The 57671-nt window shown below is 47.4% G+C and carries 44 protein-coding genes (2 of these 44 only partly in view); 37 read left to right on the forward strand and 7 right to left on the reverse strand.

The window, feature by feature from the left end; translation table 11 throughout:
• From prdD to FYJ66_RS07860, 3 genes are all read left to right on the forward strand, one after another.
• Nucleotides 1-180, forward strand: the 3' end of a protein-coding gene (gene prdD, locus FYJ66_RS07850) for a proline reductase cluster protein PrdD (RefSeq protein ID WP_154572959.1). It extends 582 nt beyond the left edge of the window; 180 of the gene's 762 nt are visible here — the last part of the coding sequence; the start codon falls outside the window, past its left edge; the stop codon is at nucleotides 178-180.
• 11 nt (nucleotides 181-191) lie between these two features.
• The gene (locus FYJ66_RS07855; protein WP_154572960.1) at nucleotides 192-677 is read left to right on the forward strand and encodes a glycine/sarcosine/betaine reductase component B subunit; all 486 of its coding nucleotides are present in this window, start codon (nucleotides 192-194) and stop codon (nucleotides 675-677) included.
• Nucleotides 678-965: 288 nt separating this feature from the next.
• Nucleotides 966-1586 (forward strand): flavodoxin domain-containing protein, encoded by a 621-nt coding sequence (locus FYJ66_RS07860; protein ID WP_154572961.1) that lies wholly within the window; start codon nucleotides 966-968, stop codon nucleotides 1584-1586.
• Between the two features lie 205 nt (nucleotides 1587-1791).
• Here FYJ66_RS07860 and FYJ66_RS07865 read toward each other — a convergent pair whose 3' ends face one another.
• Nucleotides 1792-2703, reverse strand: a complete 912-nt coding sequence (locus FYJ66_RS07865) for a permease (protein WP_154572962.1) — start codon at nucleotides 2701-2703, stop codon at nucleotides 1792-1794.
• Nucleotides 2704-3297: 594 nt separating this feature from the next.
• On the opposite strand from FYJ66_RS07865, the gene FYJ66_RS07870 reads away from it, so the two are divergent.
• The 3 genes from FYJ66_RS07870 to FYJ66_RS07880 all read left to right on the forward strand — a co-directional run bounded on the left by FYJ66_RS07870 (nucleotide 3298) and on the right by FYJ66_RS07880 (nucleotide 8610).
• Nucleotides 3298-6864: a DNA polymerase III subunit alpha gene (locus FYJ66_RS07870; protein ID WP_154572963.1), complete on the forward strand. Its 3567-nt coding sequence runs from the start codon at nucleotides 3298-3300 to the stop codon at nucleotides 6862-6864.
• Nucleotides 6865-6943: 79 nt separating this feature from the next.
• Entirely contained in the window at nucleotides 6944-7906 is a 963-nt protein-coding gene (gene pfkA, locus FYJ66_RS07875) for a 6-phosphofructokinase (RefSeq protein ID WP_154572964.1), read from the forward strand.
• Nucleotides 7907-7917: 11 nt separating this feature from the next.
• The gene (locus FYJ66_RS07880) at nucleotides 7918-8610 is read left to right on the forward strand and encodes a flavodoxin domain-containing protein (protein ID WP_154572965.1); all 693 of its coding nucleotides are present in this window, start codon (nucleotides 7918-7920) and stop codon (nucleotides 8608-8610) included.
• Between the two features lie 154 nt (nucleotides 8611-8764).
• On the opposite strand, the gene FYJ66_RS07885 is transcribed toward FYJ66_RS07880, so the two are convergent.
• Entirely contained in the window at nucleotides 8765-10186 is a 1422-nt protein-coding gene (locus FYJ66_RS07885; protein ID WP_154572966.1) for a radical SAM protein, read from the reverse strand.
• Between the two features lie 392 nt (nucleotides 10187-10578).
• Nucleotides 10579-11952 (reverse strand): NCS2 family permease, encoded by a 1374-nt coding sequence (locus FYJ66_RS07890; RefSeq protein WP_154572967.1) that lies wholly within the window; start codon nucleotides 11950-11952, stop codon nucleotides 10579-10581.
• A 284-nt stretch (nucleotides 11953-12236) separates the two neighbouring features.
• On the opposite strand from FYJ66_RS07890, the gene coaBC reads away from it, so the two are divergent.
• From coaBC to FYJ66_RS07955, 13 genes are all read left to right on the forward strand, one after another.
• Entirely contained in the window at nucleotides 12237-13535 is a 1299-nt protein-coding gene (gene coaBC / locus FYJ66_RS07895; RefSeq protein ID WP_154572968.1) for a bifunctional phosphopantothenoylcysteine decarboxylase/phosphopantothenate--cysteine ligase CoaBC, read from the forward strand.
• 193 nt (nucleotides 13536-13728) lie between these two features.
• Entirely contained in the window at nucleotides 13729-14478 is a 750-nt protein-coding gene (rpsB, locus tag FYJ66_RS07900; protein WP_154572969.1) for a 30S ribosomal protein S2, read from the forward strand.
• 60 nt (nucleotides 14479-14538) lie between these two features.
• Nucleotides 14539-15450 (forward strand): translation elongation factor Ts, encoded by a 912-nt coding sequence (gene tsf / locus FYJ66_RS07905; protein ID WP_154572970.1) that lies wholly within the window; start codon nucleotides 14539-14541, stop codon nucleotides 15448-15450.
• Between the two features lie 276 nt (nucleotides 15451-15726).
• Nucleotides 15727-16149: a hypothetical protein gene (locus FYJ66_RS07910; protein ID WP_154572971.1), complete on the forward strand. Its 423-nt coding sequence runs from the start codon at nucleotides 15727-15729 to the stop codon at nucleotides 16147-16149.
• Between the two features lie 176 nt (nucleotides 16150-16325).
• Nucleotides 16326-17234, forward strand: a complete 909-nt coding sequence (locus FYJ66_RS07915) for a transglutaminase-like domain-containing protein (RefSeq protein ID WP_154572972.1) — start codon at nucleotides 16326-16328, stop codon at nucleotides 17232-17234.
• Nucleotides 17235-17250: 16 nt separating this feature from the next.
• A complete protein-coding gene (locus FYJ66_RS07920) occupies nucleotides 17251-18342 on the forward strand; it encodes a type II secretion system F family protein (protein ID WP_154572973.1) in 1092 nt (363 codons plus the stop codon).
• Nucleotides 18343-18378: 36 nt separating this feature from the next.
• Nucleotides 18379-18753 carry a hypothetical protein gene (locus tag FYJ66_RS07925; protein WP_154572974.1) on the forward strand — a complete coding sequence of 125 codons (375 nt, stop codon included), beginning with the start codon at nucleotides 18379-18381 and terminating at the stop codon, nucleotides 18751-18753.
• 9 nt (nucleotides 18754-18762) lie between these two features.
• Nucleotides 18763-19251 (forward strand): DUF4860 domain-containing protein, encoded by a 489-nt coding sequence (locus FYJ66_RS07930; RefSeq protein ID WP_154572975.1) that lies wholly within the window; start codon nucleotides 18763-18765, stop codon nucleotides 19249-19251.
• Nucleotides 19252-19353: 102 nt separating this feature from the next.
• Nucleotides 19354-19758: a hypothetical protein gene (locus FYJ66_RS07935; protein WP_154572976.1), complete on the forward strand. Its 405-nt coding sequence runs from the start codon at nucleotides 19354-19356 to the stop codon at nucleotides 19756-19758.
• 96 nt (nucleotides 19759-19854) lie between these two features.
• Complete coding sequence (locus FYJ66_RS07940) at nucleotides 19855-20271, forward strand: hypothetical protein (RefSeq protein WP_154572977.1); 417 nt, start codon at nucleotides 19855-19857, stop codon at nucleotides 20269-20271.
• Nucleotides 20272-21348: a type IV pilus twitching motility protein PilT gene (locus tag FYJ66_RS07945; protein ID WP_154572978.1), complete on the forward strand. Its 1077-nt coding sequence runs from the start codon at nucleotides 20272-20274 to the stop codon at nucleotides 21346-21348. It abuts the gene before it with no gap.
• Nucleotides 21345-23054: an AfsR/SARP family transcriptional regulator gene (locus FYJ66_RS07950; RefSeq protein WP_154572979.1), complete on the forward strand. Its 1710-nt coding sequence runs from the start codon at nucleotides 21345-21347 to the stop codon at nucleotides 23052-23054. Before FYJ66_RS07945 ends, FYJ66_RS07950 begins: the two co-directional genes overlap by 4 nt.
• A 110-nt stretch (nucleotides 23055-23164) precedes the next feature.
• Entirely contained in the window at nucleotides 23165-23362 is a 198-nt protein-coding gene (locus FYJ66_RS07955; RefSeq protein ID WP_206157039.1) for a hypothetical protein, read from the forward strand.
• Nucleotides 23363-23940: 578 nt separating this feature from the next.
• Here the strand turns inward: FYJ66_RS07955 and FYJ66_RS07960 are convergent.
• Together FYJ66_RS07960 and FYJ66_RS07965 are read right to left on the reverse strand one after the other, a co-directional pair.
• The gene (locus tag FYJ66_RS07960; RefSeq protein WP_154572981.1) at nucleotides 23941-24978 is read right to left on the reverse strand and encodes an RNA polymerase sigma factor; all 1038 of its coding nucleotides are present in this window, start codon (nucleotides 24976-24978) and stop codon (nucleotides 23941-23943) included.
• The gene (locus FYJ66_RS07965) at nucleotides 24968-25675 is read right to left on the reverse strand and encodes a GGDEF domain-containing protein (RefSeq protein WP_154572982.1); all 708 of its coding nucleotides are present in this window, start codon (nucleotides 25673-25675) and stop codon (nucleotides 24968-24970) included. Before FYJ66_RS07965 ends, FYJ66_RS07960 begins: the two co-directional genes overlap by 11 nt.
• A 313-nt stretch (nucleotides 25676-25988) precedes the next feature.
• Between FYJ66_RS07965 and lepB the strand changes: the two genes are divergently transcribed.
• From lepB to FYJ66_RS08030, 13 genes are all read left to right on the forward strand, one after another.
• A complete protein-coding gene (gene lepB, locus FYJ66_RS07970) occupies nucleotides 25989-26540 on the forward strand; it encodes a signal peptidase I (protein WP_154572983.1) in 552 nt (183 codons plus the stop codon).
• 86 nt (nucleotides 26541-26626) lie between these two features.
• Complete coding sequence (locus FYJ66_RS07975) at nucleotides 26627-26854, forward strand: hypothetical protein (protein ID WP_154572984.1); 228 nt, start codon at nucleotides 26627-26629, stop codon at nucleotides 26852-26854.
• Nucleotides 26851-27030 (forward strand): hypothetical protein, encoded by a 180-nt coding sequence (locus FYJ66_RS07980; RefSeq protein WP_154572985.1) that lies wholly within the window; start codon nucleotides 26851-26853, stop codon nucleotides 27028-27030. The genes FYJ66_RS07975 and FYJ66_RS07980 overlap by 4 nt, the downstream gene beginning before the upstream one ends.
• A gap of 33 nt (nucleotides 27031-27063) precedes the next feature.
• Nucleotides 27064-36315, forward strand: a complete 9252-nt coding sequence (locus FYJ66_RS07985) for an MBG domain-containing protein (protein ID WP_154572986.1) — start codon at nucleotides 27064-27066, stop codon at nucleotides 36313-36315.
• 217 nt (nucleotides 36316-36532) lie between these two features.
• Nucleotides 36533-36952 carry a Fic family protein gene (locus FYJ66_RS07990; RefSeq protein WP_154572987.1) on the forward strand — a complete coding sequence of 140 codons (420 nt, stop codon included), beginning with the start codon at nucleotides 36533-36535 and terminating at the stop codon, nucleotides 36950-36952.
• A 291-nt stretch (nucleotides 36953-37243) separates the two neighbouring features.
• Entirely contained in the window at nucleotides 37244-38323 is a 1080-nt protein-coding gene (locus FYJ66_RS07995) for a 50S ribosomal protein L11 methyltransferase (RefSeq protein ID WP_206157033.1), read from the forward strand.
• A gap of 81 nt (nucleotides 38324-38404) precedes the next feature.
• Nucleotides 38405-39808 carry a metal-dependent hydrolase family protein gene (locus FYJ66_RS08000; protein WP_154572989.1) on the forward strand — a complete coding sequence of 468 codons (1404 nt, stop codon included), beginning with the start codon at nucleotides 38405-38407 and terminating at the stop codon, nucleotides 39806-39808.
• A gap of 3 nt (nucleotides 39809-39811) precedes the next feature.
• The gene (gene metA / locus FYJ66_RS08005) at nucleotides 39812-42088 is read left to right on the forward strand and encodes a homoserine O-acetyltransferase MetA (RefSeq protein ID WP_154572990.1); all 2277 of its coding nucleotides are present in this window, start codon (nucleotides 39812-39814) and stop codon (nucleotides 42086-42088) included.
• A gap of 18 nt (nucleotides 42089-42106) precedes the next feature.
• A complete protein-coding gene (locus FYJ66_RS08010) occupies nucleotides 42107-42709 on the forward strand; it encodes a TetR/AcrR family transcriptional regulator (protein WP_154572991.1) in 603 nt (200 codons plus the stop codon).
• A 146-nt stretch (nucleotides 42710-42855) separates the two neighbouring features.
• Nucleotides 42856-43764 carry a trans-4-hydroxy-L-proline dehydratase activase gene (locus FYJ66_RS08015; RefSeq protein ID WP_154572992.1) on the forward strand — a complete coding sequence of 303 codons (909 nt, stop codon included), beginning with the start codon at nucleotides 42856-42858 and terminating at the stop codon, nucleotides 43762-43764.
• A 2-nt stretch (nucleotides 43765-43766) separates the two neighbouring features.
• Nucleotides 43767-46145 (forward strand): trans-4-hydroxy-L-proline dehydratase, encoded by a 2379-nt coding sequence (hypD, locus tag FYJ66_RS08020; protein ID WP_154572993.1) that lies wholly within the window; start codon nucleotides 43767-43769, stop codon nucleotides 46143-46145.
• Nucleotides 46146-46410: 265 nt separating this feature from the next.
• Nucleotides 46411-47220, forward strand: coding sequence for a pyrroline-5-carboxylate reductase (gene proC / locus FYJ66_RS08025; RefSeq protein ID WP_154572994.1), 810 nt, complete (start codon nucleotides 46411-46413; stop codon nucleotides 47218-47220).
• Between the two features lie 279 nt (nucleotides 47221-47499).
• Nucleotides 47500-48624, forward strand: a complete 1125-nt coding sequence (locus tag FYJ66_RS08030) for an IS1249 family transposase (RefSeq protein ID WP_154572995.1) — start codon at nucleotides 47500-47502, stop codon at nucleotides 48622-48624.
• Nucleotides 48625-48743: 119 nt separating this feature from the next.
• Here the strand turns inward: FYJ66_RS08030 and FYJ66_RS08035 are convergent, their stop codons facing one another.
• Entirely contained in the window at nucleotides 48744-49874 is a 1131-nt protein-coding gene (locus FYJ66_RS08035) for a DNA/RNA non-specific endonuclease (protein ID WP_154572996.1), read from the reverse strand.
• A 70-nt stretch (nucleotides 49875-49944) separates the two neighbouring features.
• The gene (locus FYJ66_RS08040; protein WP_154572997.1) at nucleotides 49945-51123 is read right to left on the reverse strand and encodes an iron-containing alcohol dehydrogenase; all 1179 of its coding nucleotides are present in this window, start codon (nucleotides 51121-51123) and stop codon (nucleotides 49945-49947) included.
• A gap of 437 nt (nucleotides 51124-51560) precedes the next feature.
• On the opposite strand from FYJ66_RS08040, the gene nrdD reads away from it, so the two are divergent.
• From nrdD to FYJ66_RS08065, 5 genes are all read left to right on the forward strand, one after another.
• The gene (gene nrdD, locus FYJ66_RS08045) at nucleotides 51561-53765 is read left to right on the forward strand and encodes an anaerobic ribonucleoside-triphosphate reductase (protein ID WP_154572998.1); all 2205 of its coding nucleotides are present in this window, start codon (nucleotides 51561-51563) and stop codon (nucleotides 53763-53765) included.
• A gap of 170 nt (nucleotides 53766-53935) precedes the next feature.
• Entirely contained in the window at nucleotides 53936-54484 is a 549-nt protein-coding gene (nrdG, locus tag FYJ66_RS08050) for an anaerobic ribonucleoside-triphosphate reductase activating protein (RefSeq protein ID WP_154572999.1), read from the forward strand.
• Between the two features lie 278 nt (nucleotides 54485-54762).
• Nucleotides 54763-54927 (forward strand): hypothetical protein, encoded by a 165-nt coding sequence (locus FYJ66_RS08055; RefSeq protein WP_154573000.1) that lies wholly within the window; start codon nucleotides 54763-54765, stop codon nucleotides 54925-54927.
• Nucleotides 54928-55143: 216 nt separating this feature from the next.
• On the forward strand, nucleotides 55144-57264 hold the full coding sequence (locus tag FYJ66_RS08060; protein WP_154573001.1) for a hypothetical protein: 2121 nt from the start codon (nucleotides 55144-55146) through the stop codon (nucleotides 57262-57264).
• Nucleotides 57265-57278: 14 nt separating this feature from the next.
• Nucleotides 57279-57671, forward strand: partial view of a GGDEF domain-containing protein gene (locus FYJ66_RS08065; protein WP_154573002.1) — the 5' portion only. 768 nt of this gene lie beyond the right edge of the window; 393 of the gene's 1161 nt are visible here — the first part of the coding sequence; it begins with the start codon at nucleotides 57279-57281; its stop codon lies beyond the right edge, outside the window.

The following is a 57671-nucleotide window of genomic DNA, read 5'->3' on the forward strand; positions in this document are numbered from 1 at the left end:
CAGAAGAAAGTCCTCATCATCCGTCAGGTTGCAGGACAGGGAGCAATGTACGATACATGGATGTTCCCTAAGGAACCATCTGGCGTAGAAGGTGGCAAATCTATTATTGAAATGGGAAATGTGCCGATCATGCTCACACCTAATGAATACAGAGACGGCGCTATCCGTTCAATGCAGTAAGGAGGCAGATTATGGGAATTGGTCCATCTACAAAAGAAACAAGTCTCCATCACTTCAGAGACCCTCTTGTTGAAATAGTCGGAAACGATACAGGCGTGGATCTGATGGGAGTTCTGGTATTCGGAACTGCCGACGATAACGTGGACAAAATCAGAAACAGCATGATGGCTGCAAAGATTGCTGAATGTATGAGAGCTGACGGTGTCATCGTAAGTTCCGACGGCTGGGGCAACAGTGACGTAGACTATGTAAACTGCATTCAGGAGCTGGGCGAAAGAGGCATCCCGATGAGTGGATTGAACTTCAGTGGTTCCATGGCTCAGTTCGTTACAGAGTCTGAATATATTGGAAAAAATATCATCGATATTTGCAAGAATCCGGAAGGCGTGGAATCAAACATCGTTGGAGAGAATAACATGTCTCCTGAAGATGTTAAGAAGGCCCTTGTACAGCTCAAAATAAAGATGAAAGAAAAAGAAATCAAAGGCCATCTGTAAAAGGTAGGAATTGTGACATTGTGAAATAATTGCTCTCTTATGACGGGCCATTAATACCGGAATTCCGTTTCTAACAGGAGTTAAAAGCTTATACAGGTAATCCTTCAGGCATCCCTGGCTCAGGGGTGCCTTAGCTGTATTTGAAGATATAGCACCATTAGACAGGCTGTGGCATAATAAAGAACAGACAATGATACAACACAAACACAGAAAACAGTAAAACGGCAGAATCGAAGACCGGGAATACTTGAAATAATTCTTTTGCAAAGGACAAGACGAGGGGTTCAGATGAGAAATCCAAACAGACAGGCAGAAAAAAGAAGAGCACTGGACAAGGAACAGGAGAAATCAGACACTCTGATAGTATATGATTCCAAACACGGTTCAACAGAACAATATGCCAAATGGCTGGCTGATATCCTGGATTGTGATGCCATGCCATATGTAAAGAACAAGCTGGGAATAATGTCGGTTTACCAGAACATCATCTACGGAGGGTGGATACAGGCCTCTGATATAACAGGCCTTAACCTGGTATTGAACAACTACAATAATTTCAATCTGGGAGGTAAGAACCTTTACGTTTTCAGCACAGGCCTTGGAGACTACTCTGATGAGTCCTATGTAAAACTCCTGAGAGAATACAATTACATTGATAAACTCCCGGAGGACCATTATTATCCTCTTCCAGGACGATTTAACCGTGATAAATTAAACATGAGTGGCAGGGCCATGTTGAAGGCCTATGGGGATAAGGTCTTTGACGGCCTTTCAGATCATCAGAGAGAGCTTATAAAGACCAGAATGGATGAAGGCTATGACGGAGTGCAAATTGAAGCTCTGAAGCCTCTTGTAGATGAGATATGCCGCCTTAGGGCCATGGTTATGGAAACTGGAATGTCGCGATAGAGGGGAGTGTTGTACTGATAATAGAGTTACCATCAAAAGTACAACATTGGTGACCTGTTGATTTCTTTAAGGGTTCTCTAAAGGAACTTTCATCAGCTCTTCAAGAGCAGTATTCGAATACAGACAAGAAAAAAGCTGCCGCATTCATATGATGCGGCAGCTTTTGTATTCGTATTCAAAATCGAATAACTGCGGAATACTTCGACTAGTGAAGAGTTCCCTTTGGAGTCTTTCTACCATCTCTGAAGAACATGATAGCTGTGAAGATTACTACAACAGTTACAATCCATGTCAGTACTCCGATAGGCAGGCTCTTTACGAGGAAGTATGCAAGGAGTACACCGATAACTCCGAATACACCCTGGCAAACAACGGCAACCATGTCGAATCTGTTCTCCTTAACGAACTTTGGAGAGTTACCAAAGGCCATCAGGTAAGCGCAGGATCCCATCATGATTGGGAATGCAGCCTGTACGTTCATGCCCAGAACGGATACCAGAGCCAGGCAAGGAGCATAGAGTCCGCAGCCAAGATCCATCAGTGCGCCAAGGAAGAAGTTAACAACGATACCGATGATCAGCTTAGCGCCTCTCAGCTCAAGAGCAGATCCTGTTGTACCGAAAGGTCCAACTCCCAGTGATCTCAGGGCCATGATGACACCGAGGATGAACAGGCCGATGCCCATTCCGAGACGAACTGTTCTCAGGTCCCACTTAGTAACGAAGGAATCTCCAACGAAAGCTCCGACAGTAGCAGCTACCAGCATTGAGATAAGAGTAAGTGCGTCTACCTCTACCAGTCCGAAGAACAGGAATGCCTCCATCAGTACAGGGAAGGTATCTCCAACGTTCAGAGTACCAGGAATGTTGATGTCCTCAACAGACTTCTTAAGCTTGAAAGCTGAAGAAGATCCAGCATATGATCCGATTCCCAGTGTGTCGAAGAAGTTAGCAATGAGACCTACTCCAGCGTTCCACTTGAAGTGTTTCATTTCCTTCTCCCACTCTGCCTGGCCTTCCGGAGTTGCTTTATTCTTCTTAATCTGTCTGAATACAATAACAAATTCAAATATGAAGCCGATTACACAAAGGGCCTTCAGAATTACTTCTGCATTCATAGTATAACCTCCAGGTGTTGATATAAAAGAATGATTGCGAGAAGGAGAGAACCCCCGAACCTCTCCTTCAGATAAGGGAATTATATCAATTTGTTCATTTCTTGTCAAACAAATATGGTGAATTTATGAACAAATACGTATATTATACATTCCGAAGAGAAAATGAATGAACACCAGTGATTGCAATGCCTGCAGAAAATACAAAATAAGTATCGGTCACATATAATCCATGGTTTTAACACAAAAGAATGAATATTAAGGTTGTTGGATAACACAATTGCCAAAATAACAGACAGCCTCAGAGCAAAAGGAAAGTGTCACACCTTGATTTTTTTGGTCCTGTTACGTCTGTGATAGGGTAAATTTTTTGTGTGACTCTTGCGACACAGCGAGATTTTCAATCAATGAAATCCCGTGGTAAATAGCACCCTGGATTTCCTCAAAACCGAGATCTTCCCATTCCACAAACTTGAATTTTTCACTAATCCCTCATTTGCTTACTGTCTCCTATGCTAGTAAAATTAGACCGAATAGATTCGTGCTGACGGCCGGGGCCCGGCCTCTGATTCATATTTTTCCAGGAGATAGATATAAATGGCGTTTACACACCTTCACGTACATACTGAATACAGCCTGCTGGACGGCATGACCCGGATAAGTCAGGCTCCTGAATATGCCAAATCCATGGGCATGAATGCGCTGGCAATCACAGACCATGGAGTTATGTTTGGTGTGGTTGATTTTTACAAGGCGTGCAAGGCCGCTGGAATCAGGCCGGTAATAGGATGTGAGGTTTATACTGCCCCCCGGACCATGTATATGAAAGATCCGGAGAAGGACAGGCACAACGGACATCTGATTCTTCTGGCAGAGAACCAGAAGGGGTACAGCAATCTGGTGAAGATTGACTCCGAAGCTTTTATGGACGGGTTTTATTTTAAGCCCCGGGTGGACAAGGAGCTTTTGCGGAAGTACAGCGAAGGCATAATCTGCCTTTCCGGTTGCCTGGCAGGAAATGTTCAGCACAGGCTTGTGATTGGAGATTACGACGGGGCCAAGAAGGAAGCCCTGGAGCTCAGGGAGATTTTCGGGGAAAATAATTTTTTCCTTGAAGTTCAGGATCACGGCCTGCGGGAAGACAAGGTGGTAATTCAGGGGCTGATGAAGCTGTCAGAGGAAACGGGAATTCCTCTTGTTGCCACTAACGATGCCCACTATATGAAGAAAGAAGATGCTAAGGCTCACGACGTGCTGCTGGCAATTCAGACTGCTACTACCCTGGATGACGAGAAACGGCTGCGCTTCGAAACCCCGGAATTCTATCTGAAGTCAGAAGAGGAAATGAGGGAACTTTTTTCATATATTCCTGAAGCTTGTGACAATACCCAGAAAATAGCCGATCGCTGCAATGTGGAATTTACCTTTGGCCAGTATCATCTGCCGGAATACCTTCCGCCGGAAGGGCTGACAACTACAGAATATCTGGATGAGCTGTGCCTTCAGGGTCTGGAAATGAGATACGGCAAGGAAGCCCTGGATCCGGAAAGCCGGTACAGGAAGAGGCTGGACAGGGAGCTGAACGTAATAAAATCCATGGGTTACGTAGAATACTTCCTTATAGTATGGGATTTTATTCACTACGCCAAGAGCCACGGCATTCCGGTGGGGCCGGGGAGAGGTTCGGCGGCAGGAAGTATAGTGGCCTATTCCCTGGACATTACGGAGATCGATCCTCTGAAATACAATCTGATTTTTGAGAGATTCCTGAATCCGGAGAGGGTGAGCATGCCTGATATCGACGTGGATTTCTGCATCGAGCGGAGGCAGGAGGTCATTGATTACGTTGTAAGAAAATACGGTAAAGACAAAGTTTCCCAGATAATAACCTTCGGAACACTGAAGGCCAAGGCCGTGGTCCGGGATGTGGCAAGAGCTTTGAACGCCACCTACGCTGAGGGAGATGCCATTGCCAAGGCCATTCCGGCTGATTTGAACATGACCATAGCCAAGGCCCTGGACTTAAACCCGGAGCTTAAGGAGAAATACGAAAAGGACGACAGGGTCAGGGAGATCCTGGACATGTCAATGGCTCTGGAAGGCCTGCCAAGGCATGCTTCTACCCACGCTGCAGGTGTAGTAATATCCAAGCTCCCTCTGGACGAGTACGTTCCTATTTATGTATCTGACAAAGGACCGGCTACCCAGTTCAACATGACCACCATTGAGGAACTGGGGCTGCTTAAAATGGATTTTCTGGGGCTAAGGAACCTTACAGTTATCCGCAATGCTCTTGACATGATAGAAGCCGGCACTGGAGAGAAGATCGATTTTACAAAAATGGAGTACGATGATCCGGAGGTTTACGCCATGATAGCTGCTGGAAACACCCAGGGGGTTTTTCAGCTGGAAAGCGGGGGAATGACGGAGTTCATGAAAAATCTGAAACCATCCTGCTTCGAAGACATTGTGGCCGGCATCGCCCTCTACAGACCGGGCCCTATGGATTCCATTCCGAGATACATAGACAACAAGAAGCACCCGGAGAAGATTTCTTATGTTGATCCTCATCTGGCCCACATTCTGGACGTTACTTACGGATGCATAATATACCAGGAGCAGGTAATGCAGATCGTCCGGGATCTGGGAGGATATTCTTTTGGCAGATCAGACCTGGTGCGCCGGGCAATGTCAAAGAAAAAAATGAAGGTTATGCTGGAGGAGAAGGAATACTTCATCCACGGCAAGAAGGATGAGAATGGCAATGTGGAGATTGAAGGATGTATTGCCAGGGGAATTCCTGAAGAAGCTGCTGAAAAAATCTTCCAGGACATGATCAGCTTCGCTCAGTACGCTTTTAACAAATCCCACGCCGCAGCCTATGCGGTGGTCAGCTACGAAACGGCCTGGCTGAAATACCACTATCCTGTAGAGTTCATGGCAGCCCTTCTCAGCTCCATGATGGGGGATGTGAACCACACCCAGGCGTATATAAGAAACTGCGCCGAAATGAATATCAAGGTTCTTCCTCCTTCGGTAATGAGCAGTCAGGAAAAATTCAGCGTAGAGGATGGACAGATCCGGTTCGGCCTGAAAGGTGTGAAGCACGTAGGAGTTGGAGTAGTAAATGCCATAATTGAAGGCAGGAAGAATTTCAACGATACTCCGGAGAACATCTACGAATTCCTGGAGGCTCTGGATGCTTCCCAGCTGAACAAGAAGGCTGTGGAGAATCTCATCAAGGCAGGAGCTTTTGACTGCATTGACACTAACAGGGCCATGCTCCTTACGGTTTGCGAGGACGCAGTGCAGACTGCCCAGCGAAGGTCAAAGGCGGCAGGAAGCAGCCAGCTGTCTTTCTTCCAGATGGACGAGACAGTAATGGAGCAGGTTAGAGTCCACAAAAACATGCCGAAAATAGCACCTTTTTCCCTGAGACAGACTCTTTCCCTGGAAAAGGAGGTTCTGGGAGTTTATTTGTCCGGCCACCCTCTTGACGAGTACAGGGAGCTGATAAATAAGTACACCTCTGCCAATTCTCTTCAGGTTCTGGGCAGTGCTGATCCGGAGGACCCGGATAACAATCAGTTCAAAGATGGTGACAATGTGATCATGGCAGGACAGATCACAAAAGTCAGAACCCTTTTTACAAAGAAGGCACAGGAAATGGCCCGGATCCAGTTTGAGGATTACTACGGGGTGATGGGAGCAGTGGTTTTCCCTTCAGCCTTTGAAAAATACAGATATCTCCTGATGGAAGATGCAATAGTTGCCATGTCCGGTCATCTGAGTTTCAGGGAGGATCAGGAACCGGAGCTGCTGATTAACCGGATTTCAGAAATCCAGAAGGTTATGTCATTGAACAATGAATCTGGAAACTACCGTGGCGGAAGGTATGACAGGTCTTATTCCCACAGGCCGGAAAAAGAAGAGCCGCCGGTTAAGATCAGGGTTACGAAAGAGGTGTCAGATGAACTGGGAGGCCAGGGAAATGCTCTGAACTGGATTCTTGGATGTCTGGAAGGCCATGGAGGCAACCGGGAGGTTCTGGTGTATCTTCCTGATGGAAGAATGGTCAGGACGGACAGAAGGCACCGGGTGGAAATGAGCCATGAGCTGAGAAATAAACTGGCGGCCAGGCTGGGAGAGATGAACATCAAATAGATGAAGCTGTATCTTCCCCCGGAATCTTGGCGAAAGACAATGTTTTTTTCCAAATGATAATCACAGAGAGGTAAATAAAATGGCAAGGATAGGAGTTCTTACAAGTGGAGGAGATTCTCCGGGAATGAACGCGGCAGTAAGGGCCATCGTTCGCTTTGGAATTGACAGAGGCATGGAGGTTTACGGAATATCCAGAGGATATGAGGGCCTTATTGACGGGGAGATTGAGAAAATGGAAAGACGCTCTGTGGGAGATATTCTCCAGCGGGGCGGAACTATTTTGAAGACGGCAAGGAGCAAGCGGTTCATGACTGAAGAAGGTCAGGAGAGGGCCGTGAGAAACCTGGAAACATTCAGGATAGATGCTCTGGTTGTAATCGGTGGAAACGGATCTTATGCAGGGGCCCTGGAGCTGAGCAAGAGAGGGGTGCCGGTGATCTGCCTGCCTGGAACTATTGATAACGACCTGGGTTACACAGATTATACAATCGGTTTTGACACGGCAGTAAACACTGTTCTTGATGCCATTACCAGAATAAGGGACACCAGTTCTGCCCACGAAAGGACTACGGTAATTGAGGTAATGGGGCGCCACTGCGGTGACATCGCTATTTACTCAGGCCTGGCCGGCGGTGCGGAGTACGTGCTTATACCTGAGGTGGAGCCGGATCTCAATGATATCAGCCTGAAGATTCTTGAAGGGGTAAACAAGGGAAGACTCCACAGCATCATAATCAACGCTGAGGGCAGCATGTACCCTTCGGATGTGCTGGTAGAGAACCTTTCGGAGAGAACAGGAAGGGAAGTGAAGCTGGTGGTTCTTTCTTATCTGCAGAGAGGGGGATCTCCTACGTTGCAGGACAGGCTTCTGGCTACGGAGTGTGGCGCAAAGGCCGTTGAGCTTATTGATAACGGAATATACAACAAGGCCATCGGAACGGTAGGAGGAGAGATTATGGGCTTCGACCTGGAAGAGGCTTTGAAGCAGGAAAACTGTTTTGACAGAAGGCTGTATGATGCCATCGGGGTGCTCAGCAAATAGGGTTTGTCATTATGAAAAGTATAGTTATTTATAATTCTAAAAGAGGCAGCACGGAGCAGTATGCCCGGTGGATTGCCGAGGATATAAAGGCGGAGCAGTGCATAGCTCTGGAACATGCGGATTTTCACGCCCTGGATCAATTTGACGTGGTGGTTTTCGGAGGCTGGATCAGGGGAAGCGGTATTGTGGGCCTGGATAAACTGAAGAAATCTGTACCTGAAATTTTTTCGCGTTTGGTTATTTTTGGAGTGGGCATTTCCCGGCTTACTCCGGAGAACTACATGCAGATTGTGGATATAAACCTCAATACTAAGGATGACAGATGGAATAACGTGCCTCTCCATGTTCTGCCTGGCAGATACGATCCATCCCAGGTTGCCGGACTGGATAAATTCCTCATGGCTGTATCAAAGCGGGTTATGATTTCCGGCCGGGTCTCTGATAAAGACCAGGGGGCCATGGAAATGAAAGCCGCCATAGAGAAGGGCGTAGACCGCATGGACAGGAAGGCTGTAGAACCTGTGGTAAAATCTGTTTATAAGATCTGCGGAATGTCGCCTGTAACTGATGCTTCTGATGACAGTGATGTAGATGAAAAAGATAGAAACTCCGGTGGAGAAGGGTCCGGCCAGGATGGTGGCGGAGATCCCGCTGATACAGATGCCATAATGAGGGAGATGCTCAGCAGACACGATCAGGAATAGATAGAAAAAACACCCAGGGAGTGGCAAGTGGTACGCAGTGGTACCCGCCCATGACTCCCTGGGTGTTTACATATTTATATCTCGTGGGCCCGGTGAGGGCGCCTTGGAAATTCGCCTGCCTTGGACCAGGCGTTTATTTTTTTGAATAAACTGACTACTCAGCTTCCTTGTCCAGGTATTCTACAGACTTGGTGTTGTGTCCAGACTCTTTCCAGAGCTTGTCTGCTACTGGCTTCCACTCCTTAGCATAGTCAACGCACTTGCCGCAAAGGTGTTCAGGAGACTCAGGAGAAATCATATCTGTAGAATGAGCTCCAGATGAGTTTACCATCTGAGTGATTCTTCCAGGGTTCTCCAGCATTGGACATGGTCTCAGGTAGTTGTCGCTGAATGGCTGACCGTCGTGATAAGCCATGAACAGCGGGCTCTTCAGAGCCTCCAGCAGTGTTTTCTCCCTGATGTTTGAATCGGAGTAGTGGATGAATACACAAGGTTCATAGTCACCGGCGGAGTTGATGTGCAGGTAGTTTCTTCCTCCTGCAATGCATCCGTGGATGTACTCACCGTCGTTCTGGAAGTCGATGGTGAAAATGTTCTTGTGATATCCGGAAGAACGGAGCTCTCTTACTCTGTGATACATGTAAGTTCTCTGCTCAGGGTTCAGGAGCAGACTTGTATCTGCGTCGTTTCCAACTGGCATGTAGTGGAAGTACCAGGCCAGCTTGCATCCGTGGTCTACCAGCATCTGGATGAAGTCATCTGCAGTAACGTACTTGTAGTTTGCGCTGGTGTAGCAAATGGACACACCGTACAGAAGCTTGTATCTGTACATGAGATCCATGGCGTCGATTACCTTCTGGTATACGCCGTTTCCACGTCTTGCATCGGTGGAAGCCTCTGTTCCCTCAATGGACATAGCGAAGGAAATGTTTCCGCACTTCTTTACCTGCTCGCAGAATGCCTCATCAATCAGAGTTCCGTTTGTGAAGATGTGGAACTCGCAGTCGTTGAACTCTGTAGCAAGTTTGATGATGTCGTCCTTGCGAACCAGTGGCTCACCGCCTGTCATGATGTAGAAATAGGTTCCCAGCTCTCTGCCCTGGCTTACGATGTTTCTCATTTCCTCATAAGACAGGTTGTTCTTGTATCCGTACTCAGCAGCCCAGCAGCCGATACACTTAAGGTTGCATGCTGAAGTAGGGTCGAAGAGGATTGCCCACGGAATGTTGCATCCCTCTGATCTCATAAGCTCGTTTCTTCTTCTGTTGCCCAGATATGCAGCGTTGTATCCGAAATTCTTGATGAAACCCTTAACCAGGTTTTCGTCAACGTTGTTAACCATGTCTACAGAATACTCAATCCACTTGGAATCTCCGGATTCGAATTCCTTTCTGATTCTGTCGAAAGCAGCCTTTCCACTGTTCTCTTCAGAATCCTTAGGATTCATGTATTCATCCATGATATTTACAACATCAAGAACGCCCTTCTGGGGATCTTTCTTTACGTGGGCATATGCAAGATCAACTGCCTTGTTGAAAGCAGCTCTCTTGGCTTTTTCCTTTAATGATAATTCCATAATAAATACCTCCACCATGAAGCCTGACCTCAGACTTCAGATTGCTTTACTCTGCCGTTTCAGAAATTCATGATAAGCGGCAATTACTGACTAACTGTCAGTATTAAAACACCATGGTAACGAAAAATCAAGTAAAAAGATGGGAAACAGCCGATTGTTTTGTATTTATCACTGTAAACAGGGGCCATGGCGCCGTACAGGAGGGGTTATGAGCTGTTTCTGACCGGATTCTTAGGAAAAAAGAGAGGTGTCAGATCAGCCGTGCCCTTTCCAGATTGTTTAAGATAGATATTAATCGTAATTAATCGTAATTGATCGATATAGAAAAAAACGGGCAGTTTTGCTGCCCGTAGTGATTCTTTTCTGTCAGTTGGCGAATACCGGAAGATGTTTTATCTGTAGCCGATACCGTAGATAAGTGTGATGAATCTTACAGCGAAAAGTGCTGCGGAAATCCACATTACAGGCGGAACCTGTTTTGCTTTTCCAGTAACCACCTTCAGGATAACCCATGAAAGCATTCCGTACATGATACCGTTTGCAATGGAATAAGTGAATGGCATCATAATGATTGCCAGGAATCCTGCAACTGTGTCGGCAATGTCCTTGTCGAACTCCATGTTCTTGATGGAGGAAATCATCAGAAGTCCTACATATATAAGAGCAGGGGAAGTTGCAAATCCAGGAATAGCCAGGAAAATCGGCGAGAAGAAAATTGCAACCAGGAACAGGATGGCTGTTGTAAGGGAAGTCATACCTGTACGTCCGCCGCTGGCAACTCCTGCTGTGGACTCAACGAAAGATGTTACTGTGGAAGTACCCAGGCATGCACCGGCAATTGTACCGATGGCATCGGACATGAGAGCCTGCTTTGCTCTTGGAAGCTTTCCATCTTCATCCAGCAGGTTGCCCTTTGATGCAACACCGATAAGTGTTCCTACAGTATCGAAGAGGTCAACAAACAGGAAGGAGAATGTGATAACCAGGAATTCAACCAGGTTCTTTCCTACCCACTTGAAGTTAAATGCCATGAATGAAGGAGCCTTCGGGATGAAAGAGGCTGCTGTGAAAGTAGGGAACAGGGAGTATGCGCCAGCCTTAGGGTCTACCTGATACCAGCCGATAGCCTGTGCAACCATTCCCAGGCACCATGTAATAAGAATGCCCCACAGAATGTGGCCCTTGACATTATAGTGGTCAAGAATTGCGATGATAAGGAAGCCTACAATTGCCAGAACGAACTCAGGCTTTGCAACATCTCCCATTGCAACTACTGTAGAAGGATCGGAAACAACGATTCCTGCACCTTTAAGAGCAACAATGACGATGAAGAAACCAATTCCTGCTGTAATTCCGTACTTAAGGTTGGCAGGAACGTCGTTAACCAGCTTCTCTCTGAAGTTTGTGAGAGAAAGAAGAACGAAGACAATACCTTCTACCAGGACGGCTGTCAGAGCAATCTGATAAGGATCCTTTATTCCGGCCTGTGCCATAGGCACGCAGACAGAATAAGCAAAGTATGCGTTCAGACCCATGCCTGAAGCCAGGGCTACAGGGTAGTTGGCGTAAAATGCCATAATCAGTGTGGCAAATGCAGCAGATACTGCTGTGGCAGTGAATACTGCAGCTGAGTCCAGCCCGGAAGCGGACAGAATGTTAGGGTTTACAGCCAGGATGTATACCATTGAAAGGAAGGTGGTAATACCGGCAGTAATCTCAGTCCGCTTGTCAGTCTGGTGTTCCTTCAATTTGAAGAATTTTTCCATAAAGACTCCTTTGTGTTCAAAAGTTCCATAAACTAATACAAGTAAATGTTATAATGATGCGAATAAAAAACTACATCCATGGTTCCGGAATCAAAAAATAAAAAAACGACTTCCGGAAGCCATATAATTATAGTAACAATTTGTGGGAAACCGCAACTGACCAGTGGCAGATGGGCTGGCAAAAGAGCGGGTATACAGAATTTTTTTCGTGATTTTCAAAAAAAGCCGAACTATTTCTCGAAGGTCTCGGCAAAAAGTTCAGCTAACGTGGGGAGGAAGTCCGGATGAGTGAGAAAATCCTTGATAATAAGTGCGTAGTCCTTGGGGTAACAGGGGGAATAGCTGCGTACAAGTCGGCCACCCTGGCCAGCAGGCTCGTAAAAGAAGGGGCGGAAGTTCATGTTATCATGAGCGCTAACGCTGTAAACTTCATTACACCTGTAACTTTTGAAACTCTTACAGGCAACAAGTGTTACATTGACACTTTTGACAGGAACTTCCGCTTTGACGTGACCCATATTTCCCTGGCAAAGAAAGCCAATCTGATCATGGTAGCCCCGGCTACAGCAAACTTCATTGCAAAAGCGGCTAACGGAATTGCCGATGACATGCTGACAACAGTGCTCCTCGCCGCAGGATGCCCTAAGCTGGTGGCTCCTGCCATGAATACGGGAATGTTCCTGAATCCAATTACCCAGGACAATATTGAGAAATTGAAGCATTACGGCTTTACAGTAATAGAACCGGCCAGTGGCCGGCTGGCCTGCGGCGATACAGGAGCAGGGAAGATGCCTGAGCCTGAAGAGCTGATTAAGTATATAATGAAGGAAATTTCATTTTCCAAGGATCTGAAGGGGCTGAAAGTCCTGGTAACAGCGGGCCCCACCAGAGAAGAGATTGATCCGGTAAGGTTCATCACCAACCACTCTTCGGGAAAGATGGGTCAGGCTATTGCCAGGGCTGCAATGCTGAGAGGTGCAGAGGTAACACTGATCAGCGGTCCTGTAAATCTGCCGCCGGTGGAATTTGTTGAAACAGTTAATATTACCAGCGCTGAAGACCTGTACCGCCAGGTGATGGAGAGAGCCGGGGATTTCGACCTGCTTTTCATGAGCGCTGCCGTTGCTGATTTTACACCAGCTGTGAAATCCGATCACAAGGTTAAAAAGAATGAAGTTTTCTCAGCAGAGAAACCGGCTGCGGATAAAACTGAAAGAACCGGAAATGCTGAAAATGATGAAACTGCCAATGGGGGAAGAACCTGGAGCTTGCCGCTTGTTCAGACCAGAGACATACTGGGTGAGCTGTCCAAGGTAAGAAAGGATGGCCAGGTACTGTGCGGTTTTGCCATGGAGACAGATAATCTTCTGGAAAATGCTGGACGGAAGCTGAAGACAAAAAAACTGGACATGATTGCAGCCAACAGCCTCAGAACTGCGGGAGCAGGCTTTGCAGGAGATACCAATGTGGTAACTGTAATTACGGAGAATGAATCCCGTGAACTGGGAATGCTGAGCAAACTGGAAACGGGGATGAAACTGCTGGACCAGGCCGCAGATATATACAGAAAGAAAAACAGCTGAAAACAGCAAAAATACAATAATAATTTCTTGCCAAAGAAATAGAGCTGTCATATAATATACGGGCGCATGTATGCGTTCCGTTTTTTTGTGCGGATTTTTAGTTTTTATTAAGCACACCAGAATGAGGCCGCGGTGCTCCATGAGAGTTTAAGGCGATGTGTTCTGGTGGAAGATTTAACCGGAGGTTTAAATTATGTCAGTAGTATCAATGAAACAGCTCCTTGAAGCAGGTGTACATTTCGGCCATCAGACAAGAAGATGGAACCCTAAGATGGCTCCATACATCTTCACTGAGAGAAACGGAATCTACATCATCGACCTGCAGCAGACAATCAAGATGATCGACGATGCTTACGAGTTCATCCGTAAGACTGCAGCAGATGGAAAGCCAATTCTGTTCGTAGGAACAAAGAAGCAGGCTCAGATTGCTATCAAGGACGAGGCAGAGCGTTGCGACCAGTATTATGTAAACCAGAGATGGCTGGGCGGAATGCTGACAAACTATAAGACAATCAAGCAGAGAATCGACCGTCTCCAGGCCATCAAGGACATGGAAGAGGATGGAACATTCAACAAGCTGGTTAAGAAGGAAGTTCTGAAGCTGAAGGCAGAGCAGGAGAAGCTTGAGAAGTACCTGGGCGGAATCAAGGATATGAAGGGAATGCCAGGAGCAATCTTCGTAGTTGACCCTAAGAAGGAGAAGATTGCTGTAAAGGAAGCAAGAATCCTGGGAATTCCTGTAGTAGGTATCGTAGATACAAACTGCGATCCTGATGACGTTGATTTCATCATTCCTGCAAACGACGATGCTATCCGTGCAGTAAAGCTGATCACTTCCAGAATGGCAGACGCTGTTATCGAGGGAAGACAGGGCGAGAGCTTTGCTGAGGCACCTGCAGAGGATCAGGCAGAGGATGCAGCAGAGGCAGAGGATCAGGAATAATTACAAGTAATTACTGATAATTACTGATTCCTGAAAGATGAACAATTTAAGGAGGAAGATATGGCTGTAACAGCAGCAATGGTAAAAGAGCTTCGTGAGCTTACAGGCTCCGGCATGATGGACTGCAAGAAGGCTCTTGTTGAGTCCGATGGAGATATCGATAAGGCTGTTGACTGGCTTCGTGAGAAGGGAATCATGAAGGCTCAGAAGAAGTCCGGAAGAATCGCAGCAGAGGGACTGGTTAGACTGGCTTTCGCTGATGACCACAAGTCTGCCGGAATCGTTGAGATCAACTCTGAGACAGACTTCGTTGCCAAGAACCAGGAGTTTGTTGACTATGTTCAGGCTGTAGCTGACCTGGCACTGGTTAAGGGAAATGAGTCTATGGAGCAGTTCCTTGCAGAGCCATTTGAGGGATCCACTCTCTCAGAGGTACACACTGCAAAGGTTGCTAAGATCGGAGAGAACCTGAACATCAGAAGATTTGCAAGAGTCGAGGAAGATGGTGTCGTTTATGCAGGATACGTTCACGGCGGCGGACGCATAGGCGTTATCGTAGGAATCAAGACTGAGGCTACTCCTGAGGAAATCGAGATGGTTGGTAAGGACGTAGCAATGCAGGTAGCTTCCATGAATCCTAAGTTCGTAGACGAGGATGGCGTAGATCCAGAGTACCTGGAGAGCGAGAAGAAGATCCTGACAGAGCAGGTTCTGAACGAGGGCAAGAAGCCAGAGATGGTTGACAGAATCGTTGCAGGCAAGATCAAGAAAGAGCTGAAAGAGGTTTGCCTGGTAGATCAGCCATTCGTAAAGAACAGCGATCTCTCTGTAAAGCAGTATGTTGACAGCGTTGCCAAGGAAATGGGCAAGCCAATGCAGGTTGTATCCATGGTTCGTTACGAGGTAGGCGAAGGAATCGAGAAGAAGGAAGACGACTTCGCTGCTGAGGTAGCAGCTGCAGCACAGGCATAAGCTGTTTTACAAGAAGTTTCATATTAGAGATAATATTGAATAATAACGGATGTGTGAAATCATCCGAAGACTAATCAGTAAAGAAGCTGACTCATTTCAACAGAATGGGTCAGCTTTTTTAGTGGAACAGTGCTGGAACCACGTCTTTGAAGCTTTGTAAATTCCATAACAATATGAGGGTTAAACTCTGTCAGTTGGCAGAAAAATCTTATATAATCTATAAAAAGGCCAGTTAGTCGGTAGCTGGCCATTTTCGAAAGGATGTATGGGAAGCCTATGAGCACAAATCGCATCAACAGGATAATAAAGAGATTTTGCCGGTGGACAGAAGCGGTACTTTCTGTGGTGATCACCATAGTCATTATAATTTCCATTTTCGTCATGGTGGTCTCACTGATAAAGAACCCGGAGGCTGTGGAGAGCGCCAGGGGATTCGGCCTCTTCCTTGAAGAAGTCCTCTATTTCATAGTGGGCATAGAGATGGTCAAGATGCTCATGACTCACAAAATGGAAGACGTAATGGACGTTCTTATTCTGGCTATGGCCCGCCACATGCTGGTGACTCATACATCGGTGGAAGGGACCCTCCTTCAGATAATCGGAATATGCCTGCTTTTCCTCGTGCGCTGCGTAATCCGGAAGTTTTCAAACACAGAAAAGAAGGATGAATGGGACGAGGACTGCGATGACTGCAGGTAAGATTTTACAGGCGGATTTGTAAAAAATCCTCAATAGTGATATGTTTGTTCAGAAAAGCGTTCCTGTCACAGGGAGCACAATTTAATTATTTTATTGCCACATATTAAGACTAATTTCAGATTGAATTCCACATGCTGGAATTTGTTTACACATATTAATACGATGAGGTTCAAGGCATGGTCAGGAAACGGGTCACAATCACCCTTCTGGCCCTGGTCCTAATCCTTGCCGCCGGATGTTCTGCAGCCCCGGGAGGAGGTTCCGGGGGCGGACGAAAGACAATTGAAACGTCAGAAATGACAGAGGCACCGGGAAAGATTGTCTATTCCGGTGAGGATGCGGTAATTGATGCATCCAATGCTTCCAAGGGATACGTTATGGTCAAATATACCGGATCTGCAGACAAGATACAGGTTCAGGTGACCAACCCTGATGGAAGCCGCAGCCCTTATCCCTTTGAAAAAGGAGATTTTCACGGCGTTCCTCTTGCGGGGGGAAGCGGCAGTTACACTATAGCAGTATATTCTCACGTATCAGGAGACCTTTATTCAGTGTCCCTGTCGAAAACCATTCAGGTGGATCTGGAAGATCAGTTCGGACCGTTCCTGTATCCCAACCAGTATGTTGAATATACTAACGATTCAGAGTGCACCCGGTACGGCAGAAAGTTATCAGACAAGTCAGGGGACGACATCGACTACATCACCAGAGTTTTCAACTATGTCACCAGGACTGTGACCTACGATGAGAAAATGGCAGAAAACATTCCGGCCAATTACCTTCCGGATCCGGACAGAACCATGGACAAGAAGACAGGCATCTGTCTCGACTACGCATCGCTGATGACTGCAATGCTCAGGTCTCAAGGGATTCCTACGAAACTGGAAGTCGGTTATTCTGAAGACGTTTACCACGCATGGATCAGCGTTTACCTGGAAGATAAGGGATGGGTAGACGATGTAATAGAATTTGACGGCCACAGCTGGACCCTCATGGATCCTACACTGGCCTCTGCCAACGATATTAAATCATCGGCTAAGTACATGAAGAATAAAGACCACTACAAGCTGATGTACAATTACTGATGCTAAAGGAGAAGATATGTCAGAGGACAGACGCGACGGAGAGAATAAGGTCAGGGACAAGAAAAAACAGGCGGTAAGGAAGCTGGCCCCAGATGAGCTGGCAGCCTTTTCCGGTCAGATGTCACTAATAATAAATTCAGGACTGTCAGTACTGGACGGCCTGGAGATTATGAGAGATGATGCTGAAAACCAGGATGAGAAAATAATCCTTGAAGCTATGATAGAGGATTTTGCTGTGACCACCAGTCTGGCCAGTGCTATGAAAGCTGCAGGAGTTTTTCCGTCCTATATGATTGGAATGGTAGAGACAGGAGAGTCCACAGGAAACCTGGACAAGGTTATGGCAGGGCTGGAGCACCAGTATCTGAGAGAGAGCGATATGCAGAAAAGCATTTACCAGGCTGTTGTATATCCCGTAGTTCTGTCAGTTATGGTAACAGCAGTTATTCTGGTTCTTATAATTCAGGTTATGCCTGTGTTCGATAGAGTTTTCAGTGAGTTGGGAACAGCAATGACTGGAGTACCACTGGTTCTTTCCCGCATCGGAAACTCTCTCAGCGGCTCGGGATTCGTATTTATGGTTGTAGTGCTGATCATAGCCCTGGTTCTCTTGATAATGGGAAAAACAGACAGTGGCCAGGGGCAGCTCCGCAAGCTAGGGTATAAACTTCCGGGAATCCGGAAGTCGAGACACGGGGAATCAGCCTCCAGGTTTGCTACTCACATGTCTCTGGTGCTTTCCAGCGGTCTCACTGTAGATCAGGGGCTGAGAATGGCCGATGAAGTTATTGATGACCAGCAGTTCAGGGAACAACTGGCCCAGTGCCGCAGCCTTATGGACAAAGGAGAATCTTTTTCCATGGCGCTTAGAGAGAGCCGCATTTTCTCCGGCATCTATTCACAACTTGTTGAGACCGGAAGCCGTACAGGAAACATGGATGAGGCCATGGACAAAGTGGCAGATCTGTACAGAGAAGAGCTGGAAGGCCAGGTAGATGCCCGTCTTGCCCGCCTTGAACCGGCCCTGGTCGTAATAATGTCAGTTATCGTAGGAGGAATTCTGCTTTCAGTAATGATCCCGTTGATCAGCATAATGTCAGCCCTTTAACGCCGGGGTTTACAATAGCAGGAAAGGCATCAGCATATGAAGAGATTCGTCAGGACACAGCAGAAAAAGGAATTTACAACAGGAGCAGTGATCATCACGGTTCTGTGCTTTTTTGTGGTTCTGGCAGGTTTTCTCTATGCCGTGGGAGAAGTGGAACAGGGGTCAAGGCAGAGGCAGGAGGAGGCCCTGCAGAACGCAGTAAACCGGGACATTACTATTTGCTATGCCCAGGAAGGCCGCTACCCCGAGGATCTGAAATATCTGGAAGACAACTACGGACTCACATGGGATAAAAAGGAGTTTTCCGTAAAATATCAGGTGGTTGGCGCCAATATCCGGCCCTACGTTACGGTGATTCCCCTTGGAAACAGCGGAACCGGTTTTTCCGGCTTCCACTGGGGAACGGAATAGGAGGGGGCAGTGAGAAACAGAGTTTTCAGAATAAACGCAGTTCTGCCCATACTTGTTCTGTGTATTTTTGCAATGCTGGCGGTGGTGGTAACCTCTGAGGCTGCCGGAGCCTATAAGAGAGAGCAGCTGAGGACAGAACAGAACTACTCATCAAGAATTATTCCTTCCTATGTGACAGAGAAGGTCCGCCAGGCGGATCCCGGATCTGTAACCATAGGAACTGTAGGAAAACAACCTGCCCTTTTCATCAGGAGCCAGGTGACTGGAAGTGGAGAGACCGGGAACCAGGAGAGCACCGGCCTTCTTACTTGTATTTATCAGTACGACGGGGAGCTGATGGAACAGACAGTCAGACAGGGAGATTCAATCAGCCCTTCGGGAGGAACTGCTATAGCCAAGGCCAAGGTGTTTACTCCCGTGGAAGAGAGCCCTGGCCTGCTGAAACTGGTGTACATAGGGGAAGGGGACACAGTCATGGCAGCATATGTAAAGTTTTAGACAACTGTACGGAATCAGGATTTAGGAGAGTTATCCGTAATGAGGAGATCTTTTTTGCCGGGAGGGCAGAAACTTAAAAGACGAAGCTGGGGACCTATGTTAATGGAAATATTGATTGCCCTGCTTATATTTTCCCTGGTCAGCGCAGTTTCCCTGGCATTTTTCGTCCGGGCCAGGGAGATGAACAGAGAAGCGGCAGAGAAGGCCTGGGCATCAGACCGGGTCTCTGATGTCAGCGAGATACTGAGAAGCTCCAGCTCAATAGATGATTTTTCCGGAAGGCTGGAGAAGGCTTTCCCGGGAATGAGAGAAACAAGGGCCGGGAAGTACTCCTGGATTCAGTGGTATGACAGCTCTATGACTGCTGTTAATGATGGAAAAGGATCCATCGCCCTGAAGGTTACGGCATTCCGGGATGGAGGGATGATAAGGGGCCGGATTGTAATAAAAAATGTGGAGACCGGTGACACCATTTACTCATCTAGCTGCAGTCACTATGCACCATAGGGGGCTGGAAACTTTCTTGAGGGACAGACACCTCTCTGCCTCGGGGCAGCCGCAATCTGTGATGAGGGAAAAAGATTTTTTTTACGGAGATGAAAAATGCAATACAGCAGAAGGAAAACAGGACAGAACAGGCATGACCGGCCGGGAAGGCAGGTCTATACCATTGGGATACCTGTGCTTCTGGTGACTTTTGTGGCGGTGTGCCTGATTGTGCTCAGCGCTGCAGCATACGTTACGTCGAGACAGGACCTTAAGGAGGCCAGAAACCACGTGGAGGTTCAGGCGGAATACCAGAAGGCCATGAACAGGGCAGAAGAAGTCTGCATGGAGATAGATCAGGGAAAAAATCCTTCTCAGTGGAACGGAGGGGATCGGATCTCTGTTGGGATGAAGGACGGCGGAACTCTTACTGCAGGGGTGGAAGAGAGAAACGGAAGGCACGTAATCAGTTGGACCCAGATTAAGAAAGGGGAAGGCTGGTCAGGAAAAGAACAGACACTGAAAGGAATTTAGATGAGCTTCAGTATAAAGGATATTTTGAAAAAAGCTGTGGAAGATGGGGCCTCTGATGTTTTTGTTGTGGCCGGCATGTCTGTGGGATTCAGGCACAGCGGCCGGGTTCAGGTTATTGACGAAGATAAGCTGAACAAGGATGATTGTCTGCGGCTTCTTACTGAGATCTACCAGCTTGCTGATAACAGGTCTATGGAAGGATATCTGAAGACGGGAGATGATGACTTTTCCTTTGCAATTCCAGGCCTTTCCCGGTTCAGAGTCAGCGCCTACAAACAGAGAGGCTCCCTTGCTGCGGTTATCAGGATTATTTCTTTTGTTCTGCCGGATTACCGGGAGCTTAATATTCCAGAAGAAATCATGGAACTGGGGGATATGAGGGACGGCCTGGTTCTTGTGACGGGACCTGCAGGAAGTGGAAAATCAACTACCCTGGCCTGCATCATCGACAGAATAAACAACAGCAGAAGCGCCAATATCATCACCCTTGAGGATCCAATTGAATATCTTCATCAACACAGAAAATCTATTGTGAGCCAGAGGGAGATGGCGGTGGATTCCCGCAATTATGTGACGGCCCTGAGGGCTACCTTGCGCCAGAGCCCGGATGTAATTCTTCTGGGAGAGATGAGGGATTATGAAACGATTTCTGTTGCCATGACTGCGGCAGAGACCGGACATTTTCTTTTGTCCACCCTTCACACCATGGGAGCGGCTAACACCATAAACAGGATAATCGATGTTTTCCCTGCAAGCCAGCAGCGGCAAATATCCGTTCAGATGTCCATGGTCCTTCAGGCTGTTGTTTCGCAGCAGCTGGTTCCGGCTGTTGACGGCTCAGTTGTGCCGGTTTTCGAGATGATGAAGGTGACGCCGGCTATAAGGAACATGATCAGGGAAAACAAGATTGCTCAGATAGATGCTGCTGTGAGAGGCGGTAGAGAAAGCAGTGGGCTGACTAATGACGGCGGACTTTTCCGCCTTGCCAGCGACGGTGTAATCACAGCAGAAACAGCAGTTCAATATGCAAATGACCCTCAGATTATGAAAAATCGTCTTGGAGGTGCAGGATTATGATTGAATTTCGAGCAAAATTTTTTGGGAAGCTGAAACTATCAGATGGCCTCACCTCCGTTACCCAGGAGGAGATGCACTCAGACAGGCTGGTAAAACTTCTGGCATTTCTCATTATCCGACGGGACCACTCCTGTACTATTGGAGAGATATCCGATGCCATCTGGGGAGCGGATTCAGATATTAATTCTTCAGGTGCAGTTAAGAACCTGGCGTGGAGGCTGAGAAAGGCCCTGAAAACCAGGTGGCCGGATTTGGAATTTCTGGTTACATTCAAGGGAAGCTACAAGTTCAATCCGTGTATTCATGTTGTTACAGATTATGAAGAGATGCTGGAACTAAGGAACGCCGGTGAGAAGGCTGATGATCTTGAGGAGCAAACCCGGTATTACCGCCGGGCCTTCGACCTTTATGACGGGGAGTTTATGGCGAATTTCATGGATGAACCCTGGATATTGAACCAGAGCGCCTACTATTCCAATGTTTTTATTTCTCTTGCCATTCAGCTTGCAGACAACTATGAAAAGCTGGGAAGGTTTGATGAGATGGAATCGGTGGCCGAAGAGGTACTGAAATATGAACCTTTGGATGAAAGGCTTTGGGTGGCCCTTATCAAGGCCAAGGGGAGTGCAGGAAAATACGCAGAGGCGGAAGATGCGTTCCACAAGGCATCTGAGAATCTGTACAATTCCCTGGGAATCGGCCCTTCAGATGACCTCAGAGAAGCATATAACAAGGCACTCAGCCAGGTGGAAAATGATGAAGCTGATATAGGCACTGTCATGGATGAACTGAAGGAGTCATCGGAGCCTCAGGGAGCCTACTACTGCAGCTTCGGAGTCTTCAAGAAAATGTACGAACTGTCTGCCAGGAGACTGGTGCGGTTTGGGTTCACCGTGCACATAGCGTTGATCACAGTGGATCTTAAAGATGCCGACAGGAGCAGCATTGACAGGAACAGATCTATTGAGAAGGCCATGGAGGCCATGAGAGAAAGCATCAGCAAGTCCCTCAGAACTGGTGACGTTTTTGCCCGGTACAGTAAAACTCAGTTCGTTGTCATGCTCCCGGCCTGCGAATACGAGATGGGCAAAAAGGTAATGAAGAGGGTGTTCAGTAATTTCGATGGCACCAGGGGAGCCTACAAATACAGAAGAGCATACTCTCTCCGGGAGCTTCAGGGATCTGTTGCAAATAACAGAAGGGAGACACTATTTGTCAGCCCTGATTCCATCAGGGTCTGCGTGGATAAATACGACAGCGAGACCGGAATAAGCGGACGGATTGTGGGTATGGCCCTCGAGAACCCGGTATCTTTCACAGGACTGGGAGAATTTTTCCTGATTGTGAGCCGTATCTTCGATTCCATGGGCAGACCGCAGCCTAACGACAGCCTGCGAAGCTTTGAGAAAGCCGATGAGGTTAAAGAAAAGAACGAAAAAAGGGTATACAGTTTCAGACCCAGCATTTTCCATACAGCCGAAGAAATCAGCCTTACCAAAGGATATGAGGCAACCCTGGACATCAGATTCACCAGCAGAAGCAGAAACACCTGGCAGGGAATCATTGCCGATGAGAAAGGCGGTACATGTGCCTTTGACAGCGAGTTGGAGCTGATGAAAAAATTCCGGCTGATCTCCGGCAGCGAAGAGGGAGACATCAGCGCCGACTCCGGAACTGAACCAGAAAAAACACATAAGAAACAATAGTGTACCGGATTTGCGAAACAGGAACATAGGATGTGACTGAATTGTGACATCAGGGTTGTATCATCAACCTGTAAATATGCCATGTGGGGATGGCATGTGGGGGTGATAAAATGAATTCATTTGTTGTCAACGTACTTGACACCAGAAACCATACCTGGCAAGGGACAGTGACGTGGGTTGAAAGCCAGAGAACGGAAAGCTTTCGCAGCGCCATTGAACTGATGGAATTGATCAATTCTGTTGTGGGGACAGAGGAGATTGCGTTCAATAAAGAAACTGAGAATGAAACTGAGAATCCGAAACAGTAAGAGGACAGAGGGCAGCATGATTATGCTGCCCTCCTGACCAGGAGATCAATTCAGAATTTCCAGGGCCGTCGCATTTGAAAAAAATGTGACGGTCTTATTTTGGTGTGGATCTTATGTGGGGAGAGAACAGATTCGGCGGGGGGCTATGCTGGCGGTTTACCCCTGCCGCTCCGCCGTTTACCCTGGGATATGAAAAAATCGATATCTCGGGGTAGCGTACAAGATTTTTTTCTGAAAAAATACCGCGAGACTGCCAAATCAAGAAATCTCGCGGTATTTGTACCATCAAACTAAACAAAACAGAGGCATCTGCACACTTCAAAATTCAGGGAACTGAAGAAAATATAGAGCGCAGATGCCTCTTGCCTAAATATCAGATGAGAAATATACGGCGAGAATCAAGGAATTCAAAATCCCGGGGTAAAAAATCAATGTTTTTTTGGCGGGCGTACAGCGAGATCGTAATAAACTCAAATCCCGGGGTAAACATGGAGAAACGTTGCCCCCACAATAAGCGCAGCGCCCTGGAAACGAAGTATTCGGGAAACGCAGCACGCTGTATTGCCGTACGTCCGGTCTTATTTATTCATATCCAAATGCAGTACATTTCCAGCCTTGTCAGGAACTGTGACTTTAAAGGATTTTTCCGGATAATCAAAAGCAACAGTATTATTCTCACTGTCGGAAGACAGCACATCCACCTTTTTACCCTCTTCATCTTCTGCGGCAATGCGGCTGAAGTCTACACCAGACCCCTTGTCGGAAAGGTGAAGAATCAGATGACCGTCTTTAGAGCTGGTGCTTACCAGTACAGGAGGCCAGGTGTCGAAGCTCCTTACTTTCACAGAACTCTTGCGAATCCCCCGTCCTGCCGTCTTTACCGTTACAGTCATTTTTCCATCGGTCCGGGGCAGGAGCGTATAGGTGTTTTCGTTTTCCTGCATAACAGGCACCGCCTGTGATCCTTCTTTATCAGTGACCGTCGCAACAACAGATCTGACCGGCATCATGGAGCTCACTTCCAGGCTGTAGGACGGAAGACCGGTGTACTTGTTTGAAGACTGGCTCTTTTCCACTTTCACATCGGGGTTCAGAAAAAGCAGAGGAACTGCAATCAGTACAAGAGCGGCTATTGCGATGATCCACCTCATGGTGCTGGTGCGCCGTCCTCTGTAAATATCGTATTCCTGGATGTACTCAAGGGGAATGGAATTGTCTGGGAGACCAAGGCTGTCCAGAAGTTCCGACAGAAGAAGCTCTTTCTCCCGGCCAGTGAGGGCGGGCCGCTGTACCTTTCTCGCTGTAGTCTCTTTTTTTGACATAGAAAGCCTGGCGGCAATCTGAGACTGGAGCCATGAAAGCTTCTCTGCAGCCTGAGAGGGAGTTTTAACCGTACCGATGGACCGGTAGAAAAGCACATACAAAGCCTGGGTGCCATCCTGGGCAAGATAGGCGCTGCCCAGTACTGAATAAAAATTCCTGTATACCTCGTCAACGGTCATGGAGTACAGAGATGCGAGAGCATTGCTGTCCTTGTTGCTGATTCTGTTCAGAAGATCCTGAACGTATGAGGCGTTACGCCGGTAGACCATTTCCTGGAAGGCTCTATTCTTCATGGCAGGTTCCTTCCTTACTTATGGTGTGAATCTGACTGTTGTAATCAATCCTCCTGTTGGCCAGGGCAATGAGATGGACAATATCCCCGGAAGGGTCCTCCTGTTCATGGAATGCCCAGGCAATTGTGTATCGTATCTCCAGACCGTTGTTCCGGCTGTTGAACTGTTCCACCTTCTGAAGTATCCTTCTGAGAAAATCATCTACGTCGTCGGTAGAAAGTCCTTCGGCCATGGCGATGAAACGGCTTCCTCCGTTTCTTCCCACGAAAAACCTGTCCAGTGAGGCCAGCTCAAGGGCGTTGGAAAACCTGACAAGAATCTCATTGCCTGCCGGCCTTCCTTTTTCTTCGTTTACTTCTTTAAGATTGGTGATTTCAAAGGCTATGCATACAAATTTCTCTGGCAGGGTGTGCCCTTGATACTTATCAAGAATGGCGTCGATGCTGTATCTGTTGGCCACCTTGGAGACCGGGTCAGAACCCATGGTTTTGATCATTTCTTCGTAAGATTTCTGCTGCTGGGTAAACAGAGAGAAGTCCAGGAAAATAAAGAAAAATGATATTGCCAGTGTTACCCAGAGGAGAAGGGAGGCAACCTGACCGCTGCCGTGGCGGAAGATGACGGTTACCATGGAAATCAGCGAAATAACAAGAAAGACAAATAGCTGGATAGTCTTGTACCGGTCAGTTTTTTTCATGTGATCTCCTTACGATTCCCTTCCGTAATCAATTGATATTAGCTAAACGCTGATCAAAGTGATATGCTGTGAATTAATAATATTATATGCCAAATACATTGAATTTAAAAAAGTGCATTCGGTGAAAAACTCAAATAATATGAGACAAATATGAGACGCAATGTGACTATACTATAACCAGGATCATCATCAAGTATAGTGACATAGTGGAAGCAGGGGTGAAAAAGAGCTTCCGCAACAGGATTATATCATCTTGCTGAGACATATTCATCTCAATGATGATGGGGTCCGTAGCAAACAGGAGGTACTTGTGATGAATGGAGGATATATGGATCTTCACCGGGGGGCTGAAAGCCGTAGACCGGGGGATAAGTTCGGAAAAGCCGAGGCCAGAAACAGACTTCTGGTCACATTGGGCGGGACGGCAGTGCTGTTGATCCTGCTTGGGGTAGTGCTTCTCCTGTTCGTGGGGATCTCCAGAGTTGATGGCAGTTCCATGTATCCCACATATAACAGCGGCGACATCGTATGGTTCAGGCGTGGCGGAGAAGACTTTGCCAGAGGAACAGTGGTGTCATTGAACATGCCGGGAGGAGACCGCTACATTAAACGAGTAGTGGCAGTACCTGGTGATACAGTGGACATCAAGGATGGGCGGCTGTTTGTAAATGGCAGGGCGGTGAGGGAGCCCTACGCCAATGGGGTCACTGAAGCAGATCCGGAAGGGTTTGTGACGTATCCCTGCAAATTATCAAAGAATAAATATTTTGTACTAGGTGATAACAGACGCAAATCAGTGGACTCCAGATCTTTCGGTCCGGTGGCGTCGGCCCAGATCCAGGGGAGGATACTGGGACAGCACTAAAGGCGCCATCAGGATTAATTGCTGATTGAAGCCCCAAGCTGTAAAGGAAGATCTAAAGTTTCAGAAGCGGGAAAGGACATACAGCTATGATAAAAGCATATTACGAATTTTGTCATCATACCCTGGGTGTTCACATGTATACCATACCACTGATCATCGCTGCGGTACTGGCAGTGGTAATCGGACTCCTTCACTGGAGGAAACAATCAAAAAGGGAAAAAGAATTCCAGGATGAGATGGATAGAAAATACGGAAATACAGAAGAGGCAGGTGGATCCGGAACAGCCACCGGAGGACAGGGAGGTGCGATATGAGCTTTCTGATTGCACATACGACAGCCAGATTTGACCTGCTGGCACTGATTACACTGGTACTGTTGATTGCTGCAGTTGCAGTGCTGGTAATCAGATGCAGGAAGATGAGCAAGGTCAAGGACGACCTTAGAGATGAAATAGACAAGGCAGAGAAGAGCAGCCCGGATGGTATCTAGGAGCTGTATAGAGTAAGAACAAGGAGTGCACTTATGAACAAGAAGAACATGAAGAAATGGATGGCGCTGTTCCTGTCGCTGGCCATGATTCTGACCAGCGGGGTGCTCACCATATCACCCGGCCTTCTTGCATCTGAGGAAAATACCTATGAGAACTCCGCTCAGGAGGACTCACAGGGAGCATCTGAAGAGAACGCAGAAGCTCAGCAGACAAGCCAGGAGGCACAGATACCAGAGGCGCAGAACTCCAGCGGGGAAAGTGCATCTGAATCACAGCAGTCAGAACAGACCTCTGAGCCTGCTGCTCAGGAAACAGAAACAAACAATGAGGCCGTTTCCATGCCGGCCCAGTCTTTCAGGGCTACAGCATCTAACGGCGTTACCGTAAAGGTAAATGCACCAGAAGGAGCACTGCCGGCAGGAAGCACAATGCACGTAACGGCAGTTTCGGCAAAGACTGCAAAGAATATAGCCAGTCAGACTGCATCCCACGAAGTAAAAGATGCAGTAGGTGTGGACATTACATTCAGAGACTCTTCTGGCAAGGAGACAGAACCGGCAGCTGCAGTTGACGTACACATGTACCTGTCAAGCAAGCTGGAGGGAGACAGCTTCACTGTTTCCCATAAAGCTGACAGCGGAAATGTAAGTCAGGTATCTGCCAGCGCCAGCGCAGGAGGAGCCAGCTTCAGCGAGAGTTCCTTCTCCATCTACGTCATTTCGGGCGAGGGAGAAGAGAACATTCCTGTAGCTACCTACAATTTCCACGATGTTAATGGAGCGGTTATTGACACTCAGAACGTCAAGACAGGGGATACACTGAACAAGCCTTCTTCTCCAGAGAAGGAGGGATACAAGCTGGTGGGATGGTCCACAACTAAGGACGCTTCCACCCCGGACTTTGACGGATTCGGAAAAGTCACAGTTAACAAGGAAGAAACGATTAACGTATATCCTGTTTTCCAGGAAGTACACTACGTATTTTTCATGGACGGAACAGATGACAGCTCCAGAGTATCCACTACCAAGGAAGGTGTGGAGGGCGGAAAGATCAGCACAACTGATGTGAAGCTGCCACTGGAGTCCACCAAGAGCGTTACCGGATGGTACACAGATAAGGCTCTCACAAGTCCTGCGGGAGATACTGTTACACTGGGAACGAAGAACATCAAGCTCTATCCTAAGATCGAAGAAGGACACTATCTCCAGTTCGCATCTGGAGAGGGTGCAACGTATATCGCACCGCAGTTCGTGGCCGCAAACAAGGGCACGAAGAAGCCTTCTGATCCTAAGAGACCTGGATACACATTTGTTGGATGGTCCACGGAAAAGAACGGTACCACTGCTAATTTCAATTTTGGCGATACGATCAGCGAGGATACCACTGTATACGCAGTGTGGAAGGCTAAGGCCAACACCAGCTACACCGTAATCTACTGGAAGCAGTCTGTTGAAGACAGCAAGAACGCAAAAGACAGCCAGAAAACATACGAATATGCCGGTTCTGACAGCAGGACAGGCACCACCGGATCTACTGTATCTCCAAGCTACACCGACAGAAACAAGAACTATAAGGGATTCAAGTACAACAGCAGCAAATCCCAGTCTGTTACCGTAGCAGGAGACGGCACCACCATCCTGAACGTGTACTATGACAGAGAGCTGCTGACCATCAATTTCTATACATATCAGAGAGACTGGTGGAGCAGTGGCTGGGAGACTTACAAGACGTTCACCGGCCTTTACGGTCAGACTCTGGCTCAGAACGGTTACACATGGCCTTCTCAGTACGACTGGTACAAAATGCCTTCAGGCTATGGCAATGAGCATCTGACATTCTTGGACGCCTTTATCTTCGATACATTGAGCGATTATGGCTCAGCTACAGAGGTTAATGTGTATGGAAGGTCTCCAAGTGGAAGGTACACCATTAGTCACTACAAGCAGAACCTGGACGGATCTTACAGCGAAGATAAGCCTGCAAACAGTACTCTGACCGATGGCGGTACATTCAATTTCTCCAACAAGTACAACGGATTCACAGTAAACAGTTACTATGTGGGATCTCGCATTCCGTCAGGTAATGACAGTTGGAAACCTGTATCAGCAGGAGAAAGCGCTTATTTCGGAGCTAATGACCTGAAAATACGCTACAGCAGGAACAGCTACACGTTTACATACTACAACTACAACAAGACGGCAAAGGACGTAAAAGTACTTTACGAGGCACCTCTCTCCGGATATGCAAGCTACGTTCCAGAGAAGCCTGCAGACCTGCCTGACGGATACACCTTCAAGGGCTGGTACAAGGACAAGGAGTGCACTGTACCGTTTGACTTCAACTCCACCATGCCGGTGAACGACGTGATGGTATACGCTAAGTGGGCAGCTCCTGAGGTAAACGGAAAGGCATATCTCACCGTAAACGGCGGAGACTCCGTAGATCTTCAGCTGGAATACGGAGATAAGATAGACTCCAGCCAGCTGCCGTCCGTATACGACAGCCAGGGACACCTGGTTCAGACCGGAAGCAGCAAGAAGATTGTGATCCCTGCAGGATACGACTGGAAGGGCTGGGCAACAAAGAATGGAGACAGCTTCATACTGTTTAACTTCAATACAGAGATCTACGGTGACATTGAGCTCTATCCGTTCTACGTAAGCAATGGCAAGTACAAGGTAGAATACAGTGCTGGAGCAGGCACCGGTTCAGTGGAAGACCCTAAACTCTATGCTGAGGGATCTCATGCAGACGTGCAGTACGCATCTGCTATCAAGGCACCTGCAGGAAAAGTATTCCTCTACTGGCAGTCCGAGAGCGGCAGCCACTACTATCCTGATGACAAGATTGCTGTAAACAGCACCAACGCTGGAGATGATAAGGTCATTACACTGACAGCAGTTTACGGATCAAAGGCGGCGGCTACAAAGCTGACATACAAGTCCAATTATCCGGACAAAGCCATCGACGAAAACGGCAGCGAGATTTCTGCTCAGACCTATGACCAGAAGTACAATGGCAGCACCGATCTGAACAACAACACCAGACTGAAGACCCTTACCATCAGACAGACAGGTTTCACCCTGCCACTGGAGTACCAGTTCACAGGATGGAATACGAAGGCAGATGGGTCTGGCAAAGCCATTGCCGCAAAAGCATCAGCTGACCAGATGGCAGATATCATGGTTGATAACAAGGGAGACAATATCCTCTATGCACAGTGGACAAAGAAGCCTGTAACTGAGATTACAGTTAAGCCTGAGGATAAGAGCAAGACTTACGATGGCACAGCTCTCAAGGCAGACAGCTATAAGATAACCGGAGGATCCCTGGGAGAAGGAGACAAGATAGTCGCCACATACAGCGGCAGCCAGACCGATGCCGGATCCTCTGACAGCAGCTTTGCAACATTCAAGATAATGCATAACGGCAAGGTCGATGTAACCAGCAAGCTGTATAAAGTAACCTTGCAGAAGGGAAAACTGGAAGTTACCAAGAGAAAGGTTACCCTCACCACCGGATCCGACGAAAAGACATATGACGGCACACCGCTGACAAAGGCCGGTGTCACCGTTTCCGGTGATGAGTTTGTGGATGGTGAGGTCAGTGACATTAAGGCAACAGGATCAAGAACCGATGCAGGAACATCCAAGAATACCCTTTCATACAATAAGCTTTCTGGATTCAAGGATGGTAACTACGAGATAAAGGAGATTCTGGGAGACCTTACTGTTAAGAAGGCAAATACCCTTACGGTTTCTGCCACCGGATACAAAGGAATCTACGATGGAAACTCTCATTCAGCTTCGGCCATTCCTTCTGTAAGTAAAGGCACTACAGTTTACTATCAGACAGACGGAGGGCAGTGGACTACTAAGGTTCCATCGATTAAAGACGTAGGAGAAAAGACAGTTTCCGTTAAGGCGGAAAACCCTAACTATGAAACTGCAACTGCAGGTCCTGTAACTCTTCAGGTGACACCTAAGGAAGTCACTGTAACTGCAAGGAATAAGGAAAAAGTATACCAGGCAGCAGACCCTGAATTTGACGCAGATGTATCTGGAAAGGTTGAAGGAGATAAATTCGAAATTCAGTACACTCTGTCCAGAGATCCGGGAGAGGCAGCAGGAACATATGCAATTACTCCTGCAGGTGAGAAGACACAGGGTAACTACACAGTTACTTATAAGCCTGGTACTTTCACGATTACCAAGTCTGGCAAGCTTACGGTTTCTGCCACCGGTTACGAGGGAGTTTACGACGGAGTCGCCCACAGTGCATCAGCAAGTCCAAATGTTGCTGATGGAACCACAGTTTCCTACAAGGTAGGAGATGATGGAACCTGGTCGACCGACGCTCCTTCTATCACTGACGCAGGAACAAAGAAGGTATACGTTAAGGCGGAAAACCCTAACTACGAGACGGCTACTGCCGAGACCACACTTAAGGTTACACGGAAGCCAGTTACAGTTACAGCAAATGACGCTTCTAAAGTATTCGGTGAAAATGATCCGGATAAATTCACTGCCGACGTTGACGGACTTCTCGGAAATGACAAGATAGTTTTCAATGTTAAGAGAATGGCAGGGGAAGATGCAGGAACTTATGCGATCATCCCTTCAGGTGATAGTGAGCAGGGTAATTACGAAGTAACTTACAAGAACGGCACATTCACCATCTATAAGTCAACGGCCCTGACAGTAAGTGCACCTGATTATAAAGGTGAATATGACGGAAGATCTCACGGAACAACAGCTGTTGCAAAGGCAGGAGATCACCCAGCTCCAACTGGAACTAAAATCTACTACAGCACCAGCGAAAACGGACCGTGGTCAGAAGAATCGCCAGAAATCAAAGACATAGGAACTAAGATCGTATATGTAAAAGCAGAGAATCCTAACTTCGAGACAGCAAGGGCTTCTGCAACTCTTAAAGTAACTCCGAAGGAAGTAACTGTAACCGCAGATGACAAGAGCAAAAAGTACGGAGAAAAGGATCCTGAGCTTACGGCTTCAGTAACGGGAACCCTTGATGGCGACACTGTAAAATACCAGCTGTCCAGAGAATCTGGCAATGATGTGGGCAAATATACTATCACACCTTCCGGAAAAGAGGACCAGGGTAATTACACTGTAAAGTATGCAGCAGGCAAGCTGGAGATTACAAAGTCAGACAACCTGAAAGTTACAGCTAAAGGTTATACTGGAACTTATGATGGAACTTCACACGGAGCATCTGCAGTTGCAAAGGTGGGAGATAATCCGGCTCCAGATGGAACCACCATTTACTACAAGACTGGAGATGGTAACTGGACAACTGAAGCACCTTCCATCAAGAATGCAGGAGAAAAGACTTTCCAGGTCAAGGCAGTAAATTCAAATTATGAAGATGCTGTGGATGAAGGCGTGCTTAAGGTCGAAAAAAGAAAGGTAACACTGACTAGCGAGACCGATTCCAAGACCTTTGACGGAACACCTCTCACAAGACCTTATGTAGCAGTATCCGGAGACAGATTCGTTCCAGGAGAGCTTGACTACGCAAAGGCCACCGGTTCCATTACAAAGGTTGGAGGACCTGTAGATAACAAGATTGAGTACAAGCTCAAAGATGGATTCAAGACCGATAACTATGAAGTAACTCTGAAAACTGGAACGCTGACAATTACAAAGATACCAGCCTCATATCTCACTGTGGAGGTAAAGGCAAACGACCATGAATGGACCTATGATGGCCAGTCTCACAGCGATAATGGATTCAAGGTTGAAAAGGGACTTGATGAGCTCCAGAAGATCAACAGCAAGTTCACTGTAAAGGCTGATGTAAAAGGCACAGTAAAGAACGTCAGCGATACAGCAGATGGCAACAATAAGGTTACCGATGTGAAGATCATGCTGGGAGATCAGGACGTAACTGATCAGTTCGCAGCAGGAGTAATCACCAAGAAAGACGGAAAACTTACAGTTTCACCAAAGCCTGTTACACTGAGCAGTGCCAGCGCAACCAGATCTTACAACGGCAAGGAACTGACCAGTCCGGAAGTACAGGGCAAAGACGGTTTCGTGGCCGGTGAGCTTAAGTCAGCCGTTGCTACAGGGAAAATAACTGAAGCAGGAAGCGTTAAAAACCACATTGAGTTCCAGCTCAACAATGGATTCAGGGAGGACAACTACACTGTTACCCTTAAGCCGGGAACACTGACAATTACAAAAGTTACAGGATCAGAACTTGCTCTCGAAGTAACAGCCGCAGGAGGCAGCTGGAAATATGACGGAAAGAGCCATGAGAAGAAGGAGTTCTCTGTAACATCAGGACTGGAAAAGCTTAAAGCTATTAACAGCAACCTGAAGGTAGATGCTTCCGTATCCGGTTCTGTAGTAAATGTTAAAGACAACGGTGAAAACAAGATTACCGATGTGAAGATCATGCTGGGAGATAAGGACGTTACAGATCAGTTCGAGAGTGATGTGATCTCCAGAATAAATGGAACACTCACAATCAATCCGAGAAACGTAACCCTTACCAGTGAATCAGGCACCAAGAAGTTTGATGGAAATCCTCTCACAAAGCCTGAGGTCAAGGTAGGTGGAGACGGATTCGTAGAAGGTGAAGTCAGCGATGTTAAGGCAACAGGAACAATCACAAAGGTTGGAGACGTTACCAACACAATAGAATTCACCAAGAAGTCCGGATTCAAGGATGAGAACTACAACATCACGAAGTCCGAGGGAACACTTACAGTTACCAAGAACGAGGATGGAGTTGTAATCAATCCTAAGACTGTCAGCAAGGTCTATGACGGCAAGCCGCTGACTGCCGGATACGACTGGACAGCACCTGCCGGCTACACAGTTGAAGTAACAACAGAAGGATCCGTAACAGACGCTGGAACAGCAGCCAACACAGTTAAGTCTTATACAATAAGAGACAAGGCTGGCGAGGATGTTACCGATCAGTTCAAACCTGTTATTACAACCGGAACACTTACTGTAACAAAGAAAGACGTTCATCTGGTATCCGCCGGCGGCAGCAAGGAGTACGACGGTACGCCGCTTACAAGTCCGGAAGTAAAAGGTCAGGACGGATTCGTAGAAGGTGAAGTCAGTGATGTTAAGGCAACAGGATCCATTACTGAAGCCGGTTCTGTAAAGAACGAAATCACCTACACAGAAGGAGATAAGTTCAACAAGGACAACTACAACATCACAAAGGATGAAGGAACTCTGGAGATCAAGGCGAACACCGCATCCCTGGAAGCAAAGGCCTTCAGCAAGAAGAGAATTTACAACGGTGAACCTCTGAATGCAGAAAACGGTACACTGACAGGAGCCCTTCCAGCAGGACACACTGCAGAAGTAGTTTCTAACGGTGAAACCATAACAGATGCAGGAACAGTTTCTACCGTAGTAAAACAGGTGATCATCAGAAATGCTGATGGCAAGGACGTAACAGATCAGTTTACCGGAATTACCAAGAAAGACGGAAAACTGGAAGTTACAAAGAAAACGGTAAACCTGAAGTCAGACAGCGCAACCAAGACCTTTGATGGCACACCTCTCACAAGACCTGATGTAACAGTATCCGGAGACGGATTCGTTCCAGGTGAGGTAAGTGACATCAGAGCTACCGGCTCTATTACAAAGAAAGGTGTTGTTGATAATTCAATAACATTCAAACCGGAAAAGGGCTACAAAGAAGGAAACTACAACCTGCGTAAGGAAGAAGGAAAACTTCAGATCACCATGGTGCCTGTAGATGTGGCTGATGTAAAGGTCAAAGCTGCAGAGGGAACATGGGTATATGATGGAACCGCTCACAGTGACGGAGGCTTCACAGTATCCGGCCTGGATAACATGGGTGAAGGCTTCACAGTAGATGCAAAGGTAACAGGATCCGTAACTAATGTAAGTGAAGGAACAGTTGCAAATCACATTGCATCTGCAGCAATCATGTACAACGGTGAAGACGTAACAGATCAGTTTGCAAGTGGAGTAAAGACAGAAGACGGAAAACTGACAATTACACCTAAGCCGGTAAGCCTGAAGAGCCAGAGCGCATCAAAGGCCTTCGATGGCAAAGCCCTTAAAGCACCTGATGTAGAGTTCCTGGATGGCACTTCCTTCGTAAAGGGAGAGGCAACAGCAGTTGCAACAGGATCAATAATCAAGAAGGGTTCTGTCAGCAACACCATCGAAATCAAGGGAACACCTGGCAAGTACCAGGAAGACAACTATGACATCTCAAAGACTGAAGGAACCCTTACAGTTACAGAGAATGAGAACGCTATAGTTATCAATGCCGGAAATGCCAGCAAAACCTACGATGGTACACCGCTGAAGGCGGCAGCAGAAGTTACCGCACCTGAGGGATATACTGTTGAGGCAGTAACAGATGGTGCAATCACTAATGTAGGAACAGCAGTTAACAAAGTTGTGTCCTGGACTATCATCAACGAGGATGGAGAGAATGTAACAGACCAGTTCAAGCCAGTAACAAATGAAGGCAAGCTGGTTGTTACCAAGAGAAACGTAACTCTTGAATCAGGAAGTGCATACAAGAGATACGACAGAAAGCCTCTTACAAGCAGTGAGATGAGCGTATCCGGAGACGGATTCGCACCAGGTGAAGGAGCAGAGTACAACTTCACAGGAACCCAGACTGAGAAGGGTGAAAGTGAGAATACCTTCACATACAAGCTTCACGAAAACACTCTGGAAGGCAACTACAATATTGAGGTTAAATACGGCAAGCTGGTTGTAGATGATCCGATACTGTACACAGCAACCATCCACTACAGAGATGCAGCAGGTAACACCCTGGCACCTGATTTTGCAGGCAAGTATATGGCTGGAGACAGCTTCACCATCACATCACCTGCAGTCACAGGATATACACCTCAGCAGACCTATGTGACTATGGACAGCATGCCTGAGAGAGACGTAGAAGTGACAGTTGTATACACAGCTAATGCAGTTCCAGGACCGGGACCTGGACCAGGACCGGCTCCAATCCCGACAGTAGTTCCGGGAATAGCACCTGGACCGATTGCAGCAGCTCCTGGCGGAGCAGCAATCGTATCAGGATCAGCTGGTGACGGACTTACACAGCTGAAAGATGTTAAGACCGCAAAAGGACTGAAGGAACTTCACGAGAAGTGCAACATTCTTCCATTCCTGTTCATGCTCTTGACCATGATTGTAGTAATTGCTTACAGCAAGGCTATGAAGAAAGATCAGGAGGAGATATTCCAGCTCAAAGAAGAACTGGAATCAAGAAGAAGGTTCTGATAGTCGGTAACTGACAACAGGCGAAAAGGCCGGCCCTCTGGGGTCGGCCTTTTTACAAGAAAATCGAAAATTAAGGAGGTTGAGCATGAATTCATCAGGAGTAAAGGTCAGGAAGGTCTCTTTTAACCAGGAGGCGGAATCCTATATGGAGAAAAACGGATTTTCCAATGTGGTTCTTGACATAATAAAATTCACAAGTTGATGTGCACCTCCGAAAATGGAGATATCAGTAGGTTTTACTGATAAGGAAACGAAAAGTGAAGAAATGGAGAGGAAGGGCTACCTGTGGATGAACACTGGAGACCACCTTGTATACTGGCCGTCGAAGGGAGTGGTTACAGAGAAGGAAATTCAGGTTAATTATGAGATAAAGCCCTGGCTAAGCACTTTCGTAGTAAAAGGAATAAAGCCAAAGGTCAGAAAGAACCAGGGCAGGGATTACACCAGGGAGATGAAGGCCATCCTTCAGCTGGCCCAGCGAAAGGGCCGGGTAACAAGTGGCCAGGTCAGGCCCATGTGCCGCCTTACATCCAGGCAGACAACAGATCTTCTTCACAGAATCACAGAAGGGGGATACCTGGAGAAACACGGAACTGGAAGAGGCACCTGGTATGAACCTACGAGCAAGAAACTGTAATTGAAGATGTGATATAGGATTTTTTCTGAGGGCAGAAGCTTCCGGAAAAAGTCCTTTTTTCTTGTAGAAAGGTTCGGGGGAAAGTCACAATTGGATTAGTGATTGAGAGTGACACTATTGTTCAGACCAGAGTCCAAAATATGGTATTGAAGATAAAAAAATAACAGATATAATATATTTACCCACAAGAAAAACAGGGTTAGTCGACAGATAGTATATTTATAAATCCCTTGGAAACAAAGTGAACCGACTATTATTATGCATATGTGGTCGGAAAAAGGTTCAAATTATATGAAATACATAGAAATTACAGCAGATACAAAACAGAAGTACCTGGATACACTGACAAACAACCTTATAGCAGAGGGCTATGATGTCATGGATATCCGGGACCCGGAAAATGCCCGCCTAATGTCCCAGGACCTGAAATATACAGAATACTGGGATCAGGCAGACCTGGAGAGGCAGCTTTCCCAGACTCCAGGAGTTACCATTTATTTTGCCGATGACGAAGAGGGCAGAGTGCAGTCGGAGAAACTCCTTGAAATCCTCCATCAGTGGAATGATGGTAAGGAATCTGCAGGCGAAGAAACAGCCGGGGTGTCTCCGGGAGCCGCAGATCTCCAGAACCATCTGGAGATTTCAAAGACCATTTCTGATGACGCCCAGTGGAAGGACAAGTGGAAGACAGGCCTGAAGCCCGTGACCATCGCCAGGGGAATTACAATTACCCCAACATGGATAGACTACAAGCCAGATGAAAATGAGCAGGTGATCCGCATCGATCCCGGAATGGCCTTTGGCACTGGCACCCACGAGACCACCCGCCTTTGCGGAAACTTGCTGGCCCGCTATATAAGAAGCAGGGACAGAAATCTCACTGATGAGGAATCACAGAGTGTGACACCTGAGGAGATTCCAGATCAGGCCGGGAGCACCGGAGGCCTTAAGGTTATGGACGTAGGATGCGGCACCGGCATCCTTGCCATCATCGCCTGGTGCCTGGGAGCTCATGATGTTCTGGGCATTGATATAGACCGGGATGCAGTTGAGGCTGCAAGGGAAAACGTACAAGCTAATTGCAGTTCTGCAGAGAGAGCAAGGCGCCAGATCAGGATAGAAGAAGGGGATCTGGCCAGAAATGTGGACTACAAGGCCGACATAATTGTAGCCAACTTGCTCCTTCCGCTGGTGCAGATGCTCACTCCAGATGCGGCCGTTCATCTGAGACCAGGGGGAATCTACATTGTTTCAGGGCTCCTGGTATCCCAGGAAAAAGAAGGTACTGATGCCTTGGAAGCTTCCGGATTCCGCGTAATTGCAGTAGAAGAACTGGGCCAGTGGTGCGCCATAGCTGCCACAAGGGATTAGAAAGGGCCGGCCCGCAAGCCAGCCGCAAAATGAGAACTATTTTTTTAATAATTCATAAATTTGCAAAAGGGGAATACGACTATGAAAATCGGGTATGTAAACGGAATTCTGCTGGACGGAACCAGAGACATGAAACCTCAGTATGGCAAAATGATCATAACTGAAGGATCAAAGATTACAGATGTGATGGACAAGGAGATGGCAGTTGAACAAGGGCTGTACAGAGAATGCCAGATCGTTGATCTGAACGGTGCGTACATAATGCCGGGCCTGATAAACATGCATACCCACCTGCCTTCATCAGGAAAGCCTGCCAGGGCAAAGAAGAAAAGCGACTTGAAGAAGACTGTCAGGCTGATTAACTCCAATCCTCTCACAAGAAAGTACGCTTTCAACATGTGCCGGGACAACGCAGAAACAGAGCTGGTAAGCGGTGTCACCACCCTCAGGACCATGGGTGGACTGAACGATATAGACAGCAGGCTGAGAGATGATATTGCCACAGGAAAGCTGCAGGGCCCTAGAATCCTGGCCAGCAACAGCGCTATTTCCGTTCCCGGAGGCCACATGGCAGGCTCCCTTGCACTGGAAGCTACCAGCCCTTCTGAAGCTGCATCTATGGTGAGACAGATAGCAGCCAGCGGAGTGGACATAATTAAGCTGATGGTTACAGGAGGAGTTCTGGATGCAGACGAGCTGGGAGAACCGGGAGCTCTGAAGATGGATCCGGAAATAATAAAGGCTGCCTGTGATGAAGCCCACAGACTGGGCTACAAGGTGTCGGCCCACGCCGAAAGCCCTAAGGGGGTTAAAGAGTCCCTTAAGAATGGAGTGGACTACATAGAACACGGAGCAGAGCCGGACGAAGAGATGATTGAGCTTTTCAAGAAAACAGGTGCTTCTCATATATGCACTATTTCCCCAACAGTGCCATATGTTCTTGGGGACCGAAAAGTTACTGGCTTCAGCGAAATGGATCAGAAAAACTGCCGCACCGTAATGAACGGAATTATCAGCTGTGCAAAAGCCTGTCTTGAAAACGGAATCCCGGTAGGCCTTGGCACCGACTCAGGCTGCAGCTTCACAACCCACTACGACATGTGGAGAGAGCTGGTTTACTTCAGCCACTACTGCGGCGTTTCAAGGAATTTTGCCCTCCACACGGCTACAGCAATTAACAGCCAGATTGCCGGCCTGGATAAGATCACAGGAACCATAGAGCCTGGAAAATCTGCTGACATGGTTGTTACAGAAGGGAATCCACTCAACGATCTGGAAGCCCTTCGCGGCATATACATGGTGGTTGCAAGAGGCAAGCTGATCAAAGACCCTGAGCTGGATAAATTCGATCAGGTTGATAAGGAAATCGACAGAGTAACCATCGACATCAGGAAAGACACTGAATTACACGAGGCTCTGGAACGGCAGCTGGAATCTATTCCAGAAGATGAGAACGCCGTCAGAGAGCGCATTGACAGGAGGTAGCAAATGCCAATTAAAGTACCCAACAATCTTCCCGCAATAGACATTCTTTCACAGGAAAACGTTTTCGTAATGACAGATACCAGGGCCATGACCCAGGACATCCGTCCTCTGAAAATCCTCCTGCTGAATCTCATGCCTACGAAGATTGTAACAGAGACCCAGCTTACCAGGCTCCTGGGAAATACGCCTATCCAGATCGAGCTTGAGCTTCTCCAGACAGCCAGCCACAAGGCAAGCCACACGTCGCAGGAACACATGATCTCTTTTTACAAAACCTTCGATCAGGTGAGAGACAACAACTACGACGGAATGATAATAACAGGCGCACCCATAGAACTCATGGACTTCGAAGAAGTTGACTACTGGGATGAACTGTGCGAAATCATGGAATGGACCAAATCCCACGTCCACAGCACCTTCCACATCTGCTGGGGCGCCCAGGCAGGCCTTTATTACCATTACGGCATCCAGAAACACATTATGGACAAGAAACTGTCTGGCGTGTACAAGCACCACCTGGACTACAAGAAGGGAATGCTTTTCAGAGGCTTTGACGACGAGTTCTGGGTACCTCACTCAAGAAATACCACGGTCAGAAGAGAAGATATCGAGGCAGTTCCAGGCCTTAAGATACTGGCCAGCTCAGATGAAGCAGGGGTTTTCTGCGTAAAAAGCGACGATGACCGGCAGATTTTCGTTACCGGCCACTCAGAGTACGACGGGGACACCCTGAAAAAAGAATACGAGAGGGATGTGAAGGCAGGCCTGAATCCTGACATTCCAGACCACTACTTCCCAAATGACGATCCAAGTCAGGAGCCTGTAGTCAACTGGCGGTCCTGCGCTAACCTGATTTACTCCAACTGGCTGAACTACTTTGTATACCAGTCCACACCATACGACATAAGGGCTATCCAGAACGAAGACCTGGCTCCCGTTCTTCAGCGCAAAAGCAACCTTACTGTTGCCAAGTTCGGCGGCACCTCACTGGCAGGCAGCGAACAGTTCAGCCAGGTGAAAAAGATTCTCCAGGAAGACCCGGCCAGAAAATATGCAGTGGTATCTGCTCCTGGCAAGCGTTTCGACGAGGATGAAAAGGTCACAGACCTGCTTATCCAGGCAGCAGAGGAAGAAAGCAGCTCCGCCAGAGACCAGCTTTTAGATCAGGTGGAAAAAAGAATATGGGAAATCGCCAGTGCTGCGGCTCCTGGCCTTAACCTGGACCAGGAGATAGCTGCTGTCAAAGAAGAGGCAGATAAGCTTAAAGGCCGTGAAATCAGAGACTACCTGGCCAGCAGAGGAGAATACCTGTCTGCAAAGATGCTGGCAGAATACACAGGCAGAACCTTCGTAGACGCAGCTGATGTCATCAGATTCAGTGAAGATAATGAACTTGACAGGGCAGAGACGAGAAAACTCCTTTCAGACAGACTGAAGGACCTGGACGGCGCAGTAATACCGGGATTTTACGGTGCTAAGAAAGACGGAACAATCGTGACCTTCTCCAGAGGAGGATCGGATATTACCGGAGCCCTGGCAGCAGCAGCTCTGAAAGCAGATGTATACGAGAACTGGACCGATGTTCCGGGAATGCTTATGGCAGATCCAAGGATTGTAAAAAATCCTCTTACAGTTCCGGTAATAAACTACAAGGAGCTTAGAGAACTGGCTCTGAGAGGTGCAAACGTTCTTCACGAAGACGCCGTTGCTCCAGTGAGAAGAACGGGAATTCCAATTAACATAAGAAGCACTGCAGAGCCGGAGCTCAACGGAACTCTGATCGTGCAAAACGCAGATTTTTATGATTCTGTTCTTGATATTTCAGGAATTTCCGGCCGCAAGGGATATGCAGCCATAGTAATAGAAAAAGAAGGAATCGGCAAAAACGGAGGCATCCATCAGGCCCTTATGGACGTCCTTGAATCCAGAGGTATTTCTGTTGCAGGAGAACAGATCGGTACCGACACCATAGCAGTGGAAGTGGAGGCAAGGCCAATAAGAGACAACACTGATGAGCTTACGAAGGTAATTCAGCAAGTTACGGGAGCCGAAGATGTGACAGTTTCTGCAGGACTGGCCACCATTGCAGTAGTTGGCAGGAACATGGCAGACAAGTCCAGCGTTGCCGTGAAAGTATTCGAGGCACTGTCCAATGAACATATCGTTACCAGGTTTGTGGACCACAGCGCAGACAGCATCAGCATTCAGCTGGGAGTCAGCGAAACGGACTACAAGAAAGCCATCAGGGCTATTTACAGGCAGTTCAGCCTCATTCATTAATTGCGAAGGAGATCTATCATGGCAAGAAGAATCCAAGAAAGCAAGAGCAGCGTAAAATCCAGGATAATCGATGCGGCCTGGGGCCTTTTCTCGGAAAAAGGTTTCGAAGCTACCACTCTTAACGACATAATCGAAGCTGCGGGAGTGGCAAAAGGAACTTTTTACTATTACTTCCGGGGAAAAGACAGCCTGCTGACCACCCTCTCGGTTATACTGGACAATTATTATGCGGAGCTGGACAAGGAACTGAAGGATGAAGATAATGCATTTGACAAGCTCATGTACCTGAACTACAAAATGCATACAATGATAGGAACGAAAATCGACTTCAGCCTCATGGCAAACCTGTATTCAGCCCAGCTTCTCAGGGATGACAAGGGATATCTTCTGGACAGAAACCGTTACTATTTCAGGCTCATCGCCAGAATTATCGAAGATGGTCAGAAAAAAGGAGAGATTACCACCTCCAAGACTACCGAGGAGATCGTAAGGATTTACAGCCTCTGCGAGAGGGCGCTGATCACCGACTGGTGCATGCATAACGGTGAGTACTCCCTGGGAGAATTCAGCAAGGAATACATGCCTATGTTGTTCTCGGAATTCCGCGGAGAAAAGAAATAAACAATATTAATAATATTAATAATCAGAAAGTGGCCCGGATTGTTTTTGCCGGGTCTTTTTTTATAGAATATATTGACAAAAGTCTAACACAGTGGATATAATAAACCTGAGTTTAGACCACGGTCTAATATAAAGGAGAGCAGGAAATGCATTACATAACAAATGTCCAGAAATTTTCCATTCACGACGGGGACGGAATACGGACTACGGTTTTTTTCAAGGGCTGCAAGCTGAGATGCAAGTGGTGTCACAACCCTGAAACCCAGCGGTTTCAGCAGGAAATGCAGTACGACAGAGATAAGTGCACTGGCTGCGGCAGGTGCGTGAAAGCTTGTCCTTCCGGAGCTCTGACATTGGTGGATGGCAAGGTCGTTACGGATAAGGATCTGTGCAAGCTTTGCGGACGCTGTGAAGATGTTTGCCCCCAGTGTGTTCGTGAGATAATTGGCAAGGAATATTCTGTTCCTCAGATAGTGAAGGAAGTCATGAAGGACAGGATGTTCTACGATGACTCTGACGGAGGCGTGACCCTTTCGGGAGGAGAGGTCATGGCTATGGACAAGGAATACATTACCGCTCTCTGTCAGGCCCTTTACCGCCAGGGCGTTGATATAACCATCGACACCTGCGGAGAGGCACCGTGGGAGAACTATCAGGCCATAATGAGTTATGTCCACACATGGCTTTACGATATTAAAACCCTGGACAATGAGCTGCACAGGGATTACATCGGAGCAGACAACACCCTGATTCTGGACAATCTCCTTAAGCTGTCAGAAGCCGGCGCCCGGATTTACATCAGGATTCCGGTGGTTAAGGAAGTTAACGGAACAGAAGAAAGTATGAGAGATATTATTGATTTTCTCAGGAAAAACAATATTGCAGCTCCACAGGTAAATCTGCTGCCTTACCATGATACGGGCAAGTCCAAGTATCCGAGAATCGGCAGGGAATACGAAGCTGGTAATCTGCATGCTCCGTCGGGAGAGGAGATGCAGTTATTTGTAAAAATGTTTAACGATGCGGGATTCAGCAATGTGAAAATCGGAGGTTAATCATGGCGGAAGAAAGAGGAATGAATCAGAGAATCAAGAATCTTCGGAAGATCAGCACAGAGACACAGCCAAGTGTAGATCTTGAGAGAGCGAGAATCGAAACAGAGTTCTACAAGGAGAACGACGGCAAGTACTCTGTTCCTGTAATGAGGGCACTGTTCTTCAAGAAGTATATGGAAGAGAAGACTCTCTATCTTGGAGATGATGAGCTGATCGTAGGAGAGAAGGGCGCAAGACCACAGGCTTGTCCTACATTCCCGGAGATCTGTACACATACAGTTGAGGACATGGAGATCATGAACGCCAGAGATCTGGTATCTTTCTCTGTAACACCTGAGGACATTGAAATCCAGAAAGATGAGATTATTCCGTTCTGGGCAGGAAAGTCCACAAGAGAACACCTCCTGGAAAGAATGACTCCTGAATGGAAGGAGTGCTACGCAGAAGGCATCTGGACAGAGTTCATGGAGCAGAGAGGCCCTGGACATACCTGCGGCGGAAAGAACGTATTTATCAAGGGATTTGATGATTATAAGCAGGAGATCCAGGAGGCACTGGACAGCCTGGACTACCTGAATGATCCTGAAGCTTCCGACAAGGCTGAAGAACTGAAGGCAATGCTCATTGACTGCGATGCTATCTGCATCCTGGGGGAGAGATACAGAAAGCTGGCTCTTGAAAAGGCAGCAACAGAGGAGGATCCTCAGAGAAAGAAGGAACTGGAGCAGATCGCCGAGAACTGCAGCGTTGTTCCTGCTCACAAGCCTCAGACATACTGGCAGGCTCTCCAGCATTACTGGTTCGTTCACCTGGGCGTAACAACTGAGCTGAACCCATGGGATGCTTTTTCGCCAGGAAGACTGGACCAGCATCTTGATCCATATTATGAAGCAGATGTGGAGGCTGGTATCCTGGATGACTACCACGCACTGGAGCTGCTGGAATGCCTCTGGGTTAAATTCTACAACCAGCCTGCACCTGTTAAGGTAGGCGTAACTCTTAAGGAGAGCGGCACATACACAGACTTCGCCAATATCAACACCGGCGGAATCAAGGAAGACGGATCTGACGGAGTAAACCCTGTAAGCTATCTGATTCTGGACTGCATGGACGAGATGAAGCTGGTTCAGCCAAACTCAAACGTTCAGATTTCCAAGAAAACTCCTTCCAGGTTCCTGAAGAGAGCCCTGGAGATTTCCAGAAAAGGATGGGGCCAGCCTGCCTTCTACAACACTGATGAGATTGTACAGGAACTGCTGAACGCCGGAAAGACTCTGCTGGATGCAAGACAGGGAGGATCTTCCGGATGTGTTGAGACAGGTTCCTGGGGCAATGAAGCTTATATCCTGACTGGATATATGAATATTCCAAAGATCCTGCAGATCACTTTGTATGACGGACTGGACACATATTCCGGCAAGCAGCTGGGCCTTCACCTGGGCAATGCAGAGGACTTCAAGTCCTACGATGAGCTGCTGGACGCTTTCAGCAAGCAGCTGAACTACTTCGTAGAGCTGAAGATCAGAGGAAACAATGTAATTGAGAATATCTTTGCAAAAGAACTGCCGGCTCCGTTCCTCAGCATCGTTACTAACGACTGCATCAAGAAGGGCAAGGATTACAACGCAGGTGGCGCAAGATACAATACCAGATATATTCAGGGCGTAGGAATTGGCACAGTTACAGACATGATGGCTGCTATCAAGTACAACGTATATGACAAGAAGAAGTTCACCATGGAGGAGCTTAAGAAGGCAATGGAAGACAACTTCCAGGGTCATGAAGACATTTTCAGCATGGTTCATGACAAGACTCCTAAGTATGGTAACGATGATGACTACGCAGACGACATAATGCAGACTATCTTCAAACTGTACAGAGACACCATTACCGACAGACCTACGGTGTGCGGCGGAAAATACAGAGTAGACATGCTGCCTACTACATGCCACGTATACTTCGGAGATGTGCTGCTGGCAACACCTAACGGCCGTTTGGCACACGTTCCGGTATCTGAGGGAATTTCACCTGAGAAGTCTGCAGATGTAAATGGACCTACAGCAGTAATCAAGTCCTGTGCTAAGATGGATCATATCTCCACCGGTGGTACACTGCTGAACCAGAAGTTCACTCCATCAGTTGTAAGAGGTGAGAAAGGCCTTGATAACATGGCTTCTCTGGTTCGTTCCTACTTTGCAATGGACGGACACCACATTCAGTTCAATGTCATCGACAGGCAGACACTGATTGAGGCACAGAAGCATCCTGAAGACTACAAGGATCTGATCGTTCGTGTAGCCGGATACTCAGATTACTTCAGAAACCTGGACAAGGCTCTTCAGGATGAGATTATCAACAGAACAGAGCAGTCCTTCGAGTAAAAATATTGTATTACAGGGGGCCGGATTGAATCCGGCTCCTTTGAATGTTATAATCATACCACGGTTTGGACTACGGTCTACACTTGTGGGGTACAGTTTGATTTTCTAAAGGCAGATTCAGTACATTTGTTCTGGTCTGGAACTGAATGATGGAAGTCCGGTACTGCTAGAAGAACCGGAAACCTGCCTTCCATAACTCGGTGGTCTGGAATATCAACTGGAGAAATTGTTTTTTTCACTGAGAAAGTCAGATAAGGAGAGAAGAATGAAACTTGGATTTATCGGCTGTGGTGTTATGGCTAATGCCATGATGGGCGGAATCATCAGAAACGGACTCTATAAGCCAGAGGATATCTGGGGTGCAGATCCTTTTGAGGGAAGCAGAGAGAAGACTAAGGCTGCCAATGGAATAAATGTAACAGACAGCAATGAGGAGGTCATCAAGAACTGCGATACAGTTTTCCTGACAATCAAGCCTCAGTATTACGAAAGTGCCATTGCAAGCTTCAAGGACAGCATCAGGGACGATCAGCTGTTCATCAGCATCGGTGCCGGAAGAACTCTTGATTATCTGAATCAGCAGTTCGGAGACAAGAAGGTCAAGGTAGTAAGGGTTATGCCAAACACTCCTGCACAGGTGGGAGAGGGAATGGCTGCAGCATGTCCTAACCAGTACGTTACAGATGAGGAAATGGCCAGAGCACTGGAGATCCTGAGAGCCTTCGGTAAGGCTGAGCAGGTTCCTGAAAACCTCTTCGACGTTGTTACAGGTGTAAGCGGATCTGGTCCTGCATACGTGTTCATGTTCATCGAGGCAATGGCTGATGCTGGTGTAGTTGGCGGAATGCAGAGATCAATGGCTTATGAGTTTGCGGCTCAGACAGTTTACGGAGCTGCCAAGATGGTTATGGAAACGGGCAAGCATCCTGGAGAGCTGAAGGACATGGTAAGCTCGCCGGCAGGTACTACTATTGCAGCAGTAAGAGAGCTGGAGCTTAACGGATTCAGAAGCGCTGTAATTGAAGGTGTGAACGCTGCCACAGAGAAATCCATAGAGATGCAGAGCGCAAAGTAGTTTAGTACTCAGGTGTTGGTAATAAGGTGATAAGCAAAAGCCGGGCAATTGCCCGGCTTTTGCTATTTATAGAACACTGAGGTTGCGGCTTATAGGACAAAAAACGTGTTACAAAACTGCTACAACCATTGAAATTTCAATGGTTGTAGCAGTTTTATCTTTTTTGAAAGAAGATAAAGGATGGACAAAAAACGTGTTTAGAATGCATGTTAACGGTTGAAATTTCAACATGTACGGGCGATATATCTTTCTGAGAATGAATTATCGGGAGGATACCTAATGAAGAGCGTTAATTGCCCATATTGTGGAACCAAATGCATCAGACATGGAAAGAATAGTTCAGGTACGCAAAGATGGTTTTGCCCTGAATGCAAGTCATCATTTACACCCAAGATTGATAACTCTTCAAAACAGTTAAATATGTTTCTGAAGTGGTTGTTTGGACGAAACACTCAAGGAAATATGCCAGGTGGTGGCAGAACATTTCGTAGAAATACTGTAAAGTTCTGGAACCTGTGGCCTATGCCTCCTGTCATCGAGGACAAGAAAGACGTAGTATATTTAGACGGCATATATCTTGCCAGAAAAGCATGTATATTGATCTGCTGTGATGACGAATATGTACTTGGATGGTATCTGTGCAGATATGAGCACTCCGGTGCCTGGAAGGCATTGATGTCCAGAATAGCGGAACCTGTAATGGTGGTGTCTGACGGAGGCTCTGGTTTTAATAAGGCACTTCGTAAAACGTGGCCTCATGCGAAACACCAAAGGTGTCTGTTTCATGTGTTTTCACAGATAAAACGATATACGACAACGCGTCCTAAAACACTTGCAGGAATTGAGTTATACGCGCTTTCAAAGGATCTTCTGAAGCTTGGTACCAAAGAGGAAGCAGAGAAATGGACCGAAAGCTTTGTGGAATGGATGAGCAAGTACAACAAATTCCTGAGCCAGATGTCTCGTGATGAAAATGGAAGTTGGAGATACACACATGAAAGGTTGTTAAAGGCACAGCGCTCCATTGTAAGGCTGATAAAAGAAAACAGCATGTTCACATATCTGGATGAGCAGTTAAGTCAGGAAATAGATGAATTGCCGTCAACAAATAATCGAATCGAAGGAGGGGTCAATTCGAGGATAAGAGCATTGCTCAGGGACCATAGAGGGTTATCTGTCGAAAGAAGAATAAAAGCGGTCTTCTGGTGGTGTTATATGCACTCACCAGAGCCGCTTTCTGCGTCTGAAATATTGAAAGTTATGCCTACAGACAAGAGCATTTCAGATATCTACGAAAGAATTTCGGATAGTGAAAAACGTACCTCGACTATCCCTATGTGGGGTGATGCTATTGTCTGGAGTGAACTCCATAGAGAGGATAATTATCCTTCTTACTGGGATTAACAAAACACGTTTTTTGTCCTATAAGCCGAGGTTGCTGCTGGATTCGAAGATTTTGATATCTTGCTGCCTGGCCCATCTTCCGCGGTAATTTGCCGCAGCTGATCCATGGCCCGGGCATATCAGGCCAGACATATTTTGCATGGTTTATATCCCTGGGATTCCAGGTCGGACAGGGACTGGTGGGAAATTTTTTTGTTGTGATCTGCCATTTTCCTTACGCTGCTGCAGTCTGGCTGGTGGATTATTCCTGAACTGGTGTTGATGACGAAGTACTGGCTGCTCTCGCTGCTTCCGCCAGATGAATCTTGTTTTTCCCCTGAAGATCCACTACTTGCAGGGGCGTTTCCGGAAGAGCCTTCTGTGGAACCACCTGCGGCTTCCCAGGATTCCTGTAGATTTCCGGTTTTTGTAAACTCCTCTGCCCAGGCTTTGCTGGTGAGCCTCATGTTTCCTGTGGAGTAGTCAATGGAAAAGCCCGGCTGTACGTTGTATATGTATACATTGAAGTCCAGAGAACCTCTGTCTTCCAGGGAAAAACCTTCCATATGTATTCCCCGGCACACCGGCTCCTCTCCGTGGTAATCTGCTGTTACCCTGTAAATCACGTGTTTCCCCGGATTATTCTTAAGATAGTCCACCACCTGGCTTTCGTAGGGAATCATTTCCGTGTTGCAGGTCCGGGTGGCAGTGACCAGGTCCCTTTCAGCAAAAACAGAACTTCCGTCGATGCCGGAAATGGACCAGGCAATGAGATGAGCTCTGTTGTAGAAGCTGCCTCCCGGCACAAGGCCCGGAAAACTGGCGCTTTTCCAGCCTGAGGGGTGAACTTCGCTGATGGAACCTCTTTTTCCACTGGGAAGTTCTGACGACTCTTCTATTACTTCCGCACCTGTGGCCCGCCCCAGACTGTCCAGAGGGTTGTAGCTCACGTAAGATCTACGCTTGGCTTTCTCACTTTCGCTGAATCCCGCATGGTTTTCGTTCAGCACCACCACCATAGGCTGTCCGTCCTGGTAGTCAGGAACGGCTGACATGGACTGGGCTGTGGAAAAAGAAGACTTCTCCTGGCTGCCAGATAAGGAATTCCGGGAGGAACTGCCGGAGCTTACGGAACAGCCGGCAGCAGAAACTGCAAGAAGGGCTGCCATACAAAGTACAGCAACCCTTTTAAATGCTCTGCCAGGAGCCTTGAATCCTCCTGGAAATATTTTGTTAGTGGCGGATGTTCCGCCGTGAATGTTGAATTTCAATTTAACTCCTGCTGATGAACTGAATAACGAATAAATTATTGTGTAACCGGTTTTTGCACGGTGACAGCCTCTATTTAGCCATCTGATAAATCTTTACGAAATCTTCCGGATACAGTACCTTTGCGGCGCCGATGTGGCCTCCAACTGCATCGCTGCATTTCCTTGCTAAGATTTGAATTTCCTCATCGGAAGGGTGTACACCAAGCTGGCTCATGGAAACAGGCATGTTGATGCTCCGGAAGAAATCCTCCATGGCCTCTATGCCCTTAAGGGCAATCTGCCTGTCGCTTCCCTCCTCTGGAATATCCATGATCTCAACTGCGAATTTTCTGAATCTCCAGAGACAGTCATCCATCACGTACCTTGCCCAGCTGCCCCAAAGAGCTGCCAGACCTGCGCCGTGGGACACATCATACATTCCGCTGAGTTCGTGCTCAAGGCGGTGAGTTGCAAAATCATCCCCGCCGTTTCCGCAGCCTGTAAGGCCGTTGTGGGAAAGACTTCCGGCCCACATCACTTCCGCTCTTGACTGGTAGTTTTCAGGGTCAGCAAGAAGAATCGGTGCATGCTTCATAACGGTTTTAACAACCCCTCTGGCCATTTCGTCTGTAATGTCCATGTTTCCTTTTGCTGTAAAATATCTCTCCAGGGTATGCATGATTATGTCCGTGCAGCCGCAGGAAGTCTGGAATGGCGGAAGGGTTGTAGTCAGCTGAGGATCGAGGATGGAAAAAACAGGACGGCCCAGGTTGTTGCTGTAACCTCTCTTGATTCCTCCTTCGTCCTTAGTTATTACTGAGGAGTTGCTCATTTCACTGCCGGTGGCGGCAAGAGTCAGAATGTCACCTACAGGAACTATGGCCTCTGCCTGTTTTTTTCTGTCGTAAAAATCCCATACGTCTCCGCTGTAGGGAATGCCGTAGCCAATGGCCTTAGCCGAATCCAGCACACTGCCGCCGCCTACCGCAAGAATGAAATCAATTTTTTCCCTGCGGCCCAGTTCAATTCCCTGGTATACCAGAGACAGACGGGGATTTGGCACAACTCCGCCCAGCTCTGCAAAAGGAATGCCGGCTTCATTTAGACTGGTTCTGACCTTGTCCAGAAGACCGGAGCGGATGACGCTGCCTGTGCCATAGTGTACAAGGACTTTTGTGGCTCCCGCTTTTTTCAGCTCACTGCCTACTTCATTTTCTTTATCTTTGCCGAAAATCACTTTTGTCGGTGTGTAATATACAAAATCGTTCATGTTTCTTATCTCCTTTCACGGGCATCACCGGTCCGCAAGTGAAGCCGCAGTCAGACACAATATGTTGTGGTAGAGATATTCCAGCGGTTTCACGAAACAGGTCTGTATGCAAGGGTAAAAGCACCACGGGGATGGATTAAATAAAAACACCGAAGATGCTCTATGTCATGGTACCATATACAACGTTGCCGGTGTAGGCGGGAGAAGAATTTAAAGATAAAAAAATTTTTTGTTCTATCTCCACAAATAACGGTTTTATCCCAGCAAAATCAGGTCTTGGGCGGGATAGTGAACCTGCACGGTACAGTTTGACACAAACACATTATATAGGGTATAATTTACAAGCTGGCACACGATATATAGTGATTGCCACTTAAATAAAACTGCGAAATACAGGATTATGGTGATCCTGTTCATATAGTTTGAGGGAGAACGAAATGAAAGTAATTAAGAGAAACGGATCTGAAGTTGAGTTTGATATAGACAAGATTGTCACTGCCATCAGCAAGGCTAACAAGGCAGTTCCTGAAGCTATCAGGATGACACCTGTTCAGATCAAGAGAATTTCCGACAGCGTGGCTGTTTCTTGTGACACCCTTGGCAGAGCCCCTTCAGTTGAAGAGATACAGGATATGGTAGAGCGCCAGATTATGCAGCACGGTGCATATGAGGTGGCAAAGGCCTATATCACATACAGATACACAAGAACTCTGGTTCGTCAGTCCAACACCACCGACGACAAGATCCTGTCCCTCATTGACAGAAACAATGAGGAGGTTAAGCAGGAGAACTCAAACAAGAACCCTGTGATCAACTCTACACAGAGAGACTACATGGCTGGAGAGGTGAGCAAGGACCTGGCAAGCAGAATCCTTCTTCCTCAGGAGATTGTGGAGGCTCACAACGAGGCCATAATCCACTTCCACGACATGGATTACTACGCTCAGAGAGAGCACAACTGCGACCTGATCAACCTGGAAGACATGCTTCAGAACGGAACAGTAATCAGCGAGACTAAGATCGAGAAGCCACACAGCTTCTATACAGCCTGCAACATTACTACTCAGATTATCGCCCAGGTTGCCAGCAACCAGTACGGCGGACAGTCATTCTCCCTGGCTCACCTGGCTCCATTTATAGACATCAGCAGACAGAAGCTGAGAAAGCAGGTAGTAGAAGACAGAATCGCCTGTGGAGAGTCTCTGGACGATGAGATCATCAACAAGATAACAGAGCACCACCTGAAGAATGAGATCAGCTCCGGCATCCAGACAATCCAGTACCAGCTGATCACACTGATGACCTGTAACGGACAGGCCCCGTTCGTCACAATGTTCATGTATCTGGACGAGGCTCCAGAAGGAAGAACAAGAGATGACCTGGCCATGGCCATTGAGGAAGTTCTGAAGCAGAGGATTCAGGGTGTTAAGAACGAGAAGGGCGTGTGGATTACACCGGCATTCCCTAAACTCATCTACGCACTGGACGAAGACAATATCCATCCTGACTCAAAGTACTACTATCTCACAGAACTGGCAGCTCAGTGCACTGCGAAGAGAATGGTACCTGACTACATCTCTGTAAAGACCATGAAGAAGCTTAAGGGCGGAGACGTTTACACCTGCATGGGATGCAGATCCTTCCTTACGCCGGACAGGTTTACAGATGCGGGAATCGGAAACATTGCCAACGCAGGAAACTATAAGCCCGGTGTTCACAGATATTACGGAAGGTTTAACCAGGGCGTTGTAACCATCAACCTGGTAGATGTTGCTTGTTCTTCAGAGGGCAACATGGACAAGTTCTGGAAGATTCTGGACGAAAGACTGGAACTGTGCCACAGAGCTTTGAGACTGAGACACGAACGTCTTCTGGGAACTCCTTCAGACGTTGCACCTATTCTCTGGCAGCACGGAGCTATTGCCAGACTGAAGAAGGGTGAGCCTATTGACAAGCTGCTCTATAACGGATATTCAACCCTTTCACTGGGATATGCAGGAATCTGCGAGATGTGCTGGAGAATGACTGGAAAGTCCAACACCACCAGTGAGGGAAGAGAGTTCTCTCTGAAGGTTATGGAGAAGATGAACGACAAGTGTGCTGAATGGAAGGCAGAGGAGAATATTGACTACTCTGTATACGGCACACCTATGGAGTCCACTACATATAAGTTTGCAAAGGCACTGCAGAGAAGATTCGGCGTTATTCCACACGTAACAGATAAGAACTACATAACCAACAGCTATCACGTTCACGTTGAAGAAGACATCGATGCATTCTCAAAGCTGAAGTTTGAATCTGACTTCCAGAAGCTGAGCCCGGGCGGAGCCATCAGCTACGTAGAGGTTCCGAACATGCAGAACAATATTCCAGCTGTTCTCGATGTTATGAAGTACATCTATGACAACATCATGTACGCAGAGCTGAACACCAAGAGCGATTACTGCCAGGCTTGCGGCTACGACGGAGAGATCAAGATCGTAGAGGACGAAGATGGCAAGCTGGTATGGGAGTGCCCTAACTGCGGAAACAGGAATCAGGACAGAATGTCTGTTGCCAGAAGAACATGCGGATATATAGGTACCCAGTTCTGGAACCAGGGAAGAACTCAGGAGATTAAGGACAGAGTTCTCCACCTGTAGCCACAATTGCCAGAAGAGGATTAATATCAATCAGGTCTCATCCTCCGGGATGAGACCTGAAATTTTCTGTAATGTAAATGATTTCGAGAACTATTTCAGAGACCGGAGGAGCTCACTGCTTTCAGTGTCGGACAGACAGTGGTTAAGAAAATAATACCGGAGGAGCCATAATGAACTACGGAGAAATAAAGAACTGCGACATAGCAAATGGTACAGGAGTGAGAGTTACATTGTTCGTTTCAGGATGTACGAACAGGTGCGAAGGCTGTTTCCAGCCACAGACCTGGGATTTTTCTTATGGACAGCCTTTTACCAGTGAGACAGAGAATCAGATTCTGGAATTGCTGGAGCCCGATTACATTGACGGGCTTACGCTTCTGGGAGGAGAACCTTTTGAGCCGGAGAACCAGCAGGTTCTTCTGCCTTTCCTCAGGAGAGTAAGGGAGAAATTCCCTGATAAGAGCAGCAAGTCAATATGGTCGTTTACCGGGTTCACCCTTGAAGAGCTGAAGAGGGAAGGCAGCCATCCAAGATGCGAGTACACCGATGAGATGCTGGCCATGATCAACGTGCTGGTGGACGGACCTTTCGTTCAGGAGAAGAAAAATATAAGCCTTCAGTTCAGAGGTTCCGAGAACCAGAGAGTGATCGACCTGGACAAGACCAGAGAGGCAGGCTCAATAGTGCTGTGGAGCGACGGCATCGTTGAGAACAGATAACCTCGTTATGTATTAAACGAAATACAAGGCAGGGGCCGGGTTGGAATCAGACTGAATAAATATAGTTGGGCGCAATTAAACCACGGGAAACAGGTGAAAATCGAGAGAAAGTTGTTTATCAGAAACAAAAATCTCTGGCTAAAAACTGTTAATGTTTATATATCAGAACAATTAATAAGCTGAATAAGAAAATCTGTCTTCCGTTAATCTTTTAACTGTTGTACACTTGCATCAATCAAGAAGAAAAACTATTTGCCCACAGGGCAGGGAGGCAAGAGATGACAAAGAAGATGATTTGCGCAGTTATCTATGTTGCAATCGCAGGTGCATTTTTGTTTGATATGGCCAGCGGCAGAAATTCTTTCCCTGCTGAGCTGGTGGGAGGAGCTGCAATTGCTGCCGTTCTGGGAATGGCTTCCAGATTCAACGGTCAGACAAAGTAGCCAGTTTAAATATAGCCAACCCATATAACCTATACCACAAGATCCCGGAGACCTGGTCTCGGGGAATTCTTGTTTTTTTTGGCTTTTTTCCCGGTACTTCCATTTATGCTATAATGACAGTGGGTTTTTATGAGAAAAAATCATCTTGTGAGAGGCAGTTTTTCTACGGGATGGGCAGCACTTCTGCTTAGCATATAACAATACATATAAAATCACATGAATCATAAACAAATTTCCATTGCCCGGGCAGTGCGAAGGTACCAGAACCGGGAAACAGAAGCCTATAATGAAATATTTATTTACCTGGTTGATATGCTGGGAATTTACTCAAGAGCTCTGGCAGGATCACTGGCCAGAAGCGCGGCTTCTGATGCCCCGGATTCAGCCCCGGGAAAGAAGGATAAAGAACGGGAAAAAGAGTCAAGGGAAAACGAGAAGCTCATACGTAAGGCTCAGGAGGACAGTGAACAGCTTCTCCAGGATACCATCAGGGAGATAACCGACAACCTGGGAAATCTAAGATCCACTGAAGCCTTTGATACATGGGCCCTTGGAGTTCTTAAACGCCATGCAAGAGAGAGGCAGCTGCGCTTTATCAAAGCAGCAGGCATGGGCGCAAACAACGGAAACGAAAGAGGCGTTACAACCGATACCATAAGCGAAACTTTTGCCATGGGCCTTGATGAAGCAATTAATGGAGCCTTTCATCAGAAATACAATCAGGGAAAGACAGCCCTTTCTTCTGAATCCGGCAGAAGGACGGCCTTTGACGACCCGGCCTGGGATTACGACCCTAAGGTAGGCACAAGCATCTGGAGCATTAACAGCGCCATTCTGGACGTTATGGACAAGATGGAGATTCCGTCAGTCATAGCCACCGTTGCAGCCTACAGCCAGGGAATGAAGGTGGAGGACATCGCTGCAGCTCTTGATCAGACCATCGGTGACACGAAGCGTATGATGATGGAGGATCGGCGCCAGATAATGGAAGCCCTGGGGAATTTCCAGAATATGGGCCTTGACAGCGCCGGAACACCTGCGCAGTTTACAGCAGCCGCCATCAATTCACTGTCACAGAACGGCAGAAGCCTTCTGCCGGAAGGAGCAGAGCAGCGGATCTACAAGATAGTCACAAGGAAGGCAGGAATTCGCGGCATCGCCAATCCTTTTACAGGAAAGAAGAAGCTTTTCGGCCGCAGGCACCGGGATATTACAAATGATTGGCAGAGCCAGGGACGTGAGGAAAGCCGGGAGACTGTGGGGCCGGCAGCGCCGGTAATCCTGTCTAAAGACCAGGAGCCGGTTCCTGACATTGTTCTGGAACCTGAGAAGCAGCCAGAACCAGATAAGGAGCCACAGGAAGAGCCGGTTATTCTTTCTGATGAAGGAGAAGAACAGCCAGAGCAGGAAGAGAAAGCCGGGGAACCAAAGGAGCCACAGGAAGCAGAACAGGCGAAGGCGAAGACTACAGAAAAAGCAGAGAAATCACAGGATGTTAGTCCTGAGCCCCCTGTAAAGTCCCGGGAGAGTTTTCAGGAGCCAGAAAATAAAATCACTCACCAGAAACCACATCAGGAACCTGAAGTTATAATCAGCAAGCCGGCAAAGAAAAAAAGACCGGGCCGGAAGGGAAAAATACTTGTGGGAATCATAGCAGCCCTTCTCATTGCCGTAATAGGAAGCGGAGCCTATTATTATTTTTTCCACTTCATACCTATGGAAAGGCAGCAGAAGCAGGAGCAGACCTCCATGGCGGCAAAGGCAACCATCCTTGCAGCCATTAACGAGAGCTCAGGACTGTTCACAGCCTATGGAGACTCCCTTAATTATGTAGCCAAACAGCAGATTACCCTGGCGTGGAAAAATGCCCTCAAGGGCGGAATAAAAGACGAGGGAGCCAGCTATTATCTTGCCGACATGAACGGCGACGGCATTCCGGAGCTCCTTAGCTCCAGCGATTCCGGCAATGTTTTATACACAGTATACAAGGCAAAGCTGTACTCTCTGAAGCAGCCTGCAGGTATTACCGGTTACATTCAGGGGGCCAACTCCATTTGCTTCTCATATCAGGAGGACCAGAAGGCAGGAGACAATATTTACAAAATCGTTGACGGCCAGTTCCAGAGGGTGGCCTATGGCCAATATGAGATGAAGTTCTGGTCCAGCTTCCTGGAAGATCTGGGCTGGTACAGCTGGAACGGGCAGGAAGTAGATGCATCTCAGTACGCCAGGAACAAGAAGGCTGCATTTAACGAAAACGTGGCTGTTTTCTTGTACAACGGCAGATCAGCAGCATATACTTACGAAGGAATAGGGGACGCAATCGACAAATATTGAATGCGGGAGAATCAATGCTTAACTATGGTGCCTATGAATTAATTGGAATAATGGGAGTTTTCGGATCTTTAACCATTCTTCTGAAAGTCAGCAGGAACATGGGGACGGTGAGACAGGTCAGATTATTTAAAGCTGTGCTTGTATTTTATATGATATATGCCGGTTCAAATTATGTGTGGGCGCTGGGAGAGAACGACTCCATCAAGATGAGCGTCATGGCCAACGAAATACTGAATTGTCTGGCCTTGTCATCCCTTAGCCTGATGATGTACCACTGGTTCAAATACTGCATGGTGACCATCAACCCGGATAGATCTTATTCAAAAAAACTGGTGGCGTTGCTTACAATTCCCCTTGTGTTTTCTGTGGGAATAACAGTGGCGTCAATCTGGACAGATGGAGTATAT

This window comes from Allobaileyella intestinalis (assembly GCF_009695865.1).
Classification (GTDB): Bacteria; Bacillota; Clostridia; order Peptostreptococcales; family Anaerovoracaceae; genus Allobaileyella; species Allobaileyella intestinalis.

What these genes read in the sequence shown, in the direction of transcription:
- FYJ66_RS07925 (WP_154572974.1), top strand. Translation starts at nt 18,379, where the DNA reads ATGAAGAGATTCGTCAGGACACAGCAGAAAAAGGAATTTACAACAGGA.
- FYJ66_RS07985 (WP_154572986.1), top strand. Translation starts at nt 27,064, where the DNA reads ATGAACAAGAAGAACATGAAGAAATGGATGGCGCTGTTCCTGTCGCTG.
- FYJ66_RS07935 (WP_154572976.1), top strand. Translation starts at nt 19,354, where the DNA reads ATGGAAATATTGATTGCCCTGCTTATATTTTCCCTGGTCAGCGCAGTT.
- lepB (WP_154572983.1), top strand. Translation starts at nt 25,989, where the DNA reads ATGAATGGAGGATATATGGATCTTCACCGGGGGGCTGAAAGCCGTAGA.
- FYJ66_RS07990 (WP_154572987.1), top strand. Translation starts at nt 36,533, where the DNA reads ATGGAGATATCAGTAGGTTTTACTGATAAGGAAACGAAAAGTGAAGAA.
- FYJ66_RS07960 (WP_154572981.1), bottom strand. Translation starts at nt 24,978, where the DNA reads ATGAAGAATAGAGCCTTCCAGGAAATGGTCTACCGGCGTAACGCCTCA.
- FYJ66_RS07885 (WP_154572966.1), bottom strand. Translation starts at nt 10,186, where the DNA reads ATGGAATTATCATTAAAGGAAAAAGCCAAGAGAGCTGCTTTCAACAAG.
- FYJ66_RS07945 (WP_154572978.1), top strand. Translation starts at nt 20,272, where the DNA reads ATGAGCTTCAGTATAAAGGATATTTTGAAAAAAGCTGTGGAAGATGGG.
- nrdD (WP_154572998.1), top strand. Translation starts at nt 51,561, where the DNA reads ATGAAAGTAATTAAGAGAAACGGATCTGAAGTTGAGTTTGATATAGAC.
- FYJ66_RS08000 (WP_154572989.1), top strand. Translation starts at nt 38,405, where the DNA reads ATGAAAATCGGGTATGTAAACGGAATTCTGCTGGACGGAACCAGAGAC.
- FYJ66_RS08015 (WP_154572992.1), top strand. Translation starts at nt 42,856, where the DNA reads ATGCATTACATAACAAATGTCCAGAAATTTTCCATTCACGACGGGGAC.
- rpsB (WP_154572969.1), top strand. Translation starts at nt 13,729, where the DNA reads ATGTCAGTAGTATCAATGAAACAGCTCCTTGAAGCAGGTGTACATTTC.
- proC (WP_154572994.1), top strand. Translation starts at nt 46,411, where the DNA reads ATGAAACTTGGATTTATCGGCTGTGGTGTTATGGCTAATGCCATGATG.
- FYJ66_RS08055 (WP_154573000.1), top strand. Translation starts at nt 54,763, where the DNA reads ATGACAAAGAAGATGATTTGCGCAGTTATCTATGTTGCAATCGCAGGT.
- FYJ66_RS07920 (WP_154572973.1), top strand. Translation starts at nt 17,251, where the DNA reads ATGTCAGAGGACAGACGCGACGGAGAGAATAAGGTCAGGGACAAGAAA.
- FYJ66_RS07880 (WP_154572965.1), top strand. Translation starts at nt 7,918, where the DNA reads ATGAAAAGTATAGTTATTTATAATTCTAAAAGAGGCAGCACGGAGCAG.
- FYJ66_RS08060 (WP_154573001.1), top strand. Translation starts at nt 55,144, where the DNA reads ATGAATCATAAACAAATTTCCATTGCCCGGGCAGTGCGAAGGTACCAG.
- FYJ66_RS07975 (WP_154572984.1), top strand. Translation starts at nt 26,627, where the DNA reads ATGATAAAAGCATATTACGAATTTTGTCATCATACCCTGGGTGTTCAC.
- FYJ66_RS08030 (WP_154572995.1), top strand. Translation starts at nt 47,500, where the DNA reads ATGAAGAGCGTTAATTGCCCATATTGTGGAACCAAATGCATCAGACAT.
- FYJ66_RS08010 (WP_154572991.1), top strand. Translation starts at nt 42,107, where the DNA reads ATGGCAAGAAGAATCCAAGAAAGCAAGAGCAGCGTAAAATCCAGGATA.
- FYJ66_RS07950 (WP_154572979.1), top strand. Translation starts at nt 21,345, where the DNA reads ATGATTGAATTTCGAGCAAAATTTTTTGGGAAGCTGAAACTATCAGAT.
- nrdG (WP_154572999.1), top strand. Translation starts at nt 53,936, where the DNA reads ATGAACTACGGAGAAATAAAGAACTGCGACATAGCAAATGGTACAGGA.
- FYJ66_RS07910 (WP_154572971.1), top strand. Translation starts at nt 15,727, where the DNA reads ATGAGCACAAATCGCATCAACAGGATAATAAAGAGATTTTGCCGGTGG.
- FYJ66_RS08040 (WP_154572997.1), bottom strand. Translation starts at nt 51,123, where the DNA reads ATGAACGATTTTGTATATTACACACCGACAAAAGTGATTTTCGGCAAA.
- FYJ66_RS07965 (WP_154572982.1), bottom strand. Translation starts at nt 25,675, where the DNA reads ATGAAAAAAACTGACCGGTACAAGACTATCCAGCTATTTGTCTTTCTT.
- FYJ66_RS07890 (WP_154572967.1), bottom strand. Translation starts at nt 11,952, where the DNA reads ATGGAAAAATTCTTCAAATTGAAGGAACACCAGACTGACAAGCGGACT.
- FYJ66_RS07915 (WP_154572972.1), top strand. Translation starts at nt 16,326, where the DNA reads ATGGTCAGGAAACGGGTCACAATCACCCTTCTGGCCCTGGTCCTAATC.
- metA (WP_154572990.1), top strand. Translation starts at nt 39,812, where the DNA reads ATGCCAATTAAAGTACCCAACAATCTTCCCGCAATAGACATTCTTTCA.
- pfkA (WP_154572964.1), top strand. Translation starts at nt 6,944, where the DNA reads ATGGCAAGGATAGGAGTTCTTACAAGTGGAGGAGATTCTCCGGGAATG.
- FYJ66_RS07940 (WP_154572977.1), top strand. Translation starts at nt 19,855, where the DNA reads ATGCAATACAGCAGAAGGAAAACAGGACAGAACAGGCATGACCGGCCG.
- FYJ66_RS07865 (WP_154572962.1), bottom strand. Translation starts at nt 2,703, where the DNA reads ATGAATGCAGAAGTAATTCTGAAGGCCCTTTGTGTAATCGGCTTCATA.
- FYJ66_RS07995 (WP_206157033.1), top strand. Translation starts at nt 37,244, where the DNA reads ATGAAATACATAGAAATTACAGCAGATACAAAACAGAAGTACCTGGAT.
- tsf (WP_154572970.1), top strand. Translation starts at nt 14,539, where the DNA reads ATGGCTGTAACAGCAGCAATGGTAAAAGAGCTTCGTGAGCTTACAGGC.
- FYJ66_RS07870 (WP_154572963.1), top strand. Translation starts at nt 3,298, where the DNA reads ATGGCGTTTACACACCTTCACGTACATACTGAATACAGCCTGCTGGAC.
- coaBC (WP_154572968.1), top strand. Translation starts at nt 12,237, where the DNA reads ATGAGTGAGAAAATCCTTGATAATAAGTGCGTAGTCCTTGGGGTAACA.
- FYJ66_RS07980 (WP_154572985.1), top strand. Translation starts at nt 26,851, where the DNA reads ATGAGCTTTCTGATTGCACATACGACAGCCAGATTTGACCTGCTGGCA.
- FYJ66_RS07955 (WP_206157039.1), top strand. Translation starts at nt 23,165, where the DNA reads ATGAATTCATTTGTTGTCAACGTACTTGACACCAGAAACCATACCTGG.
- FYJ66_RS07860 (WP_154572961.1), top strand. Translation starts at nt 966, where the DNA reads ATGAGAAATCCAAACAGACAGGCAGAAAAAAGAAGAGCACTGGACAAG.
- FYJ66_RS07855 (WP_154572960.1), top strand. Translation starts at nt 192, where the DNA reads ATGGGAATTGGTCCATCTACAAAAGAAACAAGTCTCCATCACTTCAGA.
- hypD (WP_154572993.1), top strand. Translation starts at nt 43,767, where the DNA reads ATGGCGGAAGAAAGAGGAATGAATCAGAGAATCAAGAATCTTCGGAAG.